This window comes from Streptomyces sp. NPDC047706, from assembly GCF_043204795.1.
GTDB lineage: Bacteria > Actinomycetota > Actinomycetes > Streptomycetales > Streptomycetaceae > Streptomyces.
The window spans coordinates 167051-211407 of record NZ_JBIDCW010000012.1; the positions used below are offsets into that span (position 1 = coordinate 167051).

Annotated in this window: 36 protein-coding genes and 7 pseudogenes (1 of these 43 cut by a window edge); 19 read left to right on the plus strand and 24 right to left on the minus strand. The window is 71.2% G+C overall.

Features of this window, described 5'->3' with window-relative positions:
- Positions 1–702, minus strand: the 5' portion of a protein-coding gene (locus ACGF8A_RS17030; RefSeq protein WP_393108805.1) for a GntR family transcriptional regulator. Its footprint begins 27 nt before the window's first position; the window shows 702 of its 729 coding nt (coding positions 1–702); it begins with the start codon at positions 700–702; its stop codon lies beyond the left edge, outside the window.
- Positions 703–755: 53 nt separating this feature from the next.
- Between ACGF8A_RS17030 and ACGF8A_RS17035 the strand changes: the two genes are divergently transcribed.
- Positions 756–1571 carry a class I SAM-dependent methyltransferase gene (locus tag ACGF8A_RS17035; RefSeq protein WP_393108807.1) on the plus strand — a complete coding sequence of 272 codons (816 nt, stop codon included), beginning with the start codon at positions 756–758 and terminating at the stop codon, positions 1569–1571.
- Between the two features lie 90 nt (positions 1572–1661).
- Here ACGF8A_RS17035 and ACGF8A_RS17040 read toward each other — a convergent pair whose 3' ends face one another.
- The 4 genes from ACGF8A_RS17040 to ACGF8A_RS17055 all read right to left on the minus strand — a co-directional run bounded on the left by ACGF8A_RS17040 (position 1662) and on the right by ACGF8A_RS17055 (position 7561).
- A complete protein-coding gene (locus tag ACGF8A_RS17040; protein WP_393108809.1) occupies positions 1662–3113 on the minus strand; it encodes an O-antigen ligase family protein in 1452 nt (483 codons plus the stop codon).
- A 222-nt stretch (positions 3114–3335) separates the two neighbouring features.
- Positions 3336–3788: a phospholipase gene (locus tag ACGF8A_RS17045; protein WP_393108811.1), complete on the minus strand. Its 453-nt coding sequence runs from the start codon at positions 3786–3788 to the stop codon at positions 3336–3338.
- Between the two features lie 257 nt (positions 3789–4045).
- Entirely contained in the window at positions 4046–4261 is a 216-nt protein-coding gene (locus tag ACGF8A_RS17050) for a hypothetical protein (RefSeq protein WP_393108813.1), read from the minus strand.
- A gap of 357 nt (positions 4262–4618) precedes the next feature.
- A complete protein-coding gene (locus tag ACGF8A_RS17055; RefSeq protein WP_393108815.1) occupies positions 4619–7561 on the minus strand; it encodes a BTAD domain-containing putative transcriptional regulator in 2943 nt (980 codons plus the stop codon).
- A 234-nt stretch (positions 7562–7795) separates the two neighbouring features.
- On the opposite strand from ACGF8A_RS17055, the pseudogene ACGF8A_RS17060 reads away from it, so the two are divergent.
- A pseudogene (locus ACGF8A_RS17060) lies at positions 7796–8395 on the plus strand (amidohydrolase family protein); the annotation flags it as partial.
- A gap of 20 nt (positions 8396–8415) precedes the next feature.
- Positions 8416–9380, plus strand: a pseudogene (locus ACGF8A_RS17065) (TIGR03619 family F420-dependent LLM class oxidoreductase).
- Positions 9381–9396: 16 nt separating this feature from the next.
- On the opposite strand, the gene ACGF8A_RS17070 reads toward ACGF8A_RS17065, so the two are convergent.
- Complete coding sequence (locus ACGF8A_RS17070; RefSeq protein ID WP_393108817.1) at positions 9397–10353, minus strand: CHAT domain-containing protein; 957 nt, start codon at positions 10351–10353, stop codon at positions 9397–9399.
- Positions 10354–10491: 138 nt separating this feature from the next.
- Between ACGF8A_RS17070 and ACGF8A_RS17075 the strand changes: the two genes are divergently transcribed.
- The 5 genes and pseudogenes from ACGF8A_RS17075 to ACGF8A_RS17095 form a co-directional block, all read left to right on the plus strand.
- Positions 10492–11028, plus strand: coding sequence for a hypothetical protein (locus ACGF8A_RS17075; RefSeq protein ID WP_393108819.1), 537 nt, complete (start codon positions 10492–10494; stop codon positions 11026–11028).
- 13 nt (positions 11029–11041) lie between these two features.
- On the plus strand, positions 11042–11665 hold the full coding sequence (locus ACGF8A_RS17080) for a hypothetical protein (RefSeq protein WP_393108821.1): 624 nt from the start codon (positions 11042–11044) through the stop codon (positions 11663–11665).
- A 30-nt stretch (positions 11666–11695) separates the two neighbouring features.
- Positions 11696–12397: a DUF6338 family protein gene (locus ACGF8A_RS17085; protein WP_393108823.1), complete on the plus strand. Its 702-nt coding sequence runs from the start codon at positions 11696–11698 to the stop codon at positions 12395–12397.
- A 180-nt stretch (positions 12398–12577) separates the two neighbouring features.
- Positions 12578–13726, plus strand: a pseudogene (locus ACGF8A_RS17090) (amidohydrolase family protein); the annotation flags it as partial.
- An 8-nt stretch (positions 13727–13734) separates the two neighbouring features.
- A pseudogene (locus ACGF8A_RS17095) lies at positions 13735–14135 on the plus strand (aldehyde dehydrogenase family protein); the annotation flags it as partial.
- 123 nt (positions 14136–14258) lie between these two features.
- Here ACGF8A_RS17095 and ACGF8A_RS17100 read toward each other — a convergent pair.
- Together ACGF8A_RS17100 and ACGF8A_RS17105 are read right to left on the minus strand one after the other, a co-directional pair.
- Positions 14259–15659 (minus strand): alpha/beta hydrolase family protein, encoded by a 1401-nt coding sequence (locus ACGF8A_RS17100; protein WP_393108825.1) that lies wholly within the window; start codon positions 15657–15659, stop codon positions 14259–14261.
- Positions 15660–15728: 69 nt separating this feature from the next.
- A pseudogene (locus ACGF8A_RS17105) lies at positions 15729–15989 on the minus strand (nitroreductase/quinone reductase family protein); the annotation flags it as partial.
- Between the two features lie 126 nt (positions 15990–16115).
- Here ACGF8A_RS17105 and ACGF8A_RS17110 point away from each other — a divergent pair.
- From ACGF8A_RS17110 to ACGF8A_RS17120, 3 genes are all read left to right on the plus strand, one after another.
- A complete protein-coding gene (locus tag ACGF8A_RS17110) occupies positions 16116–16961 on the plus strand; it encodes an LLM class F420-dependent oxidoreductase (protein ID WP_393108827.1) in 846 nt (281 codons plus the stop codon).
- Between the two features lie 141 nt (positions 16962–17102).
- Positions 17103–19715 carry a bifunctional FO biosynthesis protein CofGH gene (locus ACGF8A_RS17115; protein ID WP_393108829.1) on the plus strand — a complete coding sequence of 871 codons (2613 nt, stop codon included), beginning with the start codon at positions 17103–17105 and terminating at the stop codon, positions 19713–19715.
- Between the two features lie 75 nt (positions 19716–19790).
- A complete protein-coding gene (locus tag ACGF8A_RS17120) occupies positions 19791–20360 on the plus strand; it encodes a hypothetical protein (protein WP_393108831.1) in 570 nt (189 codons plus the stop codon).
- On the opposite strand, the gene ACGF8A_RS17125 is transcribed toward ACGF8A_RS17120, so the two are convergent.
- From ACGF8A_RS17125 to ACGF8A_RS17135, 3 genes are read right to left on the minus strand one after another with little or no spacing between them, the layout of a single operon-like run.
- Entirely contained in the window at positions 20353–20868 is a 516-nt protein-coding gene (locus ACGF8A_RS17125) for a DUF2165 domain-containing protein (protein WP_393108833.1), read from the minus strand. The genes ACGF8A_RS17120 and ACGF8A_RS17125 overlap by 8 nt on opposite strands.
- Before the next feature lie 9 nt (positions 20869–20877).
- Positions 20878–21090: a DUF397 domain-containing protein gene (locus ACGF8A_RS17130; RefSeq protein ID WP_393108835.1), complete on the minus strand. Its 213-nt coding sequence runs from the start codon at positions 21088–21090 to the stop codon at positions 20878–20880.
- Positions 21087–21899, minus strand: coding sequence for a helix-turn-helix transcriptional regulator (locus tag ACGF8A_RS17135; RefSeq protein ID WP_393108837.1), 813 nt, complete (start codon positions 21897–21899; stop codon positions 21087–21089). Before ACGF8A_RS17135 ends, ACGF8A_RS17130 begins: the two co-directional genes overlap by 4 nt.
- Before the next feature lie 257 nt (positions 21900–22156).
- Between ACGF8A_RS17135 and ACGF8A_RS17140 the strand changes: the two genes are divergently transcribed.
- Positions 22157–23272 (plus strand): ADP-ribosylglycohydrolase family protein, encoded by a 1116-nt coding sequence (locus tag ACGF8A_RS17140; protein ID WP_393108839.1) that lies wholly within the window; start codon positions 22157–22159, stop codon positions 23270–23272.
- 125 nt (positions 23273–23397) lie between these two features.
- On the opposite strand, the gene ACGF8A_RS17145 is transcribed toward ACGF8A_RS17140, so the two are convergent.
- Together ACGF8A_RS17145 and ACGF8A_RS17150 are read right to left on the minus strand one after the other, a co-directional pair.
- Positions 23398–24969, minus strand: coding sequence for a sodium:solute symporter family protein (locus tag ACGF8A_RS17145; RefSeq protein ID WP_393108841.1), 1572 nt, complete (start codon positions 24967–24969; stop codon positions 23398–23400).
- 148 nt (positions 24970–25117) lie between these two features.
- Positions 25118–25318, minus strand: a pseudogene (locus tag ACGF8A_RS17150) (SDR family oxidoreductase); the annotation flags it as partial.
- Between ACGF8A_RS17150 and ACGF8A_RS17155 the strand changes: the two are divergent.
- A pseudogene (locus ACGF8A_RS17155) lies at positions 25318–25671 on the plus strand (hypothetical protein); the annotation flags it as partial. The pseudogenes ACGF8A_RS17150 and ACGF8A_RS17155 overlap by 1 nt on opposite strands.
- Here the strand turns inward: ACGF8A_RS17155 and ACGF8A_RS17160 are convergent.
- On the minus strand, positions 25672–27507 hold the full coding sequence (locus ACGF8A_RS17160; protein WP_393108843.1) for an MFS transporter: 1836 nt from the start codon (positions 27505–27507) through the stop codon (positions 25672–25674).
- A gap of 206 nt (positions 27508–27713) precedes the next feature.
- Complete coding sequence (locus tag ACGF8A_RS17165) at positions 27714–30266, minus strand: D-alanyl-D-alanine carboxypeptidase (RefSeq protein ID WP_393108845.1); 2553 nt, start codon at positions 30264–30266, stop codon at positions 27714–27716.
- A gap of 234 nt (positions 30267–30500) precedes the next feature.
- On the opposite strand from ACGF8A_RS17165, the gene ACGF8A_RS17170 reads away from it, so the two are divergent.
- From ACGF8A_RS17170 to ACGF8A_RS17180, 3 genes are all read left to right on the plus strand, one after another.
- A complete protein-coding gene (locus ACGF8A_RS17170; protein ID WP_393108847.1) occupies positions 30501–31256 on the plus strand; it encodes a GPP34 family phosphoprotein in 756 nt (251 codons plus the stop codon).
- Between the two features lie 458 nt (positions 31257–31714).
- Positions 31715–32572 carry a helix-turn-helix domain-containing protein gene (locus tag ACGF8A_RS17175; RefSeq protein WP_393108849.1) on the plus strand — a complete coding sequence of 286 codons (858 nt, stop codon included), beginning with the start codon at positions 31715–31717 and terminating at the stop codon, positions 32570–32572.
- A gap of 191 nt (positions 32573–32763) precedes the next feature.
- Entirely contained in the window at positions 32764–32955 is a 192-nt protein-coding gene (locus ACGF8A_RS17180) for a DUF397 domain-containing protein (protein WP_393108851.1), read from the plus strand.
- A 111-nt stretch (positions 32956–33066) separates the two neighbouring features.
- Here the strand turns inward: ACGF8A_RS17180 and ACGF8A_RS17185 are convergent, their stop codons facing one another.
- From ACGF8A_RS17185 to ACGF8A_RS17195, 3 genes are read right to left on the minus strand one after another with little or no spacing between them, the layout of a single operon-like run.
- Positions 33067–33963: a MerR family transcriptional regulator gene (locus ACGF8A_RS17185; protein WP_393108853.1), complete on the minus strand. Its 897-nt coding sequence runs from the start codon at positions 33961–33963 to the stop codon at positions 33067–33069.
- Between the two features lie 52 nt (positions 33964–34015).
- Positions 34016–34525 carry a glutathione peroxidase gene (locus tag ACGF8A_RS17190; protein WP_393108855.1) on the minus strand — a complete coding sequence of 170 codons (510 nt, stop codon included), beginning with the start codon at positions 34523–34525 and terminating at the stop codon, positions 34016–34018.
- A complete protein-coding gene (locus ACGF8A_RS17195) occupies positions 34522–35514 on the minus strand; it encodes an ArsR/SmtB family transcription factor (RefSeq protein WP_393108857.1) in 993 nt (330 codons plus the stop codon). The genes ACGF8A_RS17190 and ACGF8A_RS17195 overlap by 4 nt, the downstream gene beginning before the upstream one ends.
- A 73-nt stretch (positions 35515–35587) precedes the next feature.
- On the opposite strand from ACGF8A_RS17195, the gene ACGF8A_RS17200 reads away from it, so the two are divergent.
- Positions 35588–36802, plus strand: a complete 1215-nt coding sequence (locus tag ACGF8A_RS17200; RefSeq protein ID WP_393108859.1) for an MFS transporter — start codon at positions 35588–35590, stop codon at positions 36800–36802.
- On the opposite strand, the gene ACGF8A_RS17205 is transcribed toward ACGF8A_RS17200, so the two are convergent.
- A complete protein-coding gene (locus ACGF8A_RS17205; RefSeq protein WP_393108861.1) occupies positions 36771–37352 on the minus strand; it encodes a fasciclin domain-containing protein in 582 nt (193 codons plus the stop codon). The genes ACGF8A_RS17200 and ACGF8A_RS17205 overlap by 32 nt on opposite strands.
- Before the next feature lie 646 nt (positions 37353–37998).
- On the opposite strand from ACGF8A_RS17205, the gene ACGF8A_RS17210 reads away from it, so the two are divergent.
- Entirely contained in the window at positions 37999–39465 is a 1467-nt protein-coding gene (locus ACGF8A_RS17210; RefSeq protein WP_393108863.1) for a DUF1254 domain-containing protein, read from the plus strand.
- 306 nt (positions 39466–39771) lie between these two features.
- Here ACGF8A_RS17210 and ACGF8A_RS17215 read toward each other — a convergent pair whose 3' ends face one another.
- Both ACGF8A_RS17215 and ACGF8A_RS17220 read right to left on the minus strand, forming a co-directional pair.
- Positions 39772–40212, minus strand: a complete 441-nt coding sequence (locus tag ACGF8A_RS17215; RefSeq protein WP_393108865.1) for a hypothetical protein — start codon at positions 40210–40212, stop codon at positions 39772–39774.
- Between the two features lie 234 nt (positions 40213–40446).
- On the minus strand, positions 40447–41451 hold the full coding sequence (locus tag ACGF8A_RS17220; RefSeq protein WP_393108867.1) for a DUF389 domain-containing protein: 1005 nt from the start codon (positions 41449–41451) through the stop codon (positions 40447–40449).
- A 248-nt stretch (positions 41452–41699) separates the two neighbouring features.
- On the opposite strand from ACGF8A_RS17220, the gene ACGF8A_RS17225 reads away from it, so the two are divergent.
- Positions 41700–42635 (plus strand): class I SAM-dependent DNA methyltransferase, encoded by a 936-nt coding sequence (locus ACGF8A_RS17225; RefSeq protein ID WP_393108869.1) that lies wholly within the window; start codon positions 41700–41702, stop codon positions 42633–42635.
- Positions 42636–42924: 289 nt separating this feature from the next.
- Here the strand turns inward: ACGF8A_RS17225 and ACGF8A_RS17230 are convergent, their stop codons facing one another.
- The 3 genes from ACGF8A_RS17230 to ACGF8A_RS17240 form a co-directional block, all read right to left on the minus strand.
- Positions 42925–43287, minus strand: a complete 363-nt coding sequence (locus tag ACGF8A_RS17230) for a hypothetical protein (protein WP_393108871.1) — start codon at positions 43285–43287, stop codon at positions 42925–42927.
- Between the two features lie 135 nt (positions 43288–43422).
- On the minus strand, positions 43423–43884 hold the full coding sequence (locus tag ACGF8A_RS17235) for a hypothetical protein (protein ID WP_393108873.1): 462 nt from the start codon (positions 43882–43884) through the stop codon (positions 43423–43425).
- A 93-nt stretch (positions 43885–43977) separates the two neighbouring features.
- The coding region (locus ACGF8A_RS17240; RefSeq protein ID WP_393108875.1) for an AHH domain-containing protein at positions 43978–44357 on the minus strand (380 nt) is incomplete at its 5' end.

Genomic DNA, 44357 nt, shown 5'->3' on the forward strand with positions numbered 1-44357 from the left:
GTCGATCTGCTCGAACACCTGCGACGCGGTAACGCCCTCTTCGCACACGAGCGTCCGGTGTTCCTGGTCGAACGCCGTGTGCAGCACCACGGCCACCGCTACGGGCCGGTCCACCCGCAGCAATCGCGCCTCATCCTCCGTGGCCAGCCGAACGGTCGTCACGTCGACGCCCTCCACGGGTGAGCGGCCGGTCGCGCGCCTGACGTAGTGCGTGGTGCCCTCGGTGATCGGCCCCTTCGCCGCCAGCCGTGGAGCCCCGTCCGCGATCGCCGGCGGGAACCAAGCCGTGACCAGGCTGTGCGGCGTGCCGTCATCGAGGAGCACCAGCCGGATACGCCGAAGTGCCTCCTCGCCCGGCTCCAGCCCCAGGGCATCCACCACACGTGCCGGAGGCACCGTACGGTCCGGTACACCCAGGCGCCGGTACGGGGCGCCGCCCGAGATACGGCTGGAGCCCGCGCGGCGTCCGCCCGCCGGTCGGGCGACCGGTGTCTCGGCGACGGTGAATCCGGCCCCTTGCCGCGCGGTCACCAGGCCGTCGTTGCGCAGCACGTCGTAGGCCTTGACGACGGTGGCCCTCGACACGCTCCACTGCTCGGCCAGATCACGGCCGGAAGGGAGCAGGTCGCCGGGGCCGAACTCGCCGTCGGCGATCCGTGTGCGCAGATCCTCGGCGATCTGCTCGTACTTCAGCAGCGGCATGGAGCCCTTCCGATCACTGGACTGGTCCACCGGTGAGCCCTCAGAATTCCCGCATGACGAGTCCTGAGGTGGCGCCGGAGATCGTGAGGTTCTACAGCGAGACCATCGACGAAGCGGACCGGCTGACCGCAACAGCCGACGGCTGCCTGGAGATGGTACGCACACAGGAACTGCTGCACAGGTACCTGCCCCCACCCCCGGCCCGGATCCTCGACGTCGGCGGCGGCCCCGGTACCCACGCCCGATGGCTCGTCCAGGGCGGCTACGCCGTGCACCTCGTCGACCCGATCCCCCGGCACATCGAGCAGGCCGAACCCACCGGCGCCACCGTGGAACTCGGGGACGCGCGCAGCCTCACGGCCGAGGACGCCTCGTACGACGTCGTGCTCCTGCTGGGTCCTCTGTACCACCTGCTCGCACGTGCCGACCGCGACCAGGCCCTGGCCGAGGCACACCGCGTACTCAAGCCGGGCGGCCTGCTGGCGGCGGCCGCGATCAACAGGTATGCGTCGCTGTTCGAGCACACCGCTTTCGCGCACCTGCACAAGGAGCCGATGCGCAGGAGTGTCGACGGCATCCTGGCGGCCCAGATCCACGACGGGAAGCGGGCGTTCACCGCCGCGTACTTCCACAGCGGCGAGCAACTGCGCGACGAGGTGGCCTCGGCGGGATTCACCGAGGCCGCCGTCTTCGGCGTCGAGGGCCCGGCCTGGTCGCTGCTCGCCGCGACCGAGCGGCACACCGGGGAGTCGCTGATCGGATCGCCCTTGTTCGAGTCGGCGCTGACCGCAGCACGCATGGCCGAGCCCTACCCTGAACTGCTGGCGGCGAGTTCCCACCTGCTGGCGATCGGGCAGCGCCCGGTGTGATCCCCGAGAGGGCCTGCATGGCCGCAAGCCGGCCCGGTTCCGTCGACGGGAACACAACACTTCGCCAGATCCGCGCTGTCGGGCGCGAGTTCAGCCGGAGAGGGTGACCGGGGACCGTATGCCGAGCCAACGTCTTGCCGCCCCGACCCGCCCCTCCGGTGTCTGGTCGAGGGAGGTCGCGGGTGAGGCCTGGGCAGGGATCGTGGGCCGTTGCTGTTGTGGCCCGTGCCTGGGGTGCCGGGGCTGGGGCGGGGCCGCCGCGGGTGGCCCCCCGCGGCGGCGCCACCCCGCCGGCGTCTCCGCCATCACCACCGCCAACGCCAGCCAGAAGAGCATGTCGATGCGGTCCAGGTTGGCCGGGTGGTCCATCATGCCGATCAGGAAGAAGCCGGTCAGTGAGGCCAGACCGACCGTGCCGACGGCCGACTTCGCGCGGGCGGCCCGGGCTGCCGAGGCCCAGGCGACGACGGTGATGCCCGCGAGGGCGAGCAGCCCCAGGGGGCCGGTCTCCACCAGCCAGTTCAGCCACATGTTGTGGGCGTGCACGAAGGTGCGCTCACCGGGCGCCGTCGCGGATATGACGGCGCCGGAACGGCCGAGCCCGACGCCGAGCGGATGGTGCACGGCGACGTCGAGCGCCGCGTGCCAGGCCTGCCCGCGCACGCCGAGCGAGTTCCCGGCCCGCGACACGGCCCAGATCACGGCCGCCGCTCCCCCGAGGGCGAGCAGCCCGACGGCGGCGGTGAGCCGGCGCTGGGCGCGGTCGGCGAGGCGGGGCGCGAGCCAGTAGGCGCCGCCGAGGACGAGGAGGCCGGCGGCTCCGGCGACGTACCCGGCGCGGGAGAAGGTGGTGAGCAGGGCGGCGTACCCGGTGACTCCGGCGAGGACGATCACCGTGCGGGCCGTGCGCTCGTCCACCGACAGGGCGGCGAGCAGCACGAACGGCAGCAGTAGGACGAGGAACGCGGCGAGCAGGTTGGGGTTGGCGAAGGTGCCGGTGGCGCGGATCAGGACGCCGGCGCCCCCGGAGTCGCAGGACACGTCGGTCAGCAGGCCGGTGCGGCAGAAGCCGGTCGGGGTCTCGTTGGTGACCTGCGAGAAGGCGGCGGCACCGGCGGCGGTGACACCGGCCAGGGCGAGCAGGCCGACCGCGCGCCAGGATTCGGGCTGGGTGCGGCGCAGGCCCACGACGAGGTAGTAGCAGGCGATGACGGTGATCAGGCCACGCAGGGGCGCGGTCGGGTGCCCGCCCCGGAACGTCGTCACCGTGGCCGCGCAGAGCAGCAGGGCCACGGGCAGGTCGAGCCGTGTGCGGAAGTCGCGCAGCCGCGTCCGGGGCCGCTCCCGCACCGGTACGGCCACGGCGAGCAGCCCCACCAGCAGCGCGAGCCGCGTCGGGGTGACGACGCCCACGAGCGGGTCGTCGGGGAAGAAGTCGGTGGCCGTGTCCATCAGCACGACGAACAGCGCCGCGAGCGGGACCATCTGCATCAACGCGTACGCCGGTCCGGGGTCCGCCGGCGTGCTCCGGTCGGTTGCCATGGAAGGGAGCCTGGCGGCACGGGGCGAAGCGGGGATGGCCTGGGGGATAACGGCCGCGTGCGGCTGGAGGGACGGCGAATCTCCCCCTCGTGTCCCCGTGCACCGGGCCGCACGCGCGGCCTTCGGGGAGCCGGCCGGGCGGCGGGTCACCGCCGGCCGGCGCGGGCCTCCGGGACGGAGCGGCACGTTCGCGAAGCGCTCCGCCCCAGGGTGCGGCGGGGATCAGCCGAAGGCGCGGACGGCCTGGTAGTAGGTCCATGCGGTGCTGTTGCAGGCGGTCCTGGTGCCGCCGCTGTAGGCGTTGCAGACCCGCTTCAGGTCCTCGTGGAAGGCGCTGTCGAGACGGCCCTTGTTGGCGCTGAAGGAGCCCGCGGCCTTGTAGTTGCGGTAGCCGAAGTCGTGGCGCGCGCAGGACATGGAGAAGGGGAAGCCGAAGGGGTTGTCCGGCGAGGAGGAGCAGTAGTCGGTCGACCAGTCGAAGCCGTACGCGGCCCAGGCACCCTGGTTGGCGCGGGCCGCGGCCCAGGCGTTGTAGCTGGACGCGCTGGTCTGTGTCCAGCTGGACAGGACCTGCGGCTTGTCGGCCGGAGCGGCCCCGGCGGCCGTCGCGGTGGCGACGACGGTGACCAGGGACAGGGTCGTGGTGGCGAGAGCGGTCGCGAGTCTGCGGTGCATTCCCACACCTCCATGAGGCTGTGCCCGCTTGTCGGGCTACAGGTTCATGACAAGATGATTGACACCGCAACAGTTCCTTCACACCGTGCCGGGCCGAAGGATCTCTGAATTCTCGGCGCGGTCCGGGGATCGGAACGTGAACCTCAGGGGACCGAGGTGACGCGACGTCAACTGTGCGCTGTTCGCGACCCGCTGGACATGACTCGGCCGCGGCGGCCCCCCTCCGCGCCGCCGCGGCCGTACCCCCTCGGGTCGGTTCAGTTGGCCGGCTCGCTCGTGGCGTGCTGGTCCTGCGTCGTGAGCTTCTCGTCGGCGGCGTGCTGGTCCAGCGGCTTGGCCTCGCCACCCGTGGCGTGCTGGTCGAGCAACTTGGCCTCAGCGCCCGTGGCGTGCTGGTCCTGCGTCGTCAGCTCCCCACCGGTCGCGTGCTGGTCCAGCGGCGTGACCACGGGCTCGCTCTGCTTGTCGCTCATGACGGTCAACTCCCAGTTCGCTTCTCAGGGCAGAGGTCCGGCGCCCGGCCCGGCGACTCCCCCGCGGGTCGCCGGCCGGGCGTCGATCGGCCGATCAGACTAACCTCACGGCCCCAGTCGTCGACCCGCATCCCCCGCTTGCGGAAACGACATGAGCGAGCATGCCGGACGGCGATAAACGTTCGCTGAACGTCCCCGCGTCCCCCGCGTCCCCCGCGTCCCCCGCGTCCGCCGCGTCCGCCTCGTCCCCCGCGTCCGCCTCGTCCCCGGCCGGCCCTCGTCCCTGGCCGCCCGCCGTCCCTGGCCGCCCCTCGTGCCCGGCCGCCCCTCGTCCCGCCCGCCGCACCCGCGCCCCCGCTACGCCACCGCCGCCGGCGAGAGCAACTCCCGTACCTCGTCGGCCTCCGGCGCGTCCAGCTCCTCGTAGATGCCGAGCGCCTCCCGCCAGCAGACCTGGGCGCGGCCCGTCTGGCCGATGCCGTTCAGGGCGCGGCCGAGGACGGTGAGGACCAGGCCGCGGCGCCACTCGCCGCCGATGCCGCGCAGCACGGTCAGTGCCATCTCCGCGCCGGACGCGGCCTTCGCCGGACGGCGGGCCGCGAGGTCCACCTCGGCGAGGCGGAAGAGGGTCATGCCCTCCCAGAGGCGCTGGCGGCTGTCCCGGAAGGTCTCCAGGGCCTCCCTCAGGCTCTCCGCCGCGAGCCGCAGTTCGCCGCTGCTCGTGAGGGCCAGCCCGAGCGCGTACCGCCCGTTCGCGCCCCGCAGGGCGTTGCCCATCGCGTCGTAGATGTCGATGCCCTGCTGGGCGAGGGCGATGGCGCTGTCGACCCGTCCGGTGGCCAGATGGATCCGGGACAGGTTGCACAGGGCGCTGGCCTCGCCGGGCCGGTTGCCGTTGCCGCGGAAGTTGTCGATCGCCGCGTTGAGGTGGCGCTCGCCCTCGGCGTGCCGGTTCTGGTAGATCGCGATGATGCCGCGGGTGTTGGGGGCCCAGCAGCTGGCCACCGGGTCGGCCGCGTCGCGCGCCATGCGCAGGGCCTCGACGGCCGCCGCGTCGGCCTGGTCGAAGCGCCCGGCGACCATGTGGACGTCGGTGAGCGTGGTCAGCGCGCGCCCGGCCGCCCACGCGTCCCGCTCGGCGTGGGCGCGCTCCAGCGCCGCGTTGGCGGCGATCTCGTACTCACGGGCGTTGGCCCCGGACTCGGCCAGGTCCTTGGCGGCCCACAGCAGGTCGACCGCGCGGCGCAGCCGCCCGTCGGCGACGGACCGTCGCACGCAGGACAGCAGGGCGTCGGCCTCGGCGTAGAGCCAGTCCTGGGCGGCGTGGCGGTCGGCGAAGGACAGCCCCGGGTACCTGGTCACTTCCAGGTGGTCCACCAGCCGGTCGCCGGGCCGCTCCATCGCGTAGACCCCGGCGGCGGTGGCGAGGTAGAAGTCGAGCAACCGCGACATCGCCGCCTCCCGCTCGGTCGGCGGGTGCTCGTCCCGCTCGGCGCAGGCACGCGCGTAGAGCCGTACGAGATCGTGGTAGCGGTAGCGGCCGGGTGCCGCCGATTCGAGCAGCGACATGTCGACGAGGGACTCCAGCAGGTCCTCGGCGTCCTCCGCCGCCAGATCGAGCACCGCCGCCGCACCGGCCAGCGAGATGTCCGGGCCGTCGGCGAGGCCGAGCAGCCGGAACGCCCGTGCCTGGGCGGGCTCCAGCTGCCCGTACCCCAGCTCGAAGGTCGCCTTCACCGCCAGGTCGCCGGCCTGGAGCTCGTCCAGCCGGCGGCGTTCGTCGGCGAGTTTGGCCGCCAGGACCGACACCGTCCAGGTGCGGCGGGCCGCCAGGCGGGACGCGGCGATGCGGATCGCCAGCGGCAGGAAGCCGCACGCCGCGACCACGTCCAGCGCCGCCTCCCGCTCGGCGGCGACCCTCTCCTCGCCCACGATCTTCGTGAACAGCGACAGCGCCTCGTCGGGGGACATCACGTCCAGGTCGACCAGGTGCGCCCCGGCCAGGTCCACCATCCGCACCCGGGACGTCACCAGCGCCGCGCACCCGTCCGTCCCGGGCAGCAGCGGCCGTACCTGGGCGGCGTCGCGGGCGTTGTCGAGGAGCACCAGCACGCGGCGTCCGTCCAGCACCGACCGGTAGAGCGCCGCGCGCTCCTGGAGCGAGTCCGGGACGGCCGAGTCGGGAGTGCCGAGGGCGCGCAGGAACGATCCCAGTACCGTCTCCGGCTCCGCGGCCCGGGAACCGGCGCCCTGGAGGTCCACGTACAACTGCCCGTCCGGGAAGGCCGGCCGGGCCTGGTGCGCCACGTGCACCGCCAGTGTGGTCTTGCCGACGCCGCCGATCCCGGCGAGCGCGGACACGGCCATCACCCGGCCGTCCGCCGACGCCAGCACCTCGCTCAGCTCGGACACGAACGAGGCGCGGCCCGTGAAGTCGGGCACGGTGGCGGGAAGTTGGGCCGGGCGGACCGGGGCCACGGGCGGCTCGGCGACCGGCGCCGACGGCTCCGCGAGCCGGGGGTCGGCCGTCAGGATCCGCTGTTGCAGCTCCCGCAGCGCCGGCCGGGGGTCGACGCCCAGCTCGTCCGCCAGCAGGCGCCGCGTGTCGGCGTACACCGCCAGCGCCTCCGCCTGCCGGCCCGATCTGTACAGCGCCAGCATCAGCAGCTCCCGCGGTCGCTCGCGCAGCGGGTGCGCCGCGGTCAGGGCGGTCAGCTCGGAGACGGCCTCCGCGTGGCGGCCCTGCTCCAGGTCCATGTCCAGCCGGGCTTCGAGGAGTTGCAGCCGCCACTCCTCCAGCCTTATCCGCTGCGCCTCGGCGTACGGCCCCGGGACGCCTGCCAGCGCCTCGCCGTCCCACTGGTCCAGCGCCCGGCCCAGCGACTCCCGTGCCCGGCCCAGGTCCCCGGCGGCCCGTGCCCGCTCCGCGTCGGCGGCCAGGCCCTGCGCCACCGCCAGGTCCAGCGCGCCCTCACCGGCCGGCCGGATCGCGTAGCCGCCGGACTCGCTCACCAGCACCTCGGGGTCGAGCACCTTGCGCAGCCGGGAGGCGTACGTCCGTACCGCCGCCAGCGCCTGCGACGGCGGCTCCTCGCCCCACAGCGCGTCGATCAGCTGCGCCGCTGTCGCCGTACGGCCCTCCCGCAGCAGCAGCGCGGCCAGCAGGGCGCGTTGCTGCGGGGAACCCGTGGTCAGCGGCTCGCCGCCGCGCCAGGCACGCACCGGTCCGAGCACCCCGAAGCGCAGCGCGGCGGGCGGTGCCGCTCCGCCCGGACGCCCCTGTGCCGGCACCCCGTCCATAGCCGTCCCCCTAGACAACATGAGCAATGCTGTCAGTCTGCCTTGCTCGGGCGGATGAGTCAGCCGCCCGAGACCGCGGTCACAGCTGGGCGCACGGGATCCCACAGGCCCCACACACCCTCTTCGCACACTTCCGCACTGACCTGAGCACGAAGGGCCGTCCGAGATACACTCCGGTCGCCACGCGAGTAACTGACGATCCGTCAGATCAGCCCTACCGTGCCCCCATGGACACTGGATTCCCTGCACACCGACGACTGGGACCCGTTCCTCGCCGCCTGCGACGAGACCGGCACGGTCGTCGCCATGCACATCGGCTCCAGCAGCCGGATGCCCTCCACCTCCGCCGACGCGCCGCCCGCCGTCGGCTCCGTGATCACCTTCGCCAACCGCTGCTTCTCGATGGTCGACTGGCTGATGAGCGGCAAGTTCGAGCGCTTCGCGAACCTGAAGGTGATGTACGCGGAGGGCCAGATCGGGTGGATCCCGTACATCCTGGAGCGCGCCGACGTCGTCTGGGAGGAGAACCGGGGCTGGGGCGGAGTCGCCGACAAGGTCCACCGGCCGCCGTCCGAACTGTTCGCCGAGCACGTCTACGGCTGCTTCTTCGACGACGCCTTCGGGCTGCGCAACCTCGACTCCATCGGCGTCGGCAACGTGCTCTACGAGACGGACTACCCCCACTCCGACTCGACCTGGCCCAAGTCCAGGGAGGTCGGCGAGGCCCAGATGGGCCACCTGGACGCCGCGGTGGTCGAGCGGATCGTGCGCGGCAACGCGATCGAGCTGCTGGGGCTGACGGAGGACGGGCTGTGGCCCGGGGGGAGCCGGTGACCGGCGCCAGCGGGTCCGGCCTGGAGTACGGCATCCAGCTCCCCGTCCAGTCCCAGAGCACCCTCTGTGCCGAACCCTGGGAGGCCGGCGCCGGACCGGACGACCTCGTGGCCGTCGCCCGCGCCGCCGACCTGGCCGGGTTCGCCTACGTCGCCTGCTGCGACACGTCGGCGTCCCACGCCGCCTCGCCTCCGCGATGAGCACCGTCTGGTACGACCCCGTGGCCACCCTCGCCCACCTGGCCGCCGTCACGGAACGCGTGCGGCTGCTGTCCCCTGTCGCCGTGGTCGGCCTGCGCCACCCCCTGCTCACCGCCAAGCGGTACGCCACCCTCGACCACCTCAGCGGGGGCCGGCTGATCCTCGGCGTCGGCGCCGGTCACGTACGGGAGGAGTTCGAGGCGCTCGGGGTGGACTTCCGGCAGCGCGGGGCCGTGCTGGACGAGACGCTCGACGCGCTGCGGGCCGCCCTCGGGCCGGAGGAGTTCCCCGCCCACCACGGCAAGCTGTACGACTTCGAGGGGCTCGGTCAGCTGCCCCGGCCGGCCCGGCAGGCGATCCCCCTCTGGGTCGGCGGATCGTCCCCGGCGGCGGTGCGCCGGGCGGCGCTCAAGGGCGACGGCTGGCTGCCCCAGGGCGATCCCCGTGACCGGCTGCCCCAGGGCGATCCCCGTGACCGGCTGCCCGGGCAGATCGCCACGTTGCGGCGGCTGCGCGCGGAGACGGCCCGCGGCGGAGCCGCTCGGGGATGCGGTGAGGCGCCGTTCACCGTCGGCGCGATCGCCGAGCCGCTGTACGTCGGCACGCCCGCCTGGGACGTCGGACGGCGGACGCTCACCGGCCCGCCCGACGCCCTCGCCGAGTCGCTGCGGGCGTACCGGGCGATGGGCGTGCACCAGGTCCAGGTGCGGCTGCGCAGCCGGAGCCGCGCCGAACTCATCGACCAGATAGAGGCGTTCGGCGCGGGTGTCGCTCCGGCGCTGTGAGTGCGGCCGGCCGCCGTCAGGGCAGGCGCGCGTCGCCGGACGGCGGCCTGACGAGGTAGGTCGTGCCGGGATCAAGGTGCGGCGCGTGGAAGAGGGTGGGGAGGTCGTGGTCGGTGAGTCCTTCGAGTTCGACCGCTGCCTTCCCGACGGCGTTGGCCCCTCGGAGCGACTGCCCCTCGCACAGGGCGGCGTAGAAGCCCGCCGCGTAGGTGATGGCGTCCATGTCCTCGATGGAGTCGGACATACCGATGGCGAACGGGACCGTGTCGATCAGCTTCGCCGCCTGCGGCGCGGACGCGCAGGAGTTCAGCACGACCAGTCGGGGTGGCTCGTCGACGGCGGCGAGGGTGCGGGCGAAGGCTTTGGCCGTGACGGCGGCACCGTAGTGCCGTACGTCGATGTCCCTTTCGAAGAAGAGCAGTTCCTTGCTGCCGTGACCGGAGAAGTGGACCACGTGCGGGCGGAAGCGCGTGAGGCCGGTGAGCAGGTGCTCGGTCGTCGCGGCCGGATGCGGGTCGATCTCCACCCAGTCCCGGTGCGTGGCGGCGTGTACGGCCGCGCGGATCCGGGCCTGCTCCCGGCCGACCCGTAGCTCGCCCTCGGGTCCTGCCCCGAGCATGAGCACGCGCAGCTTCTCCGTCTTGGCCGTGCCCCCGCTCTTGTCGTCCCCGTGGCGCTCGGCCAGGACGAGCAGAGCCTCGATCACCGCCATCTCTCCGCGCAGTTCGGTGGCTCTGCGGCGCCACAGGTCGGCCTCCCTGGCGGCCGTGACGGCCTGGCTCTCGTGGTGCTCGACGACGATCGAGTCCGTCGGCACGCCCGCGGGTGCCCCACTTGACGCGATCGCGCGGGCCTTGGACGCGTACGCGCGTTCGCGGGCCTCCTGGCGCGCGAATTCGGTGGCCGACAGCTCCGCCTCATGGTGCTCCCTGCGCTTTTGATCCAGCCGTTCACGAAGATGGCCAGCGTTCATCTTCTGCCTCCTTTACGGAATGATCTCCACCGGATCGTTGGGGCGGTAGTGCAGGCGGTAGTGCAGGCGGTAGTGCCGCATGGTTCGAGTGCCCGTTGGGAATCGACCCTTCACCTGCTCTACGTGGATCGGGGGGTAATGGACGCCGATGACTACTTGCGTCAGATGGTGAGCGAAGCCGACCCGCACGTTGTCGACTTGCTCAACAGGTATGCCGCCGCCCAGGATTCCGGGGAGGCCGACGGAAATGCGGACGGTGACGGCGGCGGGCACGACTTCAGTGACGGGCTGGCGGCTGCCGGAGGTCTCGCGGCGATTCTGTCAACGGGGAATAACGCGGTGAAGTTCCTCCGCAGAACCTGGCGGGGCCGTGCCGACACGCCGAAACGCCTGCCGGAGCGTCGGAGTGAACCCGTGGCCGACCTGCCGGCGGGCCGGGGGTCGTCCGCGCAGCTTTCCCAGGACCACCTGGTGAATCTCGCGAAGCGTCACCTCGTCGGAAAGGAGGGAATTTCCGAAGGTGACCTGAGTCTGCGCTGGGTGAATGAGGACCTGCAGGATTCGTGGTGCCTGGTCTCCTTCGACCTCGCCAAGGGAGGTGTGTGGCATGTGCTCATCAAAATGAAGGACGGCTACGCGGCGGTCGGCAAGGCAAAGTTCCTGAAAGCAGAATGAGGGGGAGCGCAGAATGAGTACAGACAGGCCCGGACATGTGACGGCACACGATCGGTTCCAGGTCGAGGTCGGCATGGCGAGGGGAGGAAGGGCCAGGCTCCTCGTCGAGGACGTCCAGTTCCAGTTGACGCCCCACGAGCAGCTGCACAAGCTGCTCCGCAGCCGGAATCCGGTGGTGCGCCACTTCGTGGCACTTCAGGACGGCGGCCCGGTGGACATCACGTACAACCCGGGACTCGCGTCGAATGCGAGGCACGCGGCGGAGGAGGTCGCCCTGAGCCTGTTCCACGGGATAGCGCTCGCCGAGATGCTGAAGAAGACGGGCCGGAAGTACCGGGACAGCCGGACGGAGATCGCCTCCGGGCGGACCGGAGGGTACGCGCCGGGATACTCGTACCACACCCCCGCGAAGGTCATGGACGGCGTGGGGATCGTCTACGGCGTCGAGAGGACGGGAAGGCATGCCGCCGGCGGTTTCAAGAACGCCCAGGCGGTGCTGGACGATCTCGTGAAGTGGGCCATGAGGCTTCCCTCGCAGGGGTACTACGTCGTCGTGGACGGCAAACCCCAGGCGCTGCCCGTGATCGAGCACGAGATCCGGTTCCAGGACCTGGTCCCTGTGGGCGGTCGGCGCTGACGGCTCCTCCGCCCCGGAGAGAGGGTGCCCATGCCCACCACCGGCAGTGGCCTGCTTCTGCTGGTCGTGCTGTTGCTGCCCGGACTGACGTTCGTAGCTCTGCGGGAGCGTCGGAGCAGTGAGCGACGGCCCACCGCTTTCCGGGAGAGCGGTGCGGTCGTCTTCTGGAGTGTCACGACCGAGTTCGTGACGCTCGCGCTGTTCGCGGTGGTGAGAAGTCTCCTGCCGGAGCTGACCCCGGATGTCGGCCGGCTCGTCCGGGAGGGCGGCGCGTACGTGCGGGAGCACTACGTGTCGCTCGGCTGGTGGGGCGCGGGCCTGCTGGCGTTCTCGTGCGGTCTGGCCGCGGCCGCGGCGATGCGCGCCGCCGCCGGACGTCACCCGTCCGGCATGTCCGCCTGGTGGATGCTGTTCGACGGGTGGTACCCCGGCGAGAACCCCATGGTCGGGTGCCTTTTGGAGGACGGCTCCTACCTGGAAGGCCGGCAGGCGTCGTTCAACGTGAGCGCCGACGACTCGCCGGACCGGGACCTCGTCCTGGTGCAGCCGCTGAAGTACCGGCCGCCCGGCGGCACCGAGGCGCGGCCGCTGCCCTGGAGCGCGGCGTGCGTGTCGGCACGCCGGATCGTCACCGTCTTCGTCAGCTACCCGCTCGCTGAGCGGGCGGTGGGGGCGGGGGAGGAGGGGGCGGCGGGGGCGGCGGGGGCGGGGTCCGGGCCGGCCGCAGGGTAGCTTTCTGGCCGCGTTTCCCTGATGCCATAGGAGACTCTCCTCAAGCGGAGGTGCCGCCCCTCGCGCCGCAGGACGACCTCGGCGGCCCGTCATCACGAGGGTAGCGGCCCCGGGTCCACACCGGATCCTGTCGGGTGCCCTTCTGATGTGACGACTCGTCAGCTACCGTGCCGGGCGCCGTCCACCACGCAGTCGTCCACCCACTCCGACGGCGACGGGCAGCCCGTCGCGTCACGGCACGCCGGGCCCGCCGAACTGCTCGCCCTCTCCGCCGCGGTCGGCGAGCACGAGGGGACGCAGATCGAGGCGATCGTCGCGGGCTGCCTGGACCAGTTCAGCGACGCCGAGATCGACCTGTTCGTGGAGATGAGCGCGGCGGCCGGACGCCCGCTGAACTGGAACGTCCTGACGATCGACGCGTCGGTCCCGCAGCGTGTGCCCCGGCAGTTGCTGGCGAGTGAACGGGCCCGTAAGGCGGGCGGCCGGGTCGTGGCGCTGACGATGCCGATCCTCACGCCGATGAACATGTCGCTCGGCACCTTCTGCGCGCTCAACCTCATCCCGGGCTGGGGCGGGATCCTGGGCCTGCCCGTACCCGAGCGGATCGGGAAGCTGAAGGACCCCGCCGTGCGGGGCGCGATGCTCCAGCGGGCGGCGTCGAAGGAGGCGGGCGTCTTCCGGCGGCTGACGGACTTCGGGCGCTACATCATCGGCGACACCTACAGCGCGCAGAACGCCGGGGTGTCCGGCCGGGTCGTGCGCGACATCGCCGCCGAACGCGGCCAGGACCCCTTCGCCTGCCTGGTCGACATCTGCGCGGCCGACGACCTGCGGACGGTCCTGTGGCCCATGCCCACCGACAACGACCCCGCGTCCTGGGCGCTGCGCGCCGAGACCTGGCAGCACGAGGACGTCCTGCTCGGCGGCTCCGACGCGGGCGCGCATCTGGACCGCATGTGCGGGGCGCCGTACACCACCCGCTTCCTCGGGGACTGTCTGCGCGGGCGGAAACTGGTGGGGCTGGAGCAGGCGGTGAGGATGCTCACCGACGATCCGGCGCGGCTCTTCGAGCTGCGGGAGCGGGGCCGGATCCAGGAGGGCTTCCACGCCGACCTCGTCCTGTTCGACCCGGAACGCGTCGACGCCGGTACGGCCACCCTGGTGCGCGACCTGCCGGGCGACAGCCCCCGGCTCGACTCCCGGGCGATCGGCGTGCGGGCGGTCTGGGTGAACGGCGTCGAGGCGATCCGGGACGACGTGGTGAGCGGCGCGGTGCCCGGGCGGGTGCTGCGGTCGGGGCGGGACACCCGCACGGTGAGCACCCGGTGAGCCGGCGGCTGTTCGTCGACGGGGCGTGGGCCGAGCCCGGCGGCGGCTCCACGAGGTGATCGACCCGGCGACCGAGGAGACCGTCGGCTGGGCTCCGGAGGCCTCGCGCGAGCAGGTGCGCGCGGCCTGCGCCGCCGCCCGCGAGGCCTTCGGGCCGTGGTCGCGCACGGCGCCCGAGGAGCGGGCGGCGATCCTCGCGCGGGCGGCGGACATCATCGCGGGCCGTCTGGAGCCGTACACGGAGCTCGCCCGCGCGGAGACCGGGGCGACCACGGTCACGGCGCGGCGCATGCAGGTCGGGGTCGCGGCCGCCCGGTTCCGCCGGTACGCGCGGACCGAGCCGGCCGAGTGGCCGATCGCGCCGCAGATCAACGAGGCCGGGCCGATGGGGAGGGCGGGTGTGACGGGCATGGAGGCGCCGTTCGGCGGCTTCCGGCGCAGCGGCGTGGGCCGTGACGTCGGCTCGTACGCCCTGCACGCCTACAGCGAGGTGCAGGCGATCGTCTGGCCGGGGTGACGCGCCGGGCGGCGGTCAGGTGCCCGGCAGCGTCTCGTCCAGCCAGTCGAAGACGACCTCGCAGTGCTGCTGCGGGGCCATCGGGGAACAGTGCAGCTGCGCGCCGGTGGCCGCGGTGAGCTTGACGTAGTCCTTGGGCGCGGTGAGCTTGTCGAACATCAGGCGGGCCTGGCCGGGGTAGAACTGTTCGTCCTGGTAGTCCAGGACGAGCGTGGGCATCTTGATCCGGCCCACGACGTCCGTGATGTCCAGGGCCTGGATGCGCCTGGCCGGCGTGTAGAAGTCGGTGAACATCTTGCCCTGCCGGGCGTCGAGCATCGCCGGCACGGAGAACGGCTCGAAGCGCTTCTTCAGCGTCGCGGCGTCGGCGGCGGGCAGCTCGGGGACGACCTCCTTGTTCCAGATGTTGTTGGTCTCCTCCTTGCTGGGCTGGAGGATCTCCCGGACCTCCGGGGGAAAGCCCAGCCACGGCGTCAGGCAGCCGGGCATCGCCACCAGGGCGGCGAGCCGGCTCTCGAAGGCCGCGGCCCGGGGTGCCAGGTCGCCCGCCATGCTCAGCCCGGTCAGGGCGATCGCGTCCGGGTCGACGTCCGAACGGGCGGTCAGCCAGTCGACGAGCGGGCCGACGACCTTCTCCCAGGTCTGCGTGAAGATCACCTGGTTCACGAAGAGCAGCTGTCCCTGGCCGGGCCCGTCGTAGACGAGGGCGTTCCAGCCTCGGTCCAGGGCGGCCTGGACGCCGTACGTCCACATGTCGACGTTCTGCCCGTCGCTGCCGTTCGTGAGGATCACGGTGGGGCGGCGCCGCGCCGCCGTGCCGGGCCGGAAGAACCACACCGGCAGCGGAGTGCTGCCGTAGGGGACGTTCGCGGTCACGGGCGCCGGGTCGCACAGGCCGCAGAACTTGTCCCAGGCTCCGCGTCCGGCCTTGTACAGCTGCTCCTCGTCGCCCGGGGTGTCGGAGCCGAGGACGAAGAACAGTGCCTGGCCGTAGTACTGCGCGGCCCGCAGCGCACGCCACCGGGTGGTCCGGTCGTCGGGCTTGCTGCCCTGGGGCGCCGCCATGAGCTGGTCGCCGAGCTTCCTGAAGGTCTGGACGTAGGTCTGCGAGGACAGCCCCGCCTGGTTGATGGTGTTGACGGCGGTGAGCACTTCGCCCACCTCGCCGGCGCGCTGGCCGGAACCGCCGAGTGCCATCAGCCCGTTGAAGTTGAATCCGGGGTCGTCGAACAGCGTCATCACGCCGGGGGTGGGGCCGCCCGCCGAGGGGGAGGCGGTCGCCGTGGCACGGGCCCCGGGGGCCGCACCCGTCGGGGTGCACCCGGCGGCCAGTACGGCCCCGGCTCCGCCGACCAGACCGGCGAGTGCGGTGCGACGGGTGGGCGGGGACGCGCGGTCTCCGGAAACATCACTCATACGACGTGAAAATACGACTTCGACGGCCGGCCCTCCGCCCGCCACGCGCCGCCCTCCCCCGAACGGCCGTCAGGCGCGGCCCCCGTTCTCCTCCAGGTCCACCCGCACCGTCAGCAGGTCCGTGCCGATCGGCCGCACCGCCGAGCTGTTCATCCGCGGCAGCTCGCGCAGCCGGGCCTTCGGGTCGTCGCCGGGCAGGAGGCGGGCGGTCCCCTCGTACCACCGGCCGCCGAGCCGTACCCGCACCCTGGGGTTGGCGCGGATGTCGCGGACGTACTGGGAGCGGTCGCCGAACTCCGAGACCAGCCAGAAGCGATCCCTGCGTCGTCGTCACACATGCCGACCAGGATGGGCGGGCGGCGCGAACTGGGGAACACCTGGAGGAGACACCCCGGCCGAAGCCGATCCCGACTGGTCGGTATGGACAGATGGACGTTCCCCGGGTAGAGATGGGACATGCGCATCGCCGTCACCATCTTCCTCACGGACGAGACCATCACCCCGACCCGGCTCGCCCGGGAGCTGGAGCAGCGGGGCTTCGCCGGGCTGTACCTGCCCGAGCACACCCACATCCCCGTCGAGCGGACCACCCCCTACCCGGCGGGCGGCGAGCTGCCCCGGGAGTACGGCCGCACCCTCGACCCCTTCGTCGCCCTCGGCCAGGCCGCCGCCGTCACCGAGCGCCTCGGTCTCGGCACGGGTATCACGCTGGTCGCCCAGCACGACCCGATCGACCTGGCCAAGCAGATCGCGACCCTCGACCACCTCTCCGGCGGCCGCTTCACCCTGGGCCTCGGCTACGGCTGGAACGTCGAGGAGGCCGCCGACCACGGCGTGGAGTGGCGAACCCGGCGGGAACTGGTGCGGGACCGGATGGCGTTGATGCGCGCGCTGTGGTCTCAGGAACCGGCCGCCCACGAGGGCGAGTTCGGCAGTGTGCGCGCCAGCCACGCCCACCCCAAGCCCGTGCAGAAACCGCGCGGCCCGGTCGTCGGCCCCCGCACGCTCGTCGGCGGCGCCGCGGGCCCGAAACTGTTCTCGCACATCAGCGAGTACGCCGACGGCTGGCTGCCGATCGGCGGGCGCGGCCTGTCCGAGTCGCTGCCCGTGCTGCGCGCCGCCTGGTCCGACGCCGGCCGCGACCCGTCCGCCCTCCAGATCGTCCCGTACGCCGTCGCCCCCACCCCGGGCAAGCTCGCCCACTACGCGGACCTCGGCATCGAGGAGACCGTCGTCCAAATGCCCCCGGCGGGGGAGGCGGAGGTTCTGCGGGTGCTGGACGCGTATGCCGAGTACGTGTAGCCGACCGGGCGGGTGGCCGACTCCGGGGCGCGAGGAACCGCGCGAGCGGCCCCGACGCACCCGCACCCGGCAACGCACCTCGCTCCCCAGGACCAGCCCCGGCCCCCGTGAACCCGCGGAGCCCGACCGTATGCTCGAAGGATGACGACTTCCGCGACCTCCGGAACCGGCTCCACCGACCGCCCCCGCGGCACCGGCCCCACCGAGAACTCCCTGCGTCGCGCCCTCAAACGCGCCCGTGACGGCGTCGCCCTCGACGCCGGCGAGGCGGCCGTACTGCTCCAGGCCCGCGGCGAGGCCCTCCAGGACCTCGCCGCGTCCGCCGCCCGGGTGCGCGACGCGGGACTGGAAGCGGCCGGCCGGCCCGGCGTCATCACGTACTCGAAGAGCGTCTTCATCCCCCTCACCCGGCTGTGCCGGGACAAGTGCCACTACTGCACGTTCGTCACCGTGCCCGGCAAGCTGCGCCGCGCCGGGCACGGGATGTTCATGTCGCCGGACGAGGTCCTCGACATCGCCCGCAAGGGCGCCGCCCTCGGCTGCAAGGAAGCCCTCATCACCCTCGGCGACAAGCCCGAGGACCGCTGGCCCGAGGCCCGCGAATGGCTCGACGCGCACGGCTACGACGACACCATCGCCTACGTCCGCGCCATCTCGATCCGCATCCTGGAGGAGACGGGCCTGCTGCCCCACCTCAACCCGGGCGTCATGACCTGGACGGACTTCCAGCGCCTGAAGCCCGTCGCGCCGAGCATGGGCATGATGCTGGAGACGACGGCGAAGCGCCTGTGGTCGGAGCCCGGCGGCCCGCACCACGGCTCCCCGGACAAGGAGCCGGCCGTCCGGCTGCGGGTGCTTCAGGACGCGGGCCGCTCCTCGGTCCCCTTCACCTCCGGCGTCCTCATCGGCATCGGCGAGACCTACGAGGAGCGCGCCGAGTCCCTCTTCGCGCTGCGCCGCGTCTCCCGGTCGTACCACGGCATCCAGGAACTGATCATCCAGAACTTCCGCGCCAAGCCGGACACCGCGATGCGCGGCATGCCGGACGCCGAACTGGACGAACTGGTCGCGACGGTGGCCGTCGCCCGGCACATCATGGGCCCCTCGGCCTGCCTCCAGGCCCCGCCCAACCTCGTCGACTCCGAGTACGAGCGGCTGATCGGCGCCGGCATCGACGACTGGGGCGGCGTCTCCCCGCTGACCATCGACCACGTGAACCCCGAACGCCCCTGGCCGCAGATCGAGGAGCTGGCGGAGAAGTCGGCGGCGGCCGGTTTCGAGCTGCGCGAACGCCTCTGCGTGTACCCGGAGTTCGTGCGTCGTGGCGAGCCCTGGCTGGACCCGCGTCTGCGCCCGCACGTGGCGGCCCTCGCCGACCCGGAGACGGGCCTCGCGAGGTCCGGGGCGCTGCCTCAGGGGCTGCCCTGGCAGGAGCCGGAGGAGGTGTTCCAGGCCTCCGGCCGCACGGACCTGCACGCCACGATCGACACCGAGGGCCGCACCTCGGACCGCCGCGACGACTTCGACGAGGTCTACGGCGACTGGGGCGCCCTGCGCGAGGCAGCCGCCCCCGGCATGGCCCCGGAGCGCATCGACTCCGACGTGCGCGCGGCGCTGCGGACGGCGGCGGACGACCCGACGCGGCTGACGGACGAGGAGGCACTGGCGCTGCTGCACGCGGACGGCCCGGCGCTGGACGCGTTGTGCTCCGTGGCCGACGACGTGCGCAGGTCGGTGAGCGGCGACGACGTGACGTACATCGTCACCCGCAACATCAACTTCACCAACGTCTGTTACACGGGCTGCCGCTTCTGCGCCTTCGCGCAGCGCCGCACCGACGCCGACGCGTACACCCTGTCACTGGACCAGGTCGCGGACCGGGCACAGCAGGCCTGGGACGTCGGCGCGGTGGAGGTCTGCATGCAGGGCGGCATCCACCCCGACCTGCCCGGCACCGCGTACTTCGACATCGCGAGGGCGGTCAGGGAACGCGTCCCCGGCATGCACGTGCACGCCTTCTCGCCGATGGAGGTCGTCAACGGCGCGGCCCGCACGAACATGTCGATCCGCGAGTGGCTGAGCGCCGCCAAGGAGGCGGGCCTGGACTCCATCCCGGGCACGGCGGCGGAGATCCTGGACGACGAGGTCCGCTGGATCCTCACCAAGGGCAAGCTGCCCACGGCGACCTGGATCGAGGTCGTCACCACGGCGCACGAACTCGGCATCCGCTCCTCGTCCACGATGATGTACGGCCATGTCGACCAGCCCCGCCACTGGCTGGGCCATCTGCGCACCCTGGCCGGCATCCAGCAGCGGACGGGCGGTTTCACCGAGTTCGTCACGCTTCCGTTCATCCACACCAACGCGCCCGTCTACCTGGCGGGCATCGCCCGCCCCGGCCCGTCGATGCGGGACAACCGCGCGGTGACGGCGATGGCGAGGCTGCTCCTGCACCCCCATATCCCGAATATCCAGACAAGCTGGGTGAAACTGGGCACGGAGGGTGCGGCGGAGATGCTCCGCTCCGGCGCCAACGACCTGGGCGGCACCCTCATGGAGGAGACGATCTCCCGCATGGCGGGCTCGTCCTACGGCTCGTACAAGTCGGTCCGCGACCTGGTGGCGGTGGCCGAGGCGGCGGGCCGCCCGTCCCGCCCCCGCACCACTCTGTACGGCGAGGTCCCCCAGGAACGGCAGCGGACGGCCGCGGCCTCCGACGGCCACCTGCCCCAGCTGCTGCCGGTGCTGGACTGAGGGAGGGGCGTTCAGGGACGCACAGTACGATGATCCGACCCTCGGTGTGTCGGGGGTCGGAGACTGAGGAGATGCGTGCCCGTGCCTGCCCGACGGCTTCCCTCCTGGGCCTGGGTGTCCGGCCTGACCGCGGGGGCGATCGCGGCGGTCGTCGTGCTGGCCGTGCAGGCCGGACAGGGGCAACGCCCCACGGCCGCGGCGACCCGGCCCAGCCCCTCGGCGTCCGTCAGCGCCAAGCCCGAGCCGAGCAGGCCGGCCCCGCCCGGCGTGCCCGACGGCTCCGGGACCGGGCGGCGGATCGTCTACGCGCTGGGGGAGAGGCGGGTGTGGCTGGTCGACGCCAGTGACAGCCCCCGCCGCACCTTCACGGTGTGGCCCGGCACGGTCGACCCCGACCCCGGCACGTACACGGTGGGCACCCGCACCGACGCCACCACCGGCTCGGACGGCGTGGAGATCGAGCACATCGTCTACTTCGCCGCCAAGTCCGGCGTCAGCATCGCCTTCTCCGCCGCGGTGGACGGCTCCTCGCCCCCGCCTGCCGCGTCCGGCGCGCAGACCGGTGGCATCCGCATGAAGTCGGCGGACAGTTCGGCGCTGTGGACGTTCGGGACGGCGGGGACGAAGGTCGCGGTCGTCAAGTAGCCGGTTCGGCCTGCCCGGTGGGCAGGTGGTTCACCAGCAGGACGACGCCGCTGACCAGGAAGATCCGGGTCGCCGCGTCCAGCCCGTTGAAGTCCTCCGACTGCCACATCGCGAACCACTCACCGCCGATCGCGAGGAACCCGGCGCCGAACAGCAGCATCACCATCAGCAGCCCGTACGTCGACACCCGCCGGGCCAGCGCCCGGGGGCCGCGCGCCCAGAGCCACGTACCGGCGATGAGGACGAGCGCGGCGACCGTCTCCCACACGATGATCGCGACGTACGCCGCGTCCTGCACGGCGGTGTCCGTGACGGCCCGCCACATCAGGTCCTCGTCCTTGAACGTGGTGTCCATGGCCAGGACATGCCGGACGAAGTCCTGGTTGGTGCCGAAGTCCGTGATGTTCCCGAAGGCGACGAGGGTGATGTACAGGGCCACGATGCCGGTGAGGACCGTGGCGGCCACGGGGAGGGTGCGTCTGGTGGTGCTCGAGGTGGTTGTGGACATGCCTATTCTCTACCAGCGTCGGGGCATGCCCACGCCCTCGGAGGGACCAAGGACCTCGACGAAGTCACTCCACGCGCGGTGCCCGAAAGTCAGCGGCGCGCGGTGCAGGTCCTTGCTGTCGCGGACGTGGATGGCGGGGCGGGATATCGCGACCTCGATGCAGTCGGGGCCGTCAGCGCTGCTGTAGCTGCTCTTGAACCACTTCAGCGGGGCGGTGGTCATGTCAGTTCTCCCAGCACTTTTTCGATGAAGGAAAGCGACTCCCGAGGGGAGAGAGCCTGCGCCCGGATCATGCCATAGCGCATCTCCAGGACCTGGACTTCCCGGGGGTCACTGATCACTCGGCTGTGCAGCTGGACCTCCAAATGCCCTACGGACTTGCCGTCCTGCAGCTTCAGCAGCCGGAACGGCCCGCTCAAGCCCGAGTGTTCCTCAAGGCCCGTGGGCATCACCTGGATCGACACGTGGCGCAACTGGCCCATGTGCAAGAGGTGTTCGAGCTGGCGACGCAGCACCATTGTGCCCCCGGTCGGCCGACGCAGTGTCACCTCTTCCTGGACAAAGGTCACCAGCGGCCGGGGTGTCCGCTCGAAGATGTCCTTCCGCGCCATGCGTGCGGCGAGATGACGCTCGATCTCGTCCTCCGTGTAGGCGGGCCGCCGCAGTTCGTACACCGCCTGTGCGTATTCCGGGGTCTGCAGGAGGCCGTGGATGTGCTGGGTCGTGTACGCGCCAAGCTCGACGGCCTGAGCCTCCAGCTTGGTCAGGTCGCGGACGTTCTTCGGATACCGAGCCTTCTCCACATCCTCCTTCATCGCGGAGAGCTTGCCCTCCGCCCCCAGCACCTCATCGGCCCCGTCCAGGAAGTCCGGCTTCGGAATCCTCCGTGCCCGCTCCACGGACGACACCATCTCCTCGCCGTACCCGATGGCGGCCCCGAACTCCGCCTGGGTCATCCCCGCGGCCTCGCGCCACACCTTGATCTGCCTGCCGACCGCCCTGACGACGGCCGCGGCCTCCTCGTCCTCCACGCGTCCTTCCCTCTCTCTGCACGGGCCGCAAGACCCGGCTCAGCACCCGACAGAGTAGGAGCGGGTGACCACGCTGGGTGACATGAGCCGGAAAGCGCGCCCTTCGCGGCGCAATGTGACGCGGTACGGCTGACAAGCGAGCAATCGCGACCACTTCCAGCAGACCCCGCATAGCGATCCGCCCCCTGAACCGATCGATCCCCGTCGCATACAGTGCTGAGCTGTCGTGCGTACGGACGGTGCCGTGGGGAGGTCTGGTGGATGCGACAGCGGGTGCCGTCTGGGGCCGCACAGAGCAGCAGGACTTCCGCAGCCGGGTGCGCGGAACGCTGCTCGGCGCCGCCGTCGGGGACGCGCTGGGCGCGCCCGTCGACGGGCTGGACATGGACGGCATCCGGGCGGCGCACGGCCCGGACGGCGTCGTGGACCTCGCCCCGGCCCACGGCAGGCGCGGCGCCGTCACCCACCTCACCCAGCTCACCCTCTTCTCCGTCGACGGGCTGATCCGCGCCCAGGTCCGCCGCGACACCGGCGCCTGGCATCCGCCGACCGACCTGCACCGGGCGTATCTGCGCTGGGCCGCCACCCAGCGCGACTGGGGCCCCGACGAGCGCCGCAAGGACGACGGGTGGCTGGCCCGCGAGGAGTGGCTGTACGCCCGCCGGGACCCCGCCCGCACCCTGCTGCTCGGACTCGGCGACGAGATCATGGGCACGCTGGAGGCGCCCAAGAACCCCGGTGAGGCCGGTCCCGAGGCCGCCGCACGCTCCGCGCCGTTCGGGCTGCTCGTCGGCTGGGAGCCGCAACTTGTCGTCCAGCTGGCCGTGGAGTGCGCCGCGCAGACCCACGGCCACCCCATCGGCTACCTCGCGGCGGGAGCGTACGCCGTGATCGTGCACACGCTGGCGCGCGGCGAGAGCGTGGACGGCGCGGTGCAACGGGCGCTCGCGTTGCTGGCCGCCCGGCCCGGCCACCAGCCGGTCTCCGCCGCCCTTCAGCAGGCCCTGGGCGCCGTACGGCAGGGAATCCCGACGCCGGACCGGGTCGCCGACCTGGCCGGTGCCGGCACCGCGGACCGGGTCGTCGCCGCCGCCGTCTACTGCGCCCTGGTCGGCGAGGACGTACGGCACGGCCTGCGTCTGGCCGCCAACCACGACGGACCCTCCGCCGCGACCGCCGCCCTCACCGGCGGCCTCCTCGGGGCCCTGCACGGCGAGACCGCCCTGCCCCCGGCATGGCTGGCCGAGCTGGAGGGCCGGCCCACGATCCTCGAACTGGCCGACGACTTCGCCATGGAGATGACCCAGGGCCCGGCCCTGCACACCCCGGCCGCCGCGTCCCCGGCATGGCTGGCGCGTTATCCCCGCGTCTGAGCCCCACCCAGGGCCACGCAAATGGTGGGAGTGACGGGGCGCGCGTCGCATGCTCAACCACCGAGCCCGTTCAGGCCGACGGGCGGCCGCCCCCAGTGGCCGGCCGCCCGTCCGTTCCGGGACTGCTACTCCTTGGCCGGCGTCGCCCCCACGACACCGTCCGCCGCCCCGGCCTGCGCGGGTACGGCCGCCGCCGCCCCGTCGCCGTCGGTGTTGATCCGCTCGATGACCGCCAGCCGTTCCGGTGTGTCCTCCGGCTTCACGTGGCCGATGAGGACGTACAGGACCAGCGACACCGCCAGCGGGATCGACACCTGGTACTGGAGCGGCACACCGCCCTCGACGTTCCAGTTGATCGGGTAGTTGACCAGCCAGAAGGCCAGCAGTCCCGCCGCCCAGCTGGTGAGCGCCGCCGTCGGCCCGGACCGGCGGAAGTGGCGCAGCAGGCCCAGCATCATCGGGATCGCGATCGGCCCCATCAGTCCGGCCACCCACTTGATGACCACGGTGATGATGTCCTTGAACGTCGGCGAGTTCACCTGTGTCGCCACCGCCATGGACAGGGCGAGGAAGACGACGGTCGTCAGCCGCGCGCTGATCAGCCCGGACCGCTCCGACCAGGACCGCGCCTTCGCCGACAGCACCGGTGCCACGTCCCGGGTGAACACGGCGGCGATCGCGTTCGCGTCCGAGGAGCACATGGCCATGGTGTGCGAGAAGAAGCCGACGATCACCAGGCCCAGCAGGCCGTGCGGCAGCAGCTGTTCGGTCATCAGGGCGTACGAGTCGGATCCGTCCGGCTTCTGGGCGTCGACCAGCAGCGGCGACATCCACATGGGGAAGAACAGCACCAGCGGCCAGACCAGCCACAGGATGGCCGAGAGCCGCGCCGACCGTTCGGCCTCCTTGGCGTTGGGGGTCGCCATGTAGCGCTGGGCCTGGTTGAGCATGCCGCCGTTGTACTCGAACAGCTTGATGAACAGGAACGCCAGCAGGAACACGGTGCCGTACGGCCCCACCAGCGGCTTCTCGTGGCCGTCCAGCTCGGGCCGGTCCCAGACGCCGAAGATGCCGCCGTGGTCGCCGAGTTCGACGAGCACCGCGAAGAACATCGCGAGCCCGGCGAGCAACTGGATGACGAACTGCCCGAGTTCGGTCAGCGCGTCCGCCCACAGACCGCCGATCGTGCAGTAGATGCCGGTGACGACACCGGTGATGAGGATGCCCTGGTTCAGGGAGACGCCGGTGAAGACCGACAGCAGGGTCGCGATCGCGGCCCACTTGGCGCCCACGTCCACGATCTTCAGCAGCATCCCGGACCAGGCGAGCGCCTGCTGGGTCTTCAGGTCGTAGCGGTTCTTCAGGTACTCCAGCGGGGAGGCCACATGGAGCCGGGAGCGCAGCCGGTTGATCCGGGGGGCGAACAGTTTCGAGCCGATGGCGATGCCCAGCGCGATGGGGAAGGACCAGGTCACGAACGACGTGACCCCGTAGGTGTAGGCGATCCCCGCGTACCCGGTGAACATCACCGCGCTGTATCCCGACATGTGGTGCGAGATGCCGGACAGCCACCAGGGCATCTTGCCGCCGGCGGTGAAGAAGTCGCTGACGTTGTCGACGCGCTTGTGCGACCACACGCCGATCGCGACCATCACGCCGAAGTAGCCGATGAGCACGGCCCAGTCGAGACTGTTCATGTGTCAACCTTCCGGGGTCCGCCTGGTGAACGGCCCGCTCATCGTGGGTGTGTCGACGCGGGCACGACAAGCAAGTGGAAGGTCAAGAGCACGCAAAGAAGTTCTGCAAGATGACTTGAGTTCATCTACATGAACAGACGTGAAGGGCTCAACGCATCAACTCCCCCGCGTTGACCAGCAACGACTGCCCCGTGACGGCCCGCGCCCGGTCCGAGGCCAGGAACACCACCGCGTCCGCCACGTCCGCGTCCGTGGCCAGCTCCGGCAGCGCCATCCGCTCGGTCAGACGGTCCAGCACCTCCTCCTCGGGCACCCCCTCGGTGTGTGCCGTGAACCGCACGTACGCCTGCGGGCCTCGTCCTCCAGGTCGTCGACGCCGCGTCGCCCCAGCGGCGCGCCGACCTGCTGGAGTGGCTGCGCACCCGCCACCTCCCGCAGCGGCTGAAGGGCTCCCCGGCCGCCCTGGTCACCGTCTTCCGCCCGGTCCCCCTGCCCGGCGAGCGCATGACCTACGTCAAACAGGTCGAGGGCGTCGGCACCCGGCTGACCCTGCTGTGGTTCCTGGAGACGGACCCGGGGGACTGCTGGGACGAGCACTTCACGGACCTCGGAGCACCCCGCGAACTGGGCCGCACGGAACTGGTCGCCCCCTTCGTCCCCACCGTGCCGGGAACGGACCGGTACGTCGACCGGCTCCGCTGATCACCTCAGCTCCTCCGGACACGGCGTCCCCCGGGGCAGCTCGTAGGGCGACGCCAGCCGGTACGTCCCCGCGCGGGGCGCCAGCAGCACCGTCCACCTGTCGCCCTCGGCGTCCTCCTCGGTCTCCATCAGGCAGCCGTTCAGGTTGCGGTACGTCTTCGGCGTGCCCTCCGGCCGTTCCCTGGAGGCGTCCGTCTCCTGCGGCGGCTCGACCCCGTCACCCTCGGCGTCGACCAGTTTCAGCCACGGCGAGTACGGCACCCGGACCAGCACCCGGCCCGGCCGGCTCACCCGCAGGGTCATCTCCCCCTGCTCGGCGCGCTCGACGGTGGCCGGCGGATCGGCGAGCGGAGCCGGGTCCGTCACCCGGAACAACTGCCAGTTCGCGTCCCCCCACACCTGCGTCAGATACGGCAGCCCGCGCTGCACCAGTTCCCGCTCCCGCTCCCCGCCGTCCCCGTCCGGCTCGTCCTTGGGCAGCACGACGTAGTGCACCGCCCAGCGCTTGAGCCAGTCGTGGTAGTTGGCCGAGTTGAGGGTGTCGTCGTAGAAGAGCGGGTTGCGCTCCATGTCGGCCTGCCGGTTCCAGCCCCGGGCGAGGTTGACGTAGGGGGCGAGCGCGGAGGCCTCGCGATGGGAGCGGGCCGGGACCACCTCGACGCGGCCCTTCCCGGCGCCCACCTCCTGCAACTCGTTGACCAGCGGGGCCAGCTCCCGCGCCCAGGAGGCCCGCGGCGTCGTGTTGACGACGTCGTCCACCGACTTGTAGCCGATCCAGGCGACGAACCCGACGAAGGCGGCCACGATCGCGTACCACTTGCGCGAGCGCGGCACCGCGAACGGCAGCGCGGCCAGCAGCGCCACGCCCGCGAACAGCATCGACAGACGGGTGATGTTCGACCCGATCTGCGAGCTGATCAGCCACACCAGCAGCACCGACAGGCCGTACACGGCGGAGGTGATGCGTACCGTCGTCCAGTCCCGCGGGACCAGCAGCAGGACGAGGACCGCGTAGACCACCGGCAGCAGGGCCGACCCGAAGGACATCGGCTGGGTGCCGGAGAACGGGAACGCCCACGCCGACACCGCCACCACCGCCGCCGGCGCCAGACCCAGCGCCCACGCGCCCGGCCGCCGCTTCTGAAGGAACATCGCGACCGCGACCAGACCCACGAACAGCCCGGCGACCGGCGAGGACATCGTGGCGAGAGCGGCGAGCGGCGCCGCGCACAGGGCCTTCGCCCAGCGCTTGTGACGCCAGCGGTACGGCCAGCAGAACACCACCGCGACCGCGCCCAGCGCGAACAGCGTGCCGAGCCCGAACGTCACCCGCCCCGACACCGCGTTGCACAGCAGACCGAACACCCCCGCGAGCCCGGCCCACAGCGGCTGCCGCACCACCCGGCTGCGCATCAGGATCAGCGTCAGCAGCCCCGCGGAGAGCGTCCCCGCGATCATCATCGTCGTCCGCACACCGAGCAGCGACATCAGATACGGCGACACCACGCTGTACGAGACCGGGTGCATCCCGCCGTACCAGGCGAGGTTGTACGCCGAGTCCGGGTGCCGGCCCACGAACTCGGCCCAGGCGTCCTGCGCCGCGAGGTCCCCGCCACTGTTCGCGAAGGTGAAGAACCAGATGACGTGGAGCACCCCCGCCACGGCGGTGGTGAGGAGCGCGGGATGCCGCGCCGACCGCCTCAGCCGCTCACCTACGCCCACGCCTCCCGGCCGGTGCGGCGAGCCACCCGCCGGCCCGGCGGGCACGCGTATTCGCGGTCCGGTCCCCGGACCCGGACCGGTGTCGTCGGTGCGTGTCGGCTCCGCAGTGGCCACCCGTGGCGCTCCCCGTGTCCCGTCTTCCGTTCGCCGGCGCATACCCCGTTTCCCGGCCGTTCCCGGCCCCGTGACGGGGCGTTTCCGCTCCCGTCCCCACGCGTGGCTACCCTGTCCCGTTTCGCGACGCTAGCACGCACCCCGCCGACGGGGCCCGGGGAGGGCGCCGTGGACGGGGTGCGAGGGAGGGTGAAGGGCCGCCCGGGTCAGAAGACGCGGGTCAGCTTGTCCGTGAAGGCCGGTTCGGCGAGGTCCGACTGGAGCGCCACAGGCACCTCGACGGCGCCGCCGCTGCCGTCGCCCACGGTGAGCGTGCCGACCTTGGTCCCGGCCTTCGCGGTGTGCGGCACCTCGCCGGCGGTGAACGACAGCTGCACCTCGTGACCGGCCCAGCCGACCGCCGTGACGTCCTGCGTGACGACGACCGGCGTCCGGCCGCCGAGCCGGTCGTCGACGTAGCCGACGACATCGCCCTTCTTCAGGATCTTCGCCGAGGCCAGGGCGTCCTGCGCGGCGAGCATCGCGGTCTTGCTGACCTCGTTGACGGTCTCGATGATGGGCGCCTTGTGCTGCCCGAGGATCGCGCCGACCACGGTCACCGTCTCACCGCCGACCTCCTTGCGGGAGGCGAAGAGGAGGTTGCCGCCGGCCGCGGTGGTGGTGCCCGTCTTGATGCCGATGCCGCCGTCGTACGGGACCAGTTTGTTGTAGTTGTACCACTTCTGTCCGGACGGATCGATCCACTCGCCCATCGCCGTGATCTCCATCAGGGCCCGGTCCTGCACCAGCTCGTTGCCGAGCTTCACCTGGTCCTCGGCGGTGGAGACCGTGCTCTCCTTCAGGCCCGAGGCGTCGGTGTACGTGGTGTTCTCCATGCCCAGCTCCTCGGCGGCCTCGTTCATCTTCTTGATGAACGCCGCCTCCGTGCCGGAGTCCCAACGCGCCAGCAGCCGCGCGATGTTGTTGGCGGACGGGATCATGATGGCGGACAGCGCCTGGCGCAGGGTGATCTGGTCGCCCTCCTTGACGGTGTTGAGCGTGGACTCACCGTCCAGGTTGTAGCCGCCCTCCTTCTCGGCGAGCGCGTCGACCGGGATCTTCGGACCCTCCTCGCCGGACTTCAGAGGGTGCTTCTTCAGTACGACGTACGCCGTCATCGCCTTGGCGACCGAGCCGATGGCCACCGGCTTCTGCTCGCCGAAGTTCCCCATCGTGCCGATGCCGTTGACGTCCATCCAGCCCTGGCCCTCACCGGGCCACGGCAGGCCGGCGCCGTCGCCCTCGAAGCTGTACGACTCCTCGGCCGTGAGCTCCAGCGTCGGCGTCGGCAGCGGCCGTACCGCCTGCGCGATCGCAAACACGACCACCAGCAGCAGGACCAGCGGCGTCCAGATCTTCACCCGTCGCACCGCCGTCCGCAGCGGAGTCTCCGGCGGCGGCGGGGTGTTGGTCAGCTCGGCCAGCAGATCCAGCGGCGGCTTCGGCGGCAACGGCTGCTGCGTCGTCCGCTCCGGCCCGACCTGCGGGACGACGGCGGTCTGGCCGGCGGGCGCCTTCGGCTTGTCCGAGGACACCTTGGGCGGCGCGGTCGTCGCGTCCGCGGCCGGCGGGGGCTTGCGCGTCGACGGGTCGTCCAAGGGCTTGAGCGCGACGAACTTGCTGGTGCGCTCGGCATCCGGCTCCGGGGCCGGAGCGGGATTCCTGGCATCCCCCAGCTTCAGCATCGTGGTCGGCTGGTCGACGGCGGGCTTCACGGCCCGGAAGACGGCGGTGGGCTGGTCCACCGGAGGCGCGCCGTCCTCGGGGGCGGCTGCGGGGGAGGACTTGGCGGCGGGGGCCTTCCTGGCGTCCTCGGTTCCGCCCGGGTCCTTCTCGGCGGCGGGTTCGGCGGCGGGTTCGGCGGTGGGGCCGGGGGCGGGTTCGGGGGAGGGTCCGGTGGTGGTCCCGGTGGCGGGTCCGGTGGCGGGTCCGCCCGTGGTGCGGGTGCCGGACGCGGGCCTGGGCCCGGCGTCCGGCGACGGCTCGGTCTCGCGTGCGGGCTCGGCGTCGGCGGGGGAGTCGTCCTGCGCGCCGTCCCGGGTGCGCTCGGCGGCGCCGGGGGTGTCCCGGGCGTCCTCCTGGGCGCCGGGCTCCGCGTCCCCGGTGTCGTGCTGGGCGTCCTGGGCGCTGTCGTTCGCGTCCTCGGCGCCGGCCTCGGTCCCGGTGCCCTCCTGCCCGGCACCGGCGGAGTCCGAGTCGGAGTCGGTGTCGGAGTCGGCTTCGGTGTCGGCTTCGGCGTCCTCGGGCTCCTCGCCCCGATCCTCGGCCCGCCCGCCCCGAGCCTCGGCCTCCTCGGCGGAGCCGTCCTCGTCGGCGCCCTCCTGGCCGGACCCGGACGTCACCCAGGCCGCCACGGCAGCCCGAAGCCGTTCGTCGCCCGCGGTGCCGGCCCCGTCGCCGCCCTCGGTCCCGTCCCGCTCCTCACGGCGCGCGGGATCCTCCGAAGCCGCCTGCCGGGCAGACTCCGCCGGCGTCGGCCCGGAAGCCTCCTCGGGGCGCTCCTCGGCGTCCTCGGACCGCTCCTTGACCGAGAGCACCCGCGTCGCCGTGTCCGGGCGCCCGCTCTCGGACTCCCGTGCCACGGCGAGCCGCGGGTCACGGGCGGAGGCGGCGCTCCGGGCCTCGGGAACCGGACTCGCGCTCCCCGACGTCGGTTCTGCCGACGACTCGCGCTGCTTCGAACTGTCGGGGGACTCGCCCGCCACCGATGCCTCCTCCATGCGCCGCACGCCTCCGTGCGCGTACCGAACCGTGAACCGCTGTCCGGACGACCGCCCCCACAGCACTGCCCGAAGCGCTGTCCGAACCATGTACCAGTGTCCTGTGTGCGGACCTGACCGAAGCTGAAGACGAGAACGACATACCTACTGGTTCCCTTACAAACAGGTCACGCACCCTCGACAGACCAATGTGAGAGGGGTCACCCTGTCATTCATCCACGCGGGGAGGCATGGATGGGCAGGAGCCGCAGAACACTTCCGGAGGAGCTTCTGCTGCTGGCACTGGACCCGGCCACGGGTACCACTGCACAGCCGCAGTCGCTCGACCTCGGTCTGGCCGGAGCACAGCTAGTGGAGCTGGCGCTGGCCGGACGGATAGCCCCAGACGGGGATCGTATCGCCGTGGTGGTGCCACGGCCGACAGGAGATCCGACACTGGATTGCGCGTTGGAGTTGCTGCGCAGGCGCGGCGCCCCCGTACGGGCGGTCCACTGGATCGGCGGGCCACGACTGGGGCTCCGCCAGACCTACCTTTCGCATCTGGAGCGGTGCGGCATGGTGCACGCCGTGGCCGGCCAGATGTGCGGGGTGTTGCCGACGACTCGCTACCAGGCGACGGACAACGCCATCAGCCGGGAGATCAGGGCCCGGCTGGACTCGGCGATCCGCACCGGCGTACCGCCGGACCCGCGGACCGCGGCGCTCGCCGCACTGGCCCACGCGGTCGGCCTCGGCAAGCACCTGTATCCGGGCAACGAGGGACGCTCGTCCCGCTCCCGGCTGCGGGACCTGATCAGGCACGACCCGATGGGCGGCCTCGTGGCGCACGCCGTGATGGACGTCCAGAACGGCGTGGGGGCCCAGCCGCGCCGCAGCCCGGCCCCGGCAGGCCGGCAGGCCGCCCCGGGAGCCAGGCCCGCGGAACCGGCGCGGGGTGGCGTCCCGGCACAGCCGCACCGCGGCACGATGGCACGCGCCGTGGCCCACTGAGCCGCAGTTCCACGGCAGCGCACCAGCACGCCGCACCACCAGGCACCGCACCACGCACGCACCACGGGCATGACGCGCCGTACGCGCACCAGGTACCACCACGCACCACCGGGCATCACCACGCACCGTCAGCGCCGCAGTCGAGTCCCCAGGACCGGGTTCGGGAGCCGCAGCGGTACGCGCGGGGCGGACGGGAGCCGTCGTCGGGACGACGCGCGGTCCCGGCCGCCCCGCGCGTCCGCGTGCCCGGCCGCCCCGCGCGTGCCCGGGTGTCCGCGAGGTGGCGCGGACGGGCGTCCGCGGACTTGGTCCACCCGTCGTGCGAACCGGCGTACCGCCGCGTTCCTGCCGCATATCCGCTGTTTCCCAGCGGTAAGCAGGCCCTTGGTGGCAGTCTGCTCAGCAGCAGATACGCATAGTTGCAAGTTTCGAGGCACGCAGCCGGAGGTGCACGTCCCGTGGCGTCCAATGTCAATCCCACCGTCAGGCGGCGCCGGCTCGGCCAGGAGCTGCGCAGGCTCCGCGAACTCAAGGGCATGACGGCGGAGGAGGTCGCGGAGCGGCTGCTGGTGTCCCAGTCGAAGATCAGCCGCCTGGAGAACGGCCGGCGCAGCATCAGCCAGCGCGACGTGCGCGACCTGTGCGGTGTCTACGAGGTGGAGGACCACCGGATCGTCGACTCGCTGATGCAGATGGCCAAGGACTCGCGCCAGCAGGGCTGGTGGCACTCCTTCGGAGACATCCCGTACAGCGTCTACATCGGCCTGGAGACGGACGCGGCGAGCCTGCGGGTGTACGACCCCCAGGTCGTGCCCGGCCTGCTCCAGACCCGCCAGTACGCCGAGGCGCTGATCCAGGGCGCCCTGCCGGAGGCGACGCCGACCGACATCGACAAACGCGTGCAGGTGCGGCTGCGCCGGCAGGAACGTATTGCCGCCGCGGAGAACCCGCTGCGGCTGTGGGCGGTGCTCGACGAGGCGGCCGTACGCCGCGAGGTGGGCAACAAACAGGTGATGATCGACCAGCTGGAACATCTGCTGGAGATGTCCCAGCTGCCGCACGTCACCGTGCAGTTGATCCCGTTCCAGATGGGCGCGCACCCCGGGGTGAGCGGCCAGTACGCGATCCTGGAGTTCCCGGACGCCGCGGACTCCAGCGTGGTCTACATCGAGGGCGTCACGAGCGACCTCTACCTGGAGAAGCCGCAGGACGTGCAGAAGTACAGCGTGATGTACGAGCACTTGCGGGCACAGGCCCTCAATGTGGACCAATCACGCGAATTCCTCTCGGACGTGGCGAAGAGCTACGCCCGCTGAGCCCCCCCGCCCATGCGGCGCGGAAAGATACACCGTCGCTGGGCCTATGCGGAAGACCTGGCTGGAATATGCCAGCCGGTCGAGTGAATAGTCGCTCCGCGCGCCGATGTTGGCGAGTAGCGTCGATCACGCCATCGAGCAAGAACGTTGGCGCAATCACAGCAACTCAGCAACTGCTTACCGGAGCGAAAATGGCAATCAAGCAGGGTGCGACGGACATGTGGGTCAAGTCCTCCTACTCCCAGGGCAACGGCGCGTGCGTCGAGATCAAGTCCCCCGTCCTGGCCGCAATCTCCGTCCGGGACTCCAAGGTGACCGAGGGCCCCGTCCTCGCGTTCCCCGCGACCGCATGGAGCGTCTTCGTGGCCTCGGTCAAGGCGTAAGGAGAGGACCTCCCTGACGTCGCGACAACTACACAGCAGGACCCCAAGAGCCCTCTCGACCAGTTCGCCGTCCTAGCCGAGAGGGCTCGGTGCTGCCCCGTCCGCTCCCCGTCACCGCACGCCCGGCGCCTCCACGACGGGGAACGCCACGTCACACACCGGGTCCTCGGCACCGGCCGCCGCCCAGTCCGCGAAGTACACCTCCCGGCAGGGCCCGTCGTACGACAGCCCCTGCGCCTTCACCCACTCCTCCACTGCCTCGAAAGCGGCCAGGATCTGCGGATGCGCCACCTGCGCCTTGGTGATCCGGGTGTACGCCAGCCGCCGCGCCGGCTCCACCCGCACCCGCGCCTGACGGGCCCGCCCGGCCGCCTCGGCCCACGCCCGCGCCGCCGCCTCGTCGGCGACCGGCACACACGCCTCCACCGGCCCGTCGCTCTCCATCGACACCTCGGAGTGATAGACGACGAACGGCGCAGCGGCCACGCCGCCGCACTCCCCGGCCGCCTCCTCCAACCGCCCCAGCGACGCCCCGATCCAGGCCGGCAGCTCATCGGCCAGCGTGTGCCGGGACTCGGTGATCACCACCTGCCGCGGCACCTCGACCGTCTCGACCACGAACTTTCCGTACATCTCGGAACTCCTCCCCGACAACCGTCCACGGAGGTACTCGGCGAGCGTCCGCTGCCCCGCCACCCGCGCCTCGACGTCCGCCCAGTACGCGGCGAGCCGGTCGGCGGCCTCGGCCCCGCCGGCGTCGACCACCTCGGCGATCCGCGCGAGCGGCATGTCCAGTTGCCGCAGCAGCGCCACCAGCCGGGCCCGTTCCACCTGGTCCGCGCGGTAGTGGCGGTAGCCGGTGGCCTCGTCGACGTACGCCGGGGCCAGCAGCCCCAGGCGGTCGTACAGCCGCAGGGCCTTGGCCGACAGCCGGGCCCGCGCCGCGAACGCGCCGATGGTGAGCAGTTCCTCGTACTGGGAGTCGGTCACCACGTCATCCTCCGTCACCGGGCGCCTGCCGCCCGGTGACAGAAGACTGATGTCTGCCCCAGGGTCAGGGTCAACCGGCCAGCTGGGCCTCGACGGCCGCGACCACCTCGGCCGCCTCCGGCTCGGTCTGCGGCGAGAACCGGGCCACGACCGTGCCGTCCCGCCCGACCAGGAACTTCTCGAAGTTCCAGCGGATGTCACCGCTGTGGCCCTCGCCGTCGGCGAAGCCGGTCAGCCGCTCGTACAGCGGGTGCCGGCCCGCCCCGTTCACCTCGACCTTCTCGGTCATCGGGAAGGTCACGCCGTACGTCGCCGAGCAGAACTCGGCGATCTCGACGGAGCTGCCGGGCTCCTGCCCCATGAACTGGTTGCACGGCACGCCGAGCACGGTGAACCCACGGTCGGCGTACCGCTCGTGCAGCCGCTCCAGCCCGGCGTACTGCGGGGTCAGCCCGCACTTGGAGGCCACGTTCACGATGAGCACGGCCTGCCCGGCGTACTGGTCGAGGTCGGCGGCCCCGCCCTGGAGTGCGTCGATGTCGACGTCGAGAACTGATACCTGCGCGTCATTGGTCGTCATGGTGCGGATGCTACGTGCCGCCCCGCGGACCCGATGAGTACCTCCCCCGCCGCCGTCCGGGAGTACAGCACCGAGCGCCCCGCCCGGCGCCGCTCCACCAGTCCCGCGTCCAGCAGCACCCGCAGATGCCGTCCGGCCGACCCGAGCCCCTGCCCCGACACGGCGACGACATGGGTCGTACTCATCGGTGTCTCCAGCAGCACCAGCACCTCCGCCCGCGCCCGCCCCAGCAGCGCGCCGAGGGCGGCGGGCACGGCAGGCCGGCCGGGTCCGCCCGCGAGCACGCCCACGCACGGATAGACGACGGCGTACCGCTCCCGCAGCGGCTCCTCCCACGACACCCACCCGGTGTACGGCGTGACCGGCACGAGAAGCAGCTCCGCACCCGACAGCTCCCGCGGCGGATACTCGTGCTGATTCACCTGCAACCGGCTCTCCCCGAGCCACCGCGTCCGCCCCGGCCGCAGCGCGTCGAGGACGGCGGCCCACCCACCCCGGGTGACCTGTACGGTCCGCGCGACGACGTCAGCCTCCAGCAACCGGCGCCGACGCCCCCAGTACGGCCGTACGCCCTCCTCCCAGACGTACTCGACGAGCCGCGCGGCCCGCTCGGCGAGATCGTCCCGCTCCAGTCCCGCGGGGAGCGGGCCACCGAGGGACGTCCGCAGATGCGCGCGTACCGCCGCGGGCGGAGCCGCCCGCACCCGCGCGACCGCCTCCGCGAAGCTCTCGCCGTCCCACGGCGTCGGCGTCAGGAAGTCGGCGATCCACTCCCGGCCGAGCCCGGCGCGCACCAGCAGCGCGGTGACGGGGTCGGCCGCGAGCCGCGCCCGGTACGCCGGCAGGTGCGCGCGCAGCCAGGCCTGCTCACCGGGGTGCGCACCGGCACCCGAGTGCAGCAGCTTCAGGCTCGCGAAGGTCTCGGCGTAGGGCGAGAGGACGAAACGGCTGCGGGCGAGCGTGTCGGCACTGACCTGCCACCACCCCATGCCCACCCGCCCTTCCTTTCGCGTCCGCGCGAAACAATAACCACCGGCCGGAGGGCGACCGCAGACTCCGGCCATGCGCAGCTACCGCCGCCTGTTCCGCACACCGGAGTTCACCCCGCTCTTCCTCGCCTCCTCCGTCCACATCGCCGGCCAGACCATCGGCGGCCTCGCCCTCGGCACGCTGGTCTACGAGGCGACGCGCTCGCCCCTGCTCGCGGCGGTGAGCATGTTCGGCCCGTCGCTTGCGCAGGTGCTGGGCGCGACACTGTTCCTGTCCTGGGCGGACGGCCTGGCCCCGAGGCGCGCCCTCACGGCCGTCCCCCTGGCCTTCGCCACGGGCAATGCACTCCTCGCGCTCCCCGGGCTGCCGATCTGGTCGGTCCTCCTCGTCGTCCTGGCACAGGGCCTGATCGCGTCGCCGGGCGGGGGAGTGCGGTGGGGCCTGCTGGCCGAGATCCTCGCCAAGGACGGCTACCTCCTGGGCCGTTCGGCGTTCAACATGATGAGCGGTGTCACGCAGATCGCCGGCTACGCGACCGGCGGCGCCCTTCTGGCACTCCTCGGCTCGGCACGCGCGACGCTGCTCCTGTCGGCGCTGCTGTTCCTGTCGGCGGCGGCCACGACCCACCTGGGCCTGACGCCCCGCCCCCCACGCGCGGCGAGCCGCCCCTCGATCAAGGCAACGCGGCGCACCAACGCCCTCCTGTGGTCCTCCGCCCCCCGCCGCCGCCTCTACCTCGCCCTGTGGGTCCCCAACGGCCTGATCGTGGGCTGCGAGTCCCTGTACGTGTCGTACGCCCCGCGGTCCGCGGGCCTCCTCTTCGCCTGCGCGGCGCTGGGCATGCTGGTGGGCGACGTCCTGGTGGGCCGGCTCCTGACCCCCGCCCGCAGGCGGCACCTCGGCATCCCCCTCCTGCTGCTCCTGGCCACGCCGTACGGCTTCTTCCTCCTCGGCCCGCCACTCGCCCTGTCGGGCGTCCTGGTGACGGTGGCATCGGTGGGCTTCGGCGCGAGCCTGGTCCAGCAGGAACAGCTGATCGCCCGCACCCCCGCCGAACTGACCGGCCACGCCCTGGGGTTGCACTCCGCCGGGATGCTCACGATGCAGGGGGTGAGCGCGGCGGCGGCCGGGGTGGTCGCTCAGGTGACTTCGCCGGGGGTGGGGATGTCGGTGATGGCGGCAGGGTCGGTGATGGTCACCGGGTGGTTGGGGTGGGGGATGCGCAGGGAGCGGGCGGACCGGGACGGCCGCGGGCTCAGGACGGCGGCTGGAGAACCGAGTCGATGACGTAGATGGTGGCGTTCGCTGCCTTGATGTTGCCGCAGACGATGCTCGCCTCACCGTTGACCGTGAAGTCGCTGTCCGAGCCCGACGTGGTCAGCTCGCCGCCCTCCACCGTCGTGAAGGAGCCGTCGGAGAGTTCGTTCGGGGTGATCTCCTGGTCCACGACGTGGTACGTCAGCACCTTCTTCAGCTCCCCGGGATCGCTGAGGAGCGAGGCCAGCTGCGACGCGGTCACCTTCTGGAAGGCCTCGTCGTTGGGCGCGAAGACGGTGATCTCGGGCTTCCCGTCGAGTGTGCCGCTCAGCCCCGCCCTGACCGTGGCCGCGACCAGCTGGCTGAGCTCGGGGTACGCGGCGGCAGCCTGCACGACCTTGTCCCTGGCGGTGTCGGCCTTCTGGGAGAGCGCCTCACAGCCGGGTCCGAAGGTCCCCGTCGGGCTCGGTGAAGCGTCTTCTGCATGGCCCTGCGACGCGGCCGGACCCACGACCGCGAGCGGGATGGCGACCAGAGCGGCCGCGGCGGCCTTTGCTGTACGCGTGCGGATGAACCTCATCGCAACCTTCCTCCCGTGGAGGCGTGAACAACGCAGAGGTTGAGGTGTGGACCGCGGAAGACTTCGGTTCCGCGGGGCGGGGTGGGCGCCTGCTGCGCCACGGCCCTGGGGGGCATCGTCACCCGGCCACTCAGCGAGCGTATCCAGCGGGTGGCGGTGACCGCATCTCGAGACCGGGGCGGCGGCCTCCCGAACATTGCGCTCACTCGCAGGAGTTGCCTGTACAGGGCGGACGGGTCTCCTGCGGGATGCGTCCACCGGCTACGCGAGGGAGGATGGAGGCCGGGGAGGAGGAAGACGGGGACACGGGCACCCGGGGACAGCGGGGGACACGGGCGCACGGAAAGCACGGGCGCACGGAAAGCACGGGCGCACGGAAAGCACGGGCGCACGGAAAGCACGGGCGTACGGGAGACACGGACGTACGGAAAGCACGGGGGACGGGAGACACGGACGTACGGAAAGCACGGGCGTACGGGAGACACGGACGTACGGAAAGCACGGGGGACGGGAAACACGGACGTACGGGAACACGGGAGACACGCGGCCCGGGGTCCGGAGAACTCGCCTTCGACGTGTGGAGCGAAGTGATACAGCGATGTCCGAACCATCACAGAGCCACGCCCGGCGGCGTATCCCCGAAAGCGTGACCGCCGTAGCCCTCACGGCTGCACGGGCCGCCAGGCACGCGGCCCTGCACCCGAAGTCCACCATCGACCGCGCACGCCGTCTGCCGGACATCGTGCCCGCGCTGGGCCAGGCGGTGAAGCCGATTCTGACCGGGCGCATGGACGACTGGCATGGTGAGTACGCCTACACGCTCGGTGAGCAGGCGTTCGTCTACGGGTTCCCCTACATCTACAACGCCCGGCTGAGGCACGACTGGGTGACGCAGGCGCGGAGCCCCTCGACGGTTCCCTACGCGCCCGTCAACCATTTCTGGCACGCCGAGCAGTTGCTGGACGCGACCTACCGTGACGGCGGGTGCCCCAACAATGACACCCTGTACTCGGTGGCCTGGGTGAACCTCGGCAGCGAGCCGGTCATCCTCTCCCATCCGGACATGGGCGATCGCTACTTCACCTTCGAGCTGGTGGGGATCACGTCCGACAACTTCGGCTACGTCGGTCAGCGCACCACCGGCCCGGCAGCGGGCGACTTCGCCCTCGTCGGCCCGCAATGGCGCGGAGACCTGCCCGCTGGGACGCGTCGCCTGAGCGATGCCCCCAGCCCCTGGGTTCTCGTCCTCGGCCGTACGCTCGTCAACGGCCCGGACGACGTGCCACGGGTCCGGGAACTCCAGAAGCAGTACCGGCTCACCCCGCTCAGCCTGTTCGGCAAGCCGAACGCGAAGGTCCCCGAAAGCCGGGACGTCCTGACGCCGGTCCCCGCAGAAGAGGATCCCCTGGGGCCCTGGAAGACCCTGAACGCGATGCTGGCCGAGAACCCTCCGCCGTCCCATCACCACGTACTCCTCCAGCAGTTCGCCCAGATCGGCATCGGCCCCGGCCTCGACGTCGAGGTTCAGCCCGAAGCGGTCAGGCGAAGCCTGATCCGGGCGGCCGCCGTCGGCGAGGCCCTGCTCGAACGGCAGATGGCGAGCGGCGACTGGGCCCACCTCGTCCACGGCTGGCGCTACCCTCCCGCGCAGATGGGGCGCTTCGGCGACGACTTCCTCAAACGCGCCGCCGACCAGTCGCTGCTCGGCATCGCCGCCAACGACCCTGCCGAGGCGGTCTACCTGCTCAACTTCGACGACGCGGACGGCAACAAGCTGGCCTGCGAAGGCCGGTACGCACTGCACTTCCCCCGCGGCGCCCTGCCCCCCGTCGACGCCTTCTGGTCGCTGACCGCCTACGGGGAGGACAGGAATCTCATCCCCAACCGGGCCGACCGCTACTCGCTGGGCGACCGCAGCACCGGACTGCGGTGGGACGCGGACGGCGGACTCACCATCCACCTGCAGAGTCAGCCGCCCGACCAGGGCGAGGAGGCCAACTGGCTGCCCACCGCGCGGGAAGGCACCTGGTTCGTGGCCCTTCGCATGTACCGGCCTCGTCCGGAGGTGATCGACGCGAGCTGGGAGTGCCCTGCGCTGGCCCGCGTCGCCTGAGCCTGAACGGTCTCGGGGACGGCCGGCCGTCGGGCGCCGCATCGCGATCGCCCCGTCCCGCCTTGTGCTGCCCCGTCCAGGCTCGGCACCGGCGACTACCGGACAGAGGCACCGATGCGTGCCACACCGCCCGGCGTCGCTGACCTCAGCCGTGAAGTTCAGATGCCTTCTGGCCCGTGTCCCCGAACCGGTCGGCCGGGCCCGTGTCCCCGAACCGGTCGGCCGGGCCCGTGTCCCCGAACCGGTCGGCCGGGCCCGTGTCCCCGAACCGGTCGGCCGGGCCCGGCTCTACGCCGGAGACCGGTATCAACCCCGCTGGATCTCGTACCACTCGTCGACGTTGTTGAGCTTCAGCCTCACGTCGACCCACAGGATGTTGCCCTTGCCGACATAACTGGTGGGGCCGAAGCACCCGCGGGTGGCGCCGGGGCCGAGCGTCGTCGGGGCGCAGTCCTCGTTACCGCCAGGGATGTTGGTGAGGATCTCACCCTCGATGCTGACCTTCACGCTTGCCTTGTTCTGGACAACCAGGACCCCCTGTGCGTAGCCCCCTGCGTTGCGGACGATGCACCACTTGTAGTTGACGTTGTCCGACACCCGGTGGGACTTGTAGGGACTGCAGGACCACCACTCGTTGGTCGAGACCGTCTGCCACTTCTGCTCGTCGGCGCTCGCAGGTGCGGCGGCGAAGGCCAGGCTGCCGGCGATCGCCGCAGCGGTGACGATCAGACGCTTGACGCTCATCATCTCGGTTCCCCTTCCGAAACAAGAACTTCCGCTTCGTGGTCATGAAGCGGAAGGACACTGGCGGAAAAGCTCCGCCTCGCGTGCTCAAATGATCATAGGCCACAACGCCCGAGGGTCGGCTCCGGAACAGCCGCTGCTCCGGAACAGCCGCTGCTCCGGAGTCGCAGCGATCGCGCGGGGCTTCCCGGCCCCTTGTGTGCCGGACCCGTCTAGGCGAGGGTGCCGCCGAAGGCGTCATTCACCGACCTCTCCGGCGGTGATCTGCCGGCCGCGTGTGGTGTCGACGACGATGGGGACGCCGTCGGGAATGCTCCCCTTCAGGCTGCTGAGCAGACCTTCGATCGGGGGCAGGTCACTGGGGCTGCGCACATGGATGTACAGGGTCCGCGACTGCGCGTCGACGCTGGTGACCGCCGCGCCGGGGGTTTGACGGAGCCACTGCTCCGCGGCGCTCCTGGCCCGGACGGTCCAGGTGTTGAGCAGGACGGTGGCGACGGTGTTGGCGGCCAGAGGGAGCAGGACGGCCGTGAAGAGCAGCCCGAGCATGACATAGGCGCGGCGCGGTCCGCGGTGGTGGGCGCGCTGCTTCGCGGCATGGGTGTACCCGAGGAAGGCGAAGACGACCATGCCGGCGAAGACGAGGGCGAAGAGGTTGGACAGGAAGAGCACCAGCGCGCCCAGCGCCAGCCACCACGCCATCTGGCCGGCGCAGACGCCGGCGACCACGAGGGGCGGTACGAGGGAGATGGCGATGGCCACTCCGGGCAGGACGGCGGCCACGTCCTTGCGGGCCAGTGCCACGGCGCCGGCGAAGCCCGTGGCGAGGGCGGAGACCAGGTCCAGCAGCCCCGGGGAGGTCCGGCCGGCGACCTGGCTGTTCGTCAGCAGGTCGTAGGACTGCGGCACCACCAGTGAGGCCACCGCCCCGATGAGGATCACCAGGAGGCATCCGAGGGTCACGAAGGCGGCGGCGGTGGTGCGGCGGCGTTGTACGGCACCGAGGGCCATGCCCATGATGGGGGTGGAGAGCGGGGCGATGATCATCGCGCCGATGACGGTGGCCGTGGAGTCCGTCAGGATGCCGCCCGCGGCGATGACCGCGGACAGCGTGAGCATGGTCCAGAACGCCGACTGCTTCGACCGGCTGTCCCCCGACGAGAGATCGAGGTCTTGCTGGAGGTCGTCCAGGGAACGGCGCTGACGGTCCGGCAGGACCTTGGCACGGATGTGGCCGGGCATGTGCTCAGTATTGTGACCGGCGCGGTACCCGCCCGGCAGGAACACGGTTCGGTCGCCGTCACGACGGGTGCGTGGCGACGAGCCGACTCTCGTCCCACGTCGGCCCCGGCCTCAGGCCCACCGGTCCCCGTAGCCGGACCTGCGGTACGCCCTTCGGCCTTCACCCCGGCACGGGCCGCGTCCCTCGGCACCGTCGCCCCGCCCACGGCACGCGCCTCCGCACCGGCGGTGCTCCTGAGAACTGGAGAGTGAGTGCGCTCACCGTCCCGCTACTTCGCCGAGTACTACTGCGGCCGCACGATTCCACGAAACCTGCTGGGCCATCTCGTTGCGGAGTTCAGCCGCCTGCCGGCCGATTCGCGCCTGGACTCCCGGCGATCTCGGACGGGCAGATGCTCTTCCTGCTCCATCTGGTCCACAAGATGCGCGCACCCGAGGACGGCGGCGGCCGCGTCGGCATCATCATGAACGGCTCGCCGCTCTTCAGCGGCGACGCCGAATCCGATCCCTCCAACATCCGCAAGTGGCTACTGGAGAACGACCTCGTCGAGGCGATCGTCGGGTTGCCGACCAACATGTTCTTCAACACCGGCATTCCCACCTACATCTGGATCCTCGGCAACACCAAGCAGCCTGACCGCCAGGGCAAGGTCCAACTCATTGACGGCACGTTGTTCTGGACCAAGATGCGCAAGAGCCTTGGTTCGAAGAACCGCGAGATCAGCGACGATGACCGCGCCAAGATCGTGCAGTTGTACGCCGACTTCGAAGAGGCCGACCCCGACTTCTCCAAGTCTCTACGCAACGACGAGTTCGGCTACTGGACGATTACCGTTGAGCGACCCCAGCTGGATGACGACGGTAAACCGGTCACCGACCGCAAGGGCAAACCAAAGCCCGACACCAAGAAGCGCGACACCGAGAACGTGCCCTTCGCCTACGGCGGCTCCACCGCCGGCCCAGCAGGCAAACTCGACGTCATCCAGTCCTACTTCGACACCGAGGTAAAACCGCACGTCCCCGACGCCTGGATCGACTGGACAAAGATCAAGACCGGCTACGAAATCTCCTTCACCCGCCACTTCTACAAATGCGTCCCGCCCCGGCCGTTGGCCGAGATCGATGCGGATCTGGAGAAGCAGGTCGCGAAGATCCTCGACCTGCTGCGCGAGGTGGAGAAATGATTAAGGCGAACTGGCAGAACATTCCACTCAAGCGAATTGTCGGCTCTGTGCAAAGCGGAACCAGCGTGAACGGTGCCCCATGGCCGGCTCAAGACGATGAGCTAGGTGTACTTAAGACGAGCGCAGTTTACGGTGGAGTCTTCAGACCGGCAGAGAACAAACAGGTCGATAGCTACGACATTGATCGGGCATCCTGCCCGGTGCTGGCTGGCTCGCTGATCGTGAGCAGGATGAACACGAAGCAGCATTTGGGCGTTGCTGCCGCAGTGCTTCGAGACTACCCAAACCTCTACCTGCCAGACCGATTGTGGGCAGTGACCTTTCGTGGTGCCGACGCTCGCAGGAACGTGCCCAGCGTGGACGGGGCACGCACCCCGCCGAACAACCGGGCCAGCCCACCATGACGCAGCACGTCCAGGTCGTCGATGGTGTCCGCCCCGGCCGCCATCCCGCCCACGATGCTCATGGCCTTCGTCTCGGCGGCCGTCCCGGCACCATTCTTCGCGCCGGTCAGCTTCACCTTTTCGGCCACCAGAGCGGGCAGGCCGCACCGCTCGGCCAGCCGGATCGTGGGGACCAGCCCGGCATGTGCGATCAGGTCGGGGTCGTCGAAGGCGGCGAACAGCGTCGCCGGGCTGTGGGAGCCTTTCACTTACGAGGTGCCTTGCTGTGTGCGGCTGATGGAAGCTTAGGAACTCCCATTATCGCAGGTCAGCAGGCACCTCTTCCTTTCGCTCCGCCCAAAGACCGGCTATCGCGTGGTGGATCGAGGTTCAGGCATGTGGATTCAGGCGAGTTCCTGCGAGACATCAAATCCTGAAGGCGACTTATCTCGAACGATCCCCCAAATGGGTTCCCGTTTCACCGATTCAAGCCATTCGTCGAACGACGTATCGCCCTCACGGAACCACCAGGAGTTGTGACTTTGAAGCGATCGCAGGGCAGCATCGGCTTGGTATCTGTACTCTAGCTGAACCTGCGAATAACCTTCATGGTCGCCTTCGGCGTCAACGATTTCCATTTGACGCACAAAGCCCACCGTGAATGTAGGATCTGCGAACCAGTTCACTTCGCCATACTGGAAAAGGAAACCGTCGGAGTCGGCACCGGCAGGTACGTCGAACTCAATCCGCTCGAAGCGCTGGACAGCCGCGACAACTTCCTCGACAGTCGGAATCTCTCGACTCGATCCCACCCGGTCAACAATGTCTTGTACCACGCTTAGTGCTGAATCGATCGGTCGCCTCATCGCCCGTCTCCCTTACTCGCTTCAAAATCTCCACCACCTTGCCGTGGTGCGGTCGCAGAGGCACGGCCGCACCACGGCAAGGCTACAACTCATCTACGGCCAGTACCCGCCTTGCAACTGCCTTCGTATGTGGGCCAGCACGTCTCGGGCTTCACTGGCATTCCTCGCGCCGCCGACCATGTCATTGACGTAGGTGTAGTAGTCATTCGTATGAATTCGCGAATGAACCGATGCCCCTGTCGGGTTCGCCGACGCGGAGCCTCGCGGCAAGAAGACGCCGTTACTCGCATCGTTGATATCGATTCCGAACTTGGCGAGTCGTTGCCGCGCCGCTGCCGCCTTGGGAGAGGTACTGAGCTGTTCCCAGTAACCGTCGGCTACCGTCCGTGAGCACGAGGCGCGTCGCGCGATCCGCGGTATCCCCAAGTCCGGGCAGGCGTAAGGCCCCTGGTAGGAACGATCTTGCGACAGAA

Excerpts from the sequence above, each read along its gene's own strand:
- ACGF8A_RS17080 (WP_393108821.1), top strand. The coding sequence starts at position 11,042 with ATGAGTACAGACAGGCCCGGACATGTGACGGCACACGATCGGTTCCAG.
- ACGF8A_RS17070 (WP_393108817.1), bottom strand. The coding sequence starts at position 10,353 with ATGAACGCTGGCCATCTTCGTGAACGGCTGGATCAAAAGCGCAGGGAG.
- ACGF8A_RS17145 (WP_393108841.1), bottom strand. The coding sequence starts at position 24,969 with ATGAACAGTCTCGACTGGGCCGTGCTCATCGGCTACTTCGGCGTGATG.
- ACGF8A_RS17055 (WP_393108815.1), bottom strand. The coding sequence starts at position 7,561 with ATGGACGGGGTGCCGGCACAGGGGCGTCCGGGCGGAGCGGCACCGCCC.
- ACGF8A_RS17085 (WP_393108823.1), top strand. The coding sequence starts at position 11,696 with ATGCCCACCACCGGCAGTGGCCTGCTTCTGCTGGTCGTGCTGTTGCTG.
- ACGF8A_RS17165 (WP_393108845.1), bottom strand. The coding sequence starts at position 30,266 with ATGGAGGAGGCATCGGTGGCGGGCGAGTCCCCCGACAGTTCGAAGCAG.
- ACGF8A_RS17110 (WP_393108827.1), top strand. The coding sequence starts at position 16,116 with ATGCGCATCGCCGTCACCATCTTCCTCACGGACGAGACCATCACCCCG.
- ACGF8A_RS17045 (WP_393108811.1), bottom strand. The coding sequence starts at position 3,788 with ATGCACCGCAGACTCGCGACCGCTCTCGCCACCACGACCCTGTCCCTG.
- ACGF8A_RS17195 (WP_393108857.1), bottom strand. The coding sequence starts at position 35,514 with ATGGGGTGGTGGCAGGTCAGTGCCGACACGCTCGCCCGCAGCCGTTTC.
- ACGF8A_RS17205 (WP_393108861.1), bottom strand. The coding sequence starts at position 37,352 with ATGAGGTTCATCCGCACGCGTACAGCAAAGGCCGCCGCGGCCGCTCTG.
- ACGF8A_RS17050 (WP_393108813.1), bottom strand. The coding sequence starts at position 4,261 with ATGAGCGACAAGCAGAGCGAGCCCGTGGTCACGCCGCTGGACCAGCAC.
- ACGF8A_RS17130 (WP_393108835.1), bottom strand. The coding sequence starts at position 21,090 with ATGACCACCGCCCCGCTGAAGTGGTTCAAGAGCAGCTACAGCAGCGCT.
- ACGF8A_RS17170 (WP_393108847.1), top strand. The coding sequence starts at position 30,501 with ATGGGCAGGAGCCGCAGAACACTTCCGGAGGAGCTTCTGCTGCTGGCA.
- ACGF8A_RS17215 (WP_393108865.1), bottom strand. The coding sequence starts at position 40,212 with ATGATGAGCGTCAAGCGTCTGATCGTCACCGCTGCGGCGATCGCCGGC.
- ACGF8A_RS17035 (WP_393108807.1), top strand. The coding sequence starts at position 756 with ATGACGAGTCCTGAGGTGGCGCCGGAGATCGTGAGGTTCTACAGCGAG.
- ACGF8A_RS17125 (WP_393108833.1), bottom strand. The coding sequence starts at position 20,868 with ATGTCCACAACCACCTCGAGCACCACCAGACGCACCCTCCCCGTGGCC.
- ACGF8A_RS17200 (WP_393108859.1), top strand. The coding sequence starts at position 35,588 with ATGCGCAGCTACCGCCGCCTGTTCCGCACACCGGAGTTCACCCCGCTC.
- ACGF8A_RS17235 (WP_393108873.1), bottom strand. The coding sequence starts at position 43,884 with ATGAGGCGACCGATCGATTCAGCACTAAGCGTGGTACAAGACATTGTT.
- ACGF8A_RS17190 (WP_393108855.1), bottom strand. The coding sequence starts at position 34,525 with ATGACGACCAATGACGCGCAGGTATCAGTTCTCGACGTCGACATCGAC.
- ACGF8A_RS17040 (WP_393108809.1), bottom strand. The coding sequence starts at position 3,113 with ATGGCAACCGACCGGAGCACGCCGGCGGACCCCGGACCGGCGTACGCG.
- ACGF8A_RS17100 (WP_393108825.1), bottom strand. The coding sequence starts at position 15,659 with ATGAGTGATGTTTCCGGAGACCGCGCGTCCCCGCCCACCCGTCGCACC.
- ACGF8A_RS17115 (WP_393108829.1), top strand. The coding sequence starts at position 17,103 with ATGACGACTTCCGCGACCTCCGGAACCGGCTCCACCGACCGCCCCCGC.
- ACGF8A_RS17075 (WP_393108819.1), top strand. The coding sequence starts at position 10,492 with ATGGACGCCGATGACTACTTGCGTCAGATGGTGAGCGAAGCCGACCCG.
- ACGF8A_RS17220 (WP_393108867.1), bottom strand. The coding sequence starts at position 41,451 with ATGCCCGGCCACATCCGTGCCAAGGTCCTGCCGGACCGTCAGCGCCGT.
- ACGF8A_RS17180 (WP_393108851.1), top strand. The coding sequence starts at position 32,764 with ATGGCAATCAAGCAGGGTGCGACGGACATGTGGGTCAAGTCCTCCTAC.